Below are 57,671 nucleotides of genomic sequence, written 5' to 3'. Positions count from 1 at the left end.
TGTCCCAGGCAGAGGCGGTAATCGATTTGATTCGGGCAAAAACGGATCGGGCGATGAAGGTGGCCTTGAACCAGGTCGAAGGAAAATTGTCCCGAATGATTCGCAAGCTGAGACAAAATCTGATCGAAGCGATGGCACATATCGAGGTTACGCTGGATTATCCGGAGCATGACGTGGAGGATGTAACGCAGCAACTGCTCATGGACAAGTGCCAGGAGGTAAAAGAGGAGATTGCACGTTTGCTGCAAACGGCTTCACAGGGGAAAATCCTGCGGGAAGGACTGTCTACGGCGATCATTGGCCGGCCCAACGTGGGGAAATCCTCACTGTTGAACAGTCTGGTGCAAGAGGAAAAGGCGATTGTGACTGATGTGGCGGGGACGACTCGCGATGTCATCGAAGAATATGTGAATGTAAGAGGGGTGCCTCTTCGCCTGATCGACACGGCGGGTATCCGGGAAACAGAGGATATCGTGGAGAAAATCGGCGTGGAAAAATCGCGTCAGCTGCTGCAACAGGCGGATCTCGTTTTGCTCGTGCTCAATTATAATGAAGAATTGACGGAGGACGATTACCGGATTTTCGAAGCGGCCAAAGGTTTTCAGGTAATCCTGATCATCAACAAATTTGATCTCCCCGGACGCATCGATCTGGAGGAGATCAAACGCCATTTTCCCAACCAGCCGCTGATCATGACATCGGCCAAAGAGGAAACGGGCATCGATCTTTTGGAGAAGGCGATCGCCGAGGCCTTTTTCTCCGGAAAAGTCCAGCAGGACGATCTGACCTATGTGAGCAACGCCCGGCATATCCGGCTGCTGCGGCAGGCGGAGCAGGCGATTGACGACGCAATCAGCGGGATCGATGAGAGAATGCCGATTGACATGGTGCAGATCGATATTAAAAAAGCCTGGGAGCTGCTCGGCGAGGTCATCGGCGAGAGTGTCGGCGAAGATCTGATCGACCAGATTTTTTCGCAATTTTGCTTGGGTAAATAATCGAAACCAACAAACGAAGATGAGTGAAATACATGCCGTTCCCACACGCACCCGAAGGAGGAGAAAGTATGATTACAACCTATGAAGCGGAATCGTATGACGTCATCGTCATTGGGGCTGGGCACGCAGGCAGTGAGGCGGCTTTGGCAACCGCACGGATGGGGTGCAGCACACTGCTTTTGACGATTAATCTGGACTCTGTCGCATTTATGCCGTGCAACCCGTCTGTCGGCGGTCCGGCTAAAGGACATGTGGTGCGCGAAATTGACGCGCTGGGCGGGGAAATGGGAAAAAATACGGACAAGACCCATATTCAGATGCGATTGCTCAATACCGGAAAAGGGCCGGCCGTTCACGCCCTGCGTGCGCAAGCTGATAAATTCGCTTATCAGCATGAGATGAAAAAGACGATTGAAAACACACCCAATCTGATTTTGCGTCAGGCGATGGTAGAAGAATTGATCATCAACAACGGAGTTTGCGAAGGCGTCGTTACGCAAACCGGCGCCCGTTATACGGCAAAGGCCGTTGTCCTGACAACCGGGACGTATTTGCGCGGCAAAATCATTCTCGGTGATCTGCAGTACGAGAGTGGTCCAAACAACATGCGCCCCTCTGTACGTCTCGCCTATCATTTGAAGGAACTCGGCTTTGAAATGGTGCGCTTCAAAACAGGAACGCCGCCACGGGTGCACAAAAGCAGCGTCGATTATTCCCAAATGGAGATTCAGCCAGGGGATGATGTACCGCGTGCGTTTTCGTATGAAACGACCGAATTCATCATGGACCAGCTGCCTTGCTGGCTCACCTATACGAATGAAAATACCCATCATTTGATTAACGACAACCTGCATCGCGCCCCGATGTATTCCGGTACGATCGAAGGCAGGGGGCCGCGCTATTGCCCATCGATCGAGGATAAGATCGTACGGTTTAACGATAAACCGCGCCATCAGATCTTTCTGGAGCCGGAAGGACGCAATACGGAAGAAATGTACGTCCAGGGATTGTCGACCAGCATGCCGGAGGAAATCCAGATTCAGATGCTTCGCTCTTTGCCTGGGATGGAACAGGTACGCATGATGCGTCCGGGGTACGCGATTGAATACGATGCGCTGGTGCCGACACAGCTCTGGCCTACCTTGGAAACAAAACAAATCCCAGGTCTTTTCACCGCGGGACAGATCAACGGCACTTCCGGCTATGAGGAAGCAGCCGCACAGGGATTGATGGCCGGGATTAATGCAGCCCGTAAAATTCAAGGCAAATCGCCAGTCATCCTGGGGCGTGAAGAAGCGTATATCGGCGTGCTGATTGACGATCTGGTCACGAAGGGGACGAGTGAGCCTTACCGTCTGCTTACGTCACGGGCCGAGCATCGCTTGCTTTTGCGTCATGACAATGCGGATCTGCGTCTGACGGATATCGGTTTTGAGATCGGCTTGATCAGTGAAGAGCGTTATCAGCGGTTCAGTGAGAAACGAGAGCTGATTGAAAAAGAAAAAGAGCGGATCATGCAGACCCGTGTCCGTCCTGATATGCAACAAGTGCAGGAAGTGCTTCGTCAGGCCGGTTCACCGGAGCTCACAGAGGTGATTGATCTCGCTCAGCTCTTGCGCCGTCCGGAAATTACCTATCAGCATATCGTGCAAATGATGCCGCCGTCGGAAGCACTGCCGGAGGATGTAACCGAACAGGTGGAGATTCAAATCAAATATGACGGCTACATTCGCAAGTCTTTGCAGCAGGTAGAACGAATGAAGAAAATGGAGGAGCGGCGTATTCCTGAATCGCTCGATTATCACCAGATTTCCGGTATGTCCAAGGAATCCCGGGAAAACCTGAGCAAGATTCGTCCGCTCAACATCGGGCAAGCCTCCCGCATCTCCGGGGTAAATCCGGCAGATATCTCTGTTTTGATGGTTTATCTGGAGCATTATCATCACAAAGCGGGAGCTGCAGCAGCGGAGTAAACAGCCTTGACGGCAAATGACATTTGCCAGGAATCAGTAAGAAAAACCGGGTTGAACCAGCGTCTACGCTAAAGTTAGGGGTATCGCGAATGAATAAGCAGCAATTTGCCGAGGCTTTGTCCGCCCAAGGCATCGAGCTCTCCGAACGGCAAAAAGAGCAGTTCGACGCCTACTACCGCCTGTTGGTAGAATGGAACGAGAAGATGAATCTTACGGCAATTACCGAGGAAGAGCAGGTGTATAACAAGCATTTCTACGATTCTGTAACGCCTGCTTTCTATTTTTCTTTTGATCAGGTACAGAAGGTAGCAGACATTGGGGGAGGGGCAGGCTTCCCCAGTATTCCATTGAAAATTGTTTTTCCGCATTTGCAAATGACAATCATTGATTCGCTGAACAAACGGATGAATTTTCTTCAGCATGTGGCAGAAGAACTGGGACTGGAGCAGCTTTCTCCCGTTCATGGCAGGGCAGAGGAACGGGCACAGGAGCCGGCTTACAGACAAGCGTTTGATCTGGTGGTCGCCCGTGCTGTCGCTCGTTTGAACGTACTGTCCGAGTACTGCCTGCCTTTTGCTCGTGTCGGCGGACATTTTATCGCCCTCAAGGGTGCGGATATTTCTCCCGAGCTGAATGAAGCGAAGAAAGCGATCAAGACGCTCGGCGGCAAAACCAAGCAGGTAGAAACCTTGCAGCTTCCTGAGGAAGCCGGGGAACGAAATATCGTGATCATCGAAAAGGCAGAGAGCACTCCGAAGGGATATCCGCGAAAACCGGGCACTCCTGCGAAGAAGCCGTTGATTTGACTGGGGAAGTGATCGTCATTGCAATTGCTGGTGAATGCAATTTAGTGTAATTGCAAGTGATGTAGCTCCAGTTGATGTAACTCATGCATCAATCCGATATAACTCCATGTTGATGTAACTGCAATGTTGATGACTTTGCCAGTTGCCCTGAGTTCGTCTGCTTAATGGCAATCGGGCAAAAATGAATACGTGATACCAAATGGGGCTGTAGCATATTTGCTATAGCCTTTTTTAAATAAGTGGTTGTGCAGGCTCTAAACATGAGAGAGTTGCAGCTTTTCCCCCAGGTCACATATAAACTTTTTAACTCCTGCATACAAGTAACTTAGGCAGGTTCATCATAAGCTACATAGAAGTACGTATTCAGATACATCTCTGGATATGAGAGAGGACGGTGACCAAGTGAATACTGCTTTATTGACATTTTTCCCACCTGAGCTGCCCACCATCTTGCTGCGACTGTTTTTGGCGTTTATTGCCGGAGCAGTCATGGGAATCGAGAGGGAGCGCTTTATGAAGGGGGCAAATCGGCAGCGTGGAGCCGGTTTTCGCACATATAGCCTCGTGTGTTTCGGCTCCTGCCTGTTTGGCCTTGCATCCATTTACGGTTTTTCTTCCAACGGAGTAAACAACGATCCGGGACGGGTAGCTGCCCAGGTGGTTACGGGAATGGGTTTTCTTGGGGCAGGCGCTATCATCAAATATAATGGAAATGTGAAGGGACTAACGACAGCGGCCGGGATGTGGGTTGCATCTGCGATTGGCCTGCTGTTCAGTGCGGGCATGTATATAACGGCAATCGTCGCTGCCTTTTTTGCCTACCTGACTTTGGACTTTCATCGCTTGTTTCCGCATCTATTTAATTTCTCCAATGATCAAGAGGAAGCTGATGAGGATGTACTTTCTGAAGAAGAGCGAAAACAGCCAGGAAAGCACACGGACTATGACAATTAGACGAAGATGTTTCACGTGAAACACGCTTTTTTCAGCAGGAATTGTTCCCCTTTATGCAGAACTAATTCTTTACGATCATAATCAGAGTGTATTGTCGTGTTTTTCAGAAGAAAAGTATAAGTGGCCGGCGAATACAGCCGATTTGTGCCTCGCCGCCACTGCACGACCTGTTCTTTGCAAGAAAGGTTCGCATAAGATTGGCGCAGTCAAGTTTCCAACTGTATCAGAGAGAGAGACATCACGACCGACAACCTGATACGGCGAAAGTAGCCGTCCACAAAGACGTACAAAGAAACGCAGCCACTCACATTGTTTAGAGGGTTTATGGTTCATTTGGTTCCATGACCGAAACGATTTCGAACACAAAGATGGACTGCTCTCACCAAATGCAAGAGAGTGCTTCATGGCAGCAGCATGGTCAAGACAGGGCGTGTAGCATAAGCGGCTGATGGAACGGTTGGAAGTGGGGGAGTTTTACATGGCAGTGAAGGATTCGTTTTCTCGTATTTTCGGGTTGACGGACAAGACAGAAAATGAGGAGATCAGGCAGATCCCGGTCGATGAGATTGTGCCGAATCCTTATCAACCTCGTACCGTATTTGATGATGACAAAATTGACGAGCTTTGCCAGACGATTCGTACGCATGGATTGATTCAGCCGATCGTTGTACGGATGAGAAACGATCGTTATGAATTGATTGCTGGTGAACGTCGCTGGCGCGCCACAAAAAAGCTGGGACTGGAGCGCATTCCGGCTATTGTAAAGGAATTCAACGATGCACAAACGGCGTCCATTGCGTTGATTGAAAATTTGCAGCGCGAAGGGTTAACCGCAATTGAAGAGGCGGTTGCCTACCAGAAGTTGATTGAATTGCATGATCTGACACAAGAGAGCTTGGCGCAGCGTTTGGGAAAAGGGCAGTCCACGATTGCCAACAAATTGCGTTTGCTCCATCTTCCTCAAGAAATTCAGGATGCTTTGTTGTCCCGGTTTTTGACGGAAAGGCATGCACGGGCTTTGATCCCTTTGAAGGATCGCGAGCTTCAGCTGAAAGTTTTGCAAGAAATCCTCGAACGGGATTGGAATGTCAAACAGACTGAGACGCGGGTGAAGCAGTTACTGGAAGGGGCGGATAAGCCACAGGCTGAGAAAGAGCCCAAGCCCAAATGGAAAGCATTTTCACGGGATACACGTATTGCGATCAATACGGTCCGTCAATCCATTGATATGGTACTTCAAACGGGTTTATCTGTGGAAACGGACGAGCAGGATCATGAGGAGTATTATCAATTCACGATCCGGATTCCCAAACGAAAAGATGTAAACAACGGGTAAATTTACTTATGGGGGACAAGTATCATCAAGCGGTCACGATGGGTAAAAGCTTGTTGCCTAATAAATAATGAAGAGATTTGAATCGGAAAACAAACAAAGAATGGCGTTTAAAGGAAAGTCGCGGTGGCAATTAGTGGCCGCCTTTCTTTTTGACAAATCTTTAGTGGATACAAGTTAAAACATTATATTTTAGCAAGAATCAACTATTGGAGCATGGTGGAACCGAAAATAGCCAGTATGATTGAAATGGTACAGGATGCAGCAGAAGCTCAAAACGTCGAGTGGAGAGTGAAGAAAAGAGGCGCTGGAAGAGGTGCCTTTTTTCCACTTCGTAATCGTTATTCTTCATATAGAATCCGCCGAGAGCGGGAGTATGAATAGTTTTGAACAGGGATGAAACAAGACGATGACACCTGTCTTATTCAAAGTCATACAAGCAGGCTTTCTGTAGAAAAGTGCAGTTTTGCTTTGAACAACAAGGGGAAATGCAGAGGATATCCTGTAAAAACACATGGTTTGATTAACGATTTATCCTGAACAAGCCTACCGCCGCGGACTTTTTGGTTATGTCTTGGGAATAATTTCATTCCCAAAAAACAGGGTACGACGAACAACAAATCTGGTAACATGTTTAGTAGATTGGTGTAAAAATGAGGTGGAGAAGTTGGGTAAAATCATTGCGGTAGCAAACCAGAAAGGTGGAGTAGGTAAGACAACAACGTCCGTTAATCTTAGCGCATGCTTGGCCTCACTTGGAAAAAAAGTACTGTTGGTAGATATCGACCCCCAGGGAAATGCAACAAGTGGAGTTGGCATTAACAAAGCGGATGTCCGTTACTGTATCTACGACGTGCTGATTAATGACATCAGCCCTGTGGATGCGACTTTGCCTACAGAGATTGATGGTCTATTGATCATCCCGGCTACCATTCAATTAGCGGGTGCGGAAATTGAGCTAGTCCCAACCATCTCTCGTGAGGTCCGCTTGAAAAAAGCACTGGAAGTGGTTAAGGATAAATACGATTACATCATTATTGATTGCCCGCCGTCACTGGGTATTTTGACCGTAAATTCGTTGACTGCAGCTGATTCAGTTTTGATCCCGATCCAATGTGAATACTATGCGTTGGAGGGCTTGAGTCAGTTATTGAATACCATTCGTTTGGTTCAAAAACATCTGAATTCTCAGTTGGCCATCGAAGGTGTCGTCCTGACGATGCTGGATGCCCGGACCAATCTCGGCCTTCAGGTTATTGAAGAAGTGAAAAAGTATTTTCAGGAAAAGGTATATAAAACGATTATTCCCCGCAATGTGCGGCTGAGCGAAGCTCCTTCTCATGGTCAGGCTATTATTTCGTATGATCCTCGCTCAAGGGGGGCGGAGGTATATACCGACTTGGCGAAGGAAGTGGTGGGAGTATGAGCAGAGGACTTGGAAAAGGTTTGAATGCGCTGATTACGTCCAACATGATTGAAGAAGAAGAGCATGTTTCGGAAATACCTGTCGCAGATATTAGGCCCAATCCGTACCAGCCTCGAAAAGAGTTCGAAGCGACAGCAATTGAAGAACTGGCTCAATCCATTCAGGAGCACGGGATTATCCAACCACTTATTGTCAGGAAAAGTATCAAGGGATATGAGCTAGTTGCTGGAGAAAGAAGACTGCGCGCGGCAAAATCTTTGGGCTTGAAAAAGGTGCCTGCTGTAGTGAAGGACTACACCGATCAGCAGCTAATGGAAATCGCACTGATCGAAAATTTGCAGCGTGAGAATTTAAATCCGCTGGAAGAGGCAGAAGCATATGAAAAGCTGCTGAGTCATTATTCCTATACGCAAGAACAGCTTTCAAAAAAGGTGGGAAAGAGCAGACCGCATGTAGCCAATATGCTTCGTCTGCTGCAGCTCCCAGAGCAAATCAGAAAGATGGTATCTGCCGCACAGCTTAGTATGGGACACGCTCGAGCTTTGCTTTCTGTGGAGAAGGAGCCTGTTCAGCTTCAGTTGGCACAAGAGGTGGTCAAAAAGGGACTCAGCGTGCGTCAGTTGGAGGAACTGGTGAAACAGGCAAGTGTTTCACGTGAAACAATCAAAAAGAAACAGCAGAAAAAAGAACCGCAACTGATCCAGATGGAGGAGAGATTGCGGAGTAGACTGGGCACATCGGTTAAGATTAAAAAAGGAAGCAAAAGAGGAAAGATCGAAATTGATTTTTACTCGCAGGAGGATCTGCAAAGAATCCTGGATATTTTGGAGTAGTCACACTTACAAGTGAAAATGTGAGACAAAATAATTGAAACGCTTGTCAGAGCCATTAGAATTCCCGACCAAAACGCTTGTTGATAACGCTTGTTACAATGGATGCATAGCGATGCTCGGCATGAAAATAGGATCGGGTGATTAATCTTTCTACTAGGAGGAAATCATGCGAGTGATTTACCTGGACAACGCAGCTTCGACATGGCCCAAACCCCCGGAAGTAAAAGAGAGAATGGCAGAGGCCATTGAAAACTTTGCTGCCAATCCGGGACGGGGCGGTCATGCTTTGGCGATGAAAGCAAGCAAGGCAGTGTTTCGGACACGGGTTGAGCTGGCACGGTTGTTTGGGATTCAAAACCCGAATGACCTCTTTTTTTATATGAATGCGACACAAGCTTTGAATCAAGCGATCAAGGGATTGCTGCAAGAAGGGGATCATGTGGTCACCTCTTCTATCGAACACAATTCAGTGAGACGCCCGCTGGAATATATGGCCCGCACAAAAAATGTGGAGATCACCTACGTCGAACCGCGGGAAGATCAACTGTACGATCCTGAGGACTTTGAAAAAGCGATGAAGCCGAATACCAGACTGGTGGCTGTCAGTCACGCATCCAATCTGACTGGAGTGATTTTGCCTATCGCACAGATCGGAGAGATCGCCAAGAAATTTCAGGCTTTGTTCCTGGTCGATGCTTCCCAGACAGCAGGCGTCTTGCCCATCCATGTACAAGAAATGAAGATTGATATGCTTGCTTTTCCCGGACATAAAGGGCTGTATGGGCCGCAGGGAACAGGGGGGCTGTACGTTCAGCCTGACGTTGATCTGGAACCGCTTATTCACGGAGGAACGGGGAGCCAGTCTGAAGCGATTGAACAGCCGACGACCCGTCCGGATCGCTATGAAAGCGGCACTGTCAATACAGCAGGCTTGGCAGGTCTGCATGCCGGCGTATCTTTCGTTTTGGAAAAGGGTGTGGATCACATCCATGCTCATGAGTGGAAGCTGACAAAGCAGACATTGGCGGGTCTGCATCAGATAGAGGGAGTAGAGGTATATGGCCCAGGAATAGAGGTAGAGAGGGTCGGGGTCATCTCCTTTAATATAGCGGGAGCAGATGCTGCAGAGGTTTCCTTTATTTTGGATCAACAATATGGAATTGCAACTCGGGCTGGCTATCATTGTACCCCACTAGGACACCGGACAGCAGGAACTGAGCAACGCGGAGCAGTGCGAGCAAGCTATGGCGTGTATAATACAGAACAGGACGTGGAAGCACTGTTGAACGCGGTACGGGAAATCGCATCCGCCTTTCAGTCTTCATGATTCGCAGGGGAGTGGAATAAGTGATTTTGTTGGGAACCCTGGTCAATGCGGTTGCGATTGTGGCTGGAGCTTTATTGGGTAGACTGTTGTCCGGTATACCTGAATCCATTCGGAAAACGGTCATGCAGGGGATCGGGCTTGCGGTTGTCCTCTTGGGTATCAAAATGAGCCTGGAAACTCAAAACTTTTTGCTGGTCATCCTCAGTATCGTCATCGGGTCTATTCTCGGAGAGCTGATGAGGATCGAGTCAGGCCTAAATAAGCTCGGGCAATGGCTGGAGCAAAAAATGGGCAAAAGTACGCAGGGGAGTATCGCAACCGGTTTTGTAACGACAACGCTGGTTTATTGCATTGGAGCTATGGCTGTATTGGGTGCGATGGACAGCGGACTGCGCAACAACCATGAGATTTTGTACACAAAAGCAATGCTGGACGGCTTTTCTGCCATTATCTTTTCCTCAACACTTGGGATAGGCGTGTTATTTTCAGCGGTTCCCGTTTTTCTGTACCAGGGAGCAATCGCTCTGCTGTCTACACAGATTTATCATATTGTCAGTCAAGAAACCTTGAATGCGATGCTGGTTGAAGTGACAGCCGTAGGCGGACTGATGATTATTGCGATTGGCATCAACATTCTAGAGCTGAAAAAGATCAATGTGGCCAATATGCTGCCAGCCTTGGTCATTGCCGCGATTGGGGTGCCGATTTCACAATGGCTGACGGGTTTGTTTGGCTAGTGTGCCGGCAACGTTAAATCGTTTGACTAAGCCGCTTCGATAAGTTGACGGCATGCCAGATCGTTTGACTAAGCCGCTTCGATAAGTTGACGGCATGCCAGATCGTTTGACTAAGCCGCTTCGATAAGTTGACGGCATGCCAGATCGTTTGACTAAGCCGCTTCGATAAGTTGACGGCATGCCAGATCGTTTGACTAAGCCGCTTCGATAAGTTGACGGCATGCCAGATCGTTTGACTAAGCCGCTTCGATAAGTTGACGGCATGCCAGATCGTTTGACTAAGCCGCTTCGATAAGTTGACGGCATGCTAGATCGTTTGACTAAGCCGCTACTATAAGTTGACAGCAACGCTAGATTGTTTGACTACATCGCTTCGATAGGTTGATAGCAGCCAAAATCACTTGACCATAATGCGTCAAAAAACTTGAAAAAACTGCTTGAATAGTGCTTGAATAGTGCTTGAATAGTGCTTGAATAGTGCCTGGTAACCGTAGCCTGACGAGCGCTGATAAGACGGATTCCTTAAAAGAGGAGTCCGTTTTTTATTGGGTTTAATTTGTTTTCGTATGAGAAGGTTGAAGGAACTAGGCGTGTTCTTCGCTATTAAGTAACTTCGCATATTAATAGACCACATAATGACTTTCCGCGAAAAAACGAGAGTTCCACATTAGGAAGGCTTCGAGGGAGTTTTTATGATGCTAGGCAAGATAGGAGCGGCATGGGATAATACAGGAAAAACAGCACAGAATGCGGGGAGCGCAGGGATGCTTGGGTTTGTCGTAAATCCGGTAGCAGGGAACGGCAGAGGATTGTTGGTGTGGAAGTGTCTTGAGAAGGAACTGGTGAGGCGCAGAATCAGTTTTCGAGTCAAAATGACCAAAAAGCCGGGGGAAGCCAAAAACTTGGTTGTTTTGTTGTTGAAAAAAGAGGAAGTAAGCAAAATCATCGCTGTCGGAGGAGATGGAACGGTCAGTGAAGTGATCAATGGCATCGAAGAAGCGGGAAAGGCTTGTCCATTTGGACATATTCCGGCCGGTTCCGGCAATGATTTTGCCCGTGGACATTCTTTGGCAAGCGACCCTGTTGTCGCTCTGGAGCATATTTTGCAGGACAGAGGAAATAAGCGGATCGATTTGTTTCATGTCAACAGTCAAATAGCCGTCAATGCGGTTGGAGCCGGATTTGACGGAGAGGTAGCCAAGGTGACCAACGAAGCCGGATACAAACGCTGGCTAAATCGGCTACGTCTTGGTATGGTTGCCTATTTCATATCAGTGATCCGCGTCTTGTTTACATACCGACCCTGTTCGGTAAAGCTGAAGGTGGATGATCAGGAAATCAAGCTGGACCAGGTATGGCTGATTGCTGTGGCCAATATTCCCAATTACGGCGGAGGAATGCTGATCTGTCCGAATGCGATTCCGGACGATGGGAAAGCAGAGGTTTGCGTCGTCTGCAATGTTACGAGATGGTCACTTTTGCGGGCTTTCCCGCTGATTTACAAAGGGGCGCACGTCAGCCATCCCGGGGTACAGTTCTTTCAGGGGCGACGGATTGTGATCGAAGCCGAAAAGGAGCTGATCGTTCACGCAGATGGGGAAGTGATCGCTGCCACACCGGTTACCATTGAGGTAGCTCCGCAAAGGCAGGTAATCTATCTGTAAATGTAGGGATCTGGAAGACTTGCGTATCCTCGCGGGAGGAGAGCAGGTCTTTTTTTGAACAGCCGGAGATCATTGCGCCGGAGAACATGCATCAAAAGCCCGGTGAACAATTCTTTGCCATTTCTCTGGCAGGAAAAGTACTTTCTCCAAAAGAGCCTATTCAAATCACCCCTTTTATGCTTAACCGGTGCAGAGAATAATAAAAGCGTCTGAGAACAAAGCCCAGGCGCTGCTTTTTCGAAATGTTCCTTGCTTCTCGTTATTCTCGGTACGCCCGCAATTTTTGCGTGCCGTCAGTTGTCTGTTGAAAGAAGGAAGAGGCCTTAAACAAGCCGTTTGCAATGATTTCAGCCATTTCCATCACGACGAACAGACGGGTATTTTGCAGGACAAAGTACTCCATGAATCCTCCGACATTGACGATTCCGGTTACATGGAAGACACCGACGCTGGGGAGCTCTTTTTTCACACCTGCCCCCGGCTTGAGCGGGCCATCGATGACATTGATCTTGCCAACATTGCTGAATTGGCCCAGACAGGCATCAATCGCAATGATCATAGAGTGCGGGTGCTTGCTTTGGATGAATGATAGCTTTTCACTCAGATTGACGGCATGAACCGGATCTTCCAACGTACCGTATACATGTAAGGGGAGGGGCTTGTATGATGATAATTTACTGCCCACCAGGGGACCAAGTGCATCACCTGTCGAACGGTCCGTACCAATGCAAACGATGACAATTTCATCAAAATACGAATGAGCTTGAAAGCGCTCCACAAGATGTTCGGCCAATTGGTCAACAGCGGTCTCATTGCGATATTCAACGGTAAACGGCGGAAGAATACGATCCTTGTTATCCGACAAATTCATGACTACCCCCACTCCTGGCTATGGCCAAAATCATAGAGTATTCACAGTATAGTGCTGTCTTGGCGTTTTTATACCTCAAATGGAAACGTTGAGCAGGTTTCAAACAGTTTGCCAAATGCTGAAACTCTTATTTGCATGAAAAAAAGAGGGAGTGAAGGGGAAGAAAGAAGGGAACTGGCGCCGCCATGGCTGAACGAGTAAAATGAGGAGAAGTACGGAAGCAGGAAGGATGACTTTCATTTCGCTGCAAGAACGGACAATCAGGAGGGAGGGAAAGGTATGGGCCCAGATACCGTCTTGATCGCATTTGATTCCACGCAGCAGGCTTTGCGGGCGGAGATGTTGCTGGAGTATGCCGATATCGATATTGATACCCGTCCAACCCCAAAAGAGATCACGGCCGGTTGCGCCCTTTCCATTGAGTTTCCCGTGGATGATTATCATCAGGCCAGGGAAATCATTCTCGAACAACATGTAGAAATACGCGGCTACTTTCGTATGTTTGCAGACAGCTATCATGAAATCGATGAGACAGGCAACAGGAAGGTGCAGGATATATGAAAGAAGAGTTGGTAAAACAGGGGAACTGGTTGGAGATGCTTTATGAGAAGACCTTTGATTATGTTTCGGACCCGGAGATGTGGCTTCGCATTGGGCTGACTCTTTTACAAATTATATTGATTGTGTTTCTTTCCAAGATCGTTGTCACGATCGTGAAGGCAGCCGTCAATCGCATCTTTCAGCATCGTCAGGGAAGCAAGCTGCAAATGGAGCAGCGACGGGTAGACACCTTGCGTGTTTTGGTGAACAATGTCACCAGCTACGCGATCTATTTCTTGGCGATCCTGTTAATTCTGCAGCAGCTGGGTGTAGATTTAAGGCCGGTGCTGGTTAGTGCGGGGGTACTTGGTCTGGCTGTGGGGTTTGGCGCACAAAGCCTGGTACGTGATGTCATCACCGGATTTTTCATCATTTTCGAGGATCAGTTTGCGGTAGGTGATTTCGTAACGATCAACAACATGACGGGAACCGTTCAGGAGATTGGGTTGCGGATTACCCGGATTCGGAGCTGGACGGGAGAGGTTCATATTTTTCCCAATGGCACGATTACACATGTGACGAACTTTTCCCTTCATAATACGTTGGCTGTGGTGGATGTGTCAGTGCCCTACGAAGAAGATTTGGGGCGGATGGAGAGAATCATCATGGAAACGATGAAACAGGCCCAGGCCAACGTAGAGGAAATCGTCGGAGAACCGCAGTTTCTAGGAGTGCAGGCGCTCGGTCCATCCGAAGTGACTATGCGACTGACGGTTGAATGCAAGCCCAATACCCACCATGGGGTCAGCAGAAAATTGCGGGCCATGATCAGACAGGAATTGAGCAGGCAGGGCATTGAGATCCCGTATCCGCGTGTCGTCACTATGACGGGAAGAGGCTTCGATCAGGGGAAAAAACAAGCGGAATCGTAAAAGAAACGAAAGAGGGTCAACACCATGACCAAGACAAACGAAAAAGATGGAGAAAGGGGAGGATGGCATGCAGAGAAAGCATTTTGCTTTGAATGACGTGGTGCAAATGAAAAAGGCACATCCGTGCGGAACGAACGCCTGGAAGGTCATCCGCATGGGAATGGATATACGCATCAAATGTACTGGCTGTGATCACAGTGTGATGATTCCGCGACTCGAATTTGAGCGCAAAATGAAAAAGGTGCTGATTCACGCCGAGGGAGAGCCGGGTGAGCAAGCCTAAATGAAAAATCTGATTGACAAACCTGGTTGACAAACCTGGTAACGAGCCTTCGACTATTATTTTTCCACAGGTGGAAAAGCGAACAAAAATAGAAAAGCAGAAGGAAAAGAGGATGCGCCCGCAGAAGGGAGAGCATCCTTTTTTAGTAGCGATGTAATAGCAGGTAAGATTACAACAGAGGTGCGGTGCAAGCTTACCTTTAACGGACTGGATGGCGAAGTATAGGTTAGTTACAATCACAACCGACGATCACGAGCAGGATGAAGAGAACCAGAATGAGCGCGAAATCGTCGAAGCCGTTGAAGATACCCACTAGCTGACACCTCCTACCATGGATTCAATACCTATGCTATGTGGAAGTGGGCGAAGCGGTATGGGCAAATGTCTATGGTGGGTAAAATTAAGTTATGCACAATGTATCCACAGAAAATGTGGATAACAGCGGAAGGTGGAGCGGATTACGACAAGGGGGCTGTGGGCAAACGAGGTGAGGTCTTACGGTTATCCACAATGTTATTAACAAAACCAGAAATTCTTTGGATAATTGTGCGACGGTTAAGGAATATTTAAAAAATTTTTACTAATAAGAAGGAATTTTCAGTAATGGATATAATTAGACTATATAGCGAATCGTAGATATAGAGTAAAGGGGCGATTATGTTGAAAAAACGAGCTTTTGTTTCTCTCACTGCGCTGGCGATTGCTCTTTCCACTGTCAGCACACCATTTATTCCGTACAGTACACAAGTAGTAGCGGCCGCGGAAAGTGTGCCGGTGTTCAAGGACCGATCGGAGATACCGGATGCCTTCAAGTGGAAGCTCGAGCATATCTATGCGTCGGTGAAGGATTGGGAAAAGGATGTAAATAAAGTAGAGGAGCTGGCGAAGGCTTTCACCAAGCACCAGGGAAAACTGGGACAATCGGTTGACTCTCTGAAAAAGGCACTCGACGATTACAGCGAGATGATGAGACTGAACGACAAGGCGTATGTCTATGCCAATATGGCTCTGGACGTGAACTCCTCCAATTCCGAGCTGCAGGATCTGGCGGATCGCGCTGAGAAAATGTACACGTTGGTTTCCGAGAAAACGGCTTGGGTGAAGCCGGAAATCGTAGCGATTCCCGAAGACAAGATGAAGACCCTGCTCAATGCAAAAGAGCTGGCGCCGTATAAAATGATGCTGGAGGACCAGCTGCGTACGAAACAACACTCCTTGTCCAAAGAAATTGAGGAAATCCTCGCCAAATCAATGCCGCTTGGCAGCTCTCCGACAAATATTTACGGCATGCTGTCCAAAGACGTCCGTTTTCCAAAGATCAAGGACGAGAATGGCAAAGAAGTACAGTTGACCAGAGCCAACTTCGTTTCCTATATGGAAAGCAAAGATCAGCGGGTGCGAAAAGAGGCGTTCCAAGCCTATTACAAGGCTTTGACCGATTTTCAGGATACATTTGCCCAGACGCTGGCAGCCAAAGTAAAGGCTGACAACTATTATGCAAGCGTTCGCAATTACGATTCCGCTCTGGAAGCCAGCCTGACGCCGAACAATATTCCAACCAAGGTATACGACGAGCTGATCAAGACGGTCAATGACAATCTGCCGCTTATGCATCGCTATATTTCCTTGAAGAAGAAAATGCTGGGCGTGCCGGAGTTGCATATGTACGATATCTACGTGCCGATCGTGCCTTCCGATGACAAGTACATACCGTATGAGGAAGGCAAGAAAATCGTGATCGACGGCCTGAAAGCGATGGGTGATGATTACGTCAAAACCCTTGCTGACGGAATGGAGAGCGGCTGGGTAGACGTGTACTCCACAGACGACAAGCGAAACGGCGCGTATCAGTGGGGCGCCTACGACACCCATCCGTATGTGCTGCTGAACTACCAGGGTACGCTCGACGATGTCTTTACCATTGCCCACGAGATGGGGCATGCGATGCAGTCGTACTATACCAACAAAAATCAGCCGTACATTACGTCTGACTACCCGACGTTTACGGCCGAAGTGGCTTCCACGATGAACGAGACGCTTCTGTTCAAGAGCATGTACGCCCAGGCTAAAACCAAGGAAGAAAAAATGTACCTCTTGAATCACTATCTGGAGAACTTCCGCTCGACGTTGTTCCGTCAAACCCAGTTTGCTGAATTTGAACGGGTGATCCACGAAAAAGAGCAAGCCGGCGAATCGCTGAATGCGGAAGCCATCAAGAAAATCTATCTGGACATCAACAAGAAGTACTACGGCAAGGATATGGTGTCCGATGAAGAGATCGCGATGGAGTGGGCCCGTGTCTCCCATTTCTTCAACTACAAATACTATGTCTACCAATACTCCACCAGCTTTGCGGCGTCCCAGGCCCTGGCCAAACAGGTCATGGATGAGGGCGAGGCAGCCGTCGAGCGCATCCAGAAGAACTTCCTCGAAGCGGGCAACTCCGCACCGCCAATCGAAGTGCTGAAAGCAGCGGGAGTCGATATGTCTACTTCCAAGCCAATAGAGCAGGCGATGGAGATTTTTGAAGAGACGCTGAATGAGCTGGAAAAGCTGGTGAATGAGAAATAATAGTGAGAACGGGATTGAACGAACGAAAGAAAATCTATAGCCGAAAGAAGCAGAGGATGTATTCCTCCTGCTTCTTTTTTCTTTCCATTGTGTTTGTATCAGGATCATTCCAATACAGACATCTGATCAGGCTTCATGTCGATCATTTCCAATGTTTCTTCATAGGTCATCTTCAAAACGATGTAATAGTCCAGTGCCTTCATTATAAAATTCCGACGAAGCTCTTCCTGTTCATTTCTTGGCTCCGGAAGTGTTTCACCTGTATATACGGTGAAAAAGCGGGGGTTAAATGACTCCATAAAATAATCATCGGCATTAAGCTCCACCTGTATTTCTTTCGTGGACCCATCGCGCAGGGTGAGTAAATAATCAGCTGTGACCAGGTATCCGTCATCTTCGGCATTTCGCTTTGCTGCTAAGCTTTTCACCTGGACGGATTTTGCCGGTAAAATCCCTTCTTGTTGCAGCTCCAAGTAGGATTGTAATTCCCGGTGAACGGTTGATAGCTCCTTTCTGACTTTTTCCTGTTCATCGGGGCGAATATGCCAAGTGAGAGAGAAGTAGGCGTTCCAAAGCTCAGCTTCACTTTGTTGCTGAAATAGAGTAGGCCAGGCAATCGTCAGAATCTCTGTCATGCGGTTAAGAGTAGAATCCTGGTATTGCAATCGCTCAAGTATTTCAAGCTTTTTTCCATAGTCCGCGACTGGGGAAGCAGCTGGTTGAGGCTCCAAATTGGATAAAGTATCAGTGTTTGTGCAGCCGCTGCTCAGCAAAAAGGCGAGAGAGGCGAAAGCCAAGATTGTATGTTTATTCATAATTTTTTTATCCTTCCTTTCTTTGGAAACTGACATTTGTAAAATAAAGGTTATTATACCATTTAAAAACTATTTAGGGCTATGTCAGGATTGAAAATGACCTTATTCAGCACGTTAGTTCTGTCCTTAGCTACTACTGCTATTTTGCGAGCGAGTGATGTTGCACAAAATGAAAGGACCCACTGGATTTGAAAATGGCATAAAATCATTTTGATTTTTCGATAGTCCTGCGTACCTTTTTGAGGATACTCTTTGTTGTCTAAGTAGACGGCCATTGGGTTGACAGCCTCGGAACTGCCCCATATCAACTTTCTTTGACAACCGCTCTTTCTTTTACAAAGATAGAAGTAATCAATTTTCCACAGGGATTCGATTGTAATCCGAGACACAAGTTTTTATACTAGAAAGGATGTGAATGAAAAAAGATACAAGGAGTGTATATAGATGGGTGCATCTTGTGGCATTGTAGGACTTCCCAACGTAGGCAAGTCGACTCTGTTCAACGCAATTACGCAGGCGGGCGCAGAATCGGCCAACTATCCGTTCTGTACGATCGATCCCAACGTCGGGGTAGTCGAGGTGCCGGACCCGCGCCTGAACAAACTGACGGAAATCGTGGTGCCTAATAAAGTCGTTCCTACGGCGTTTGAGTTCGTTGACATTGCCGGCCTTGTAAAAGGAGCCAGCAAGGGTGAAGGGCTTGGCAACCAGTTTCTCGGCCATATCCGTGAAGTGGACGCAATCGCGCATGTGGTTCGCTGCTTTGAGGATGAGAACATCACACACGTTGCAGGACGCGTAGATCCGCTGAGCGATATTGAAACGATCAACCTGGAGCTGATCTTCGCCGATCTGGATTCTGTGGAGCGACGGATCGACCGCATTGGCCGCAAGGTAAAGGCCGGGGACAAAGAAGCAAAGCTTGAGCTGGATGTTCTGGAGCGTTTGAAGACAGCATTTGAAGCAGGCGAGTCTGCACGCAGCGTGGAAATCAGCGATGACGAGCAGAAGCTGATTCGCGATCTGCACCTGCTGACGATCAAGCCTGTCCTCTACGTGTGCAACGTAGCCGAAGACGGCATTCTCGATGCGGACAACAATCCGCATGTGCAGACAGTTCGCAAGTTTGCGGCTGAAGAAGGTGCGCAGGTGGTCGTTATCAGTGCAAAGGTTGAGGCAGAGATCGCCGAGCTGGAGGGCGAGGACAAGCAGATGTTCCTGGAAGAGCTGGGTCTGCAGGAATCCGGACTGGACCGTCTGATCCGCGCTGCTTATGAACTGCTCGGTCTGATTACCTACTTTACGGCTGGCGTGCAGGAAGTCCGCGCTTGGACGATTCGTCAGAACACCAAAGCACCGCAAGCGGCGGGCGTGATCCATACGGATTTTGAACGCGGCTTCATCCGTGCAGAAGTAATCGCCTATGACGATCTCGTGGAAGCAGGTTCGGTAGCGGCAGCCCGGGACAAAGGAAAATACCGTCTGGAAGGCAAGGAATACATCGTACAGGACGGAGATGTCATGCATTTCCGGTTTAATGTATAGAACTCTATCTTGCTTCGAATTAGGCTTTTTGCTATAATCTTTAAATGCGAGTATTTATGGAGTGCATGTTTTGTGCGTTTCTTTAGCACTCGCTCCTTGCCCGCTTGCGGGCCGCTAAGTCCATAAGGAGGTGAAAAGGTATGCGTCAATACGAAGTGATGTACGTATTGCGTCCAGACCTTGAAGAGGAGAAAGTCAAAGCCAACGTTGCTCGTTACAGCGATGTAATTACCAGCTTCGGCGGAGAAATCACCAAACTTCAAGAAATGGGCAAACGTCGTCTTGCTTATGAGATCCAAAAGTTCCGTGAAGGTTACTACGTTTTGATGAACTTCAAATCGAATGCTGATGCTGTTGCGGAAGCAGATCGTCTCATGAAAATTAACGACGACATTATCCGCTTCTTGTTCGTTCGTGACGAGAAGTAAACTGTCGAATCGGGCAGAGGGGGACCCAAGATGAATAAAGTCATTCTCATCGGCAACCTGACGAAAGATCCGGAGCTTCGCTATACGCCAAATGGCGTGGCTGTTACCACTTTTACCTTGGCGATCAACCGTCCGCGTGCCAACCAGGCAGGCGAGCGAGAAGCCGATTTCATCAATATTGTCGCCTGGCAAAAGCTTGCCGATCTGTGCGCTACCTATCTGCGCAAAGGCAGACAAGCTGCTGTCGAGGGCCGTTTGCAAACGCGCTCCTATGACAATAAGGAAGGAAAAAAGGTATACGTGACGGAAGTTGTTGCGGAAAACGTTCAGTTTCTGGGCGGAAAAGGTGGAGAAGGCACGGGCTATGATCCTGGCTTTGGCGGCAGCAAGCCGTCTGGCGGTCAGCGTGATGAGATGGATGCGTTTGGGGATCCCTTTGCGAATACGGGCAAGCCTATCAACATTTCGGATGATGACTTGCCGTTCTAATTGAAGGACACTCGATCGTATAACGTTCACATTTCCTGACAAAAGGAGGGACTTTCATGGCACGTAAAGGACGTCCAAATAAACGCCGCAAAGTATGCTTTTTCAAGGTAAATAAAATCAAGCATATCGATTACAAAGACATCGATCTGTTGAAAAAGTTTATCAGCGAGCGTGGCAAAATCTTGCCTCGTCGCGTAACTGGTACTTCGGCGAAATATCAACGTGCACTGACTGTAGCGATCAAACGCGCTCGTCAAGTAGCGTTGCTGCCGTACACCACTGAATAATTGATAAGCTAGAAAAGGGGGACACAATCGCGTGGCCCTCTTTTTTCCATATTGATTGATGGTTGGGGGTCGCTTTGTCGACCGCGAAGAGATACATAAAGAGGTGTCGCCATGCCTTTACAATCAAAACGATTGGCGGAAATCGCCCTGCTCTTGGGAATCGCAACGGCTCTTTTGATACTCAGTACATATACTGTAGCAGGCGTGTTTACTACGCTGCTGCTGCCCTTGCCATTTGTCTTCCTGGGGAGGAGGCAGTCGGGTTCATCCATTGTCTGGAGCATCGTCATTTTTACGTGTGTGGGCGGGCTTTTGGCAGGGATTGCTGCTGCCATGATGGCGGTGACGGTAGCCATCTGGGGAGCTGTGATGGGCAAGATATACGCCAAAAGCGAATCGGCGATTCCTGCGATTTTCGCTGGAGCCGCAGCGGTTTTTCTTGGATATCTGGCGATTTTGGCGCTATCCGCTTTCGTTTTTGGAGTCAATCTGAACGACATGTTTCAACGGGCCACTGAATTTAAGCCGCCGTTTATGCCACAGGAGCAATTTGACCAAGGAATCCAGTTTGTCAAAATGGTAATGCCGGCCTTCCTGGTCTTGATGAGTATCATACAGAGTGTGGTTACACACGGGCTCTCCCGCCTGCTTGGCTGGCTGATAAAATCACCTGTGCCAGCCCTGCCTCCGATCAGAGAGTGGTCCTTCCCGCGTTCCATTCTTTACTACTATTTTATCTGTATGATCAGTATTCTGTTGATGAGCGATGAGTGGGACGGATCGTTTTGGACAAGCGCCGTGTTCAACGTCAAGGTGATGCTGGATGTGGTCCTGACCCTGCAGGGACTTTCTTTCTGTTTGTTTGCCATTCATTTGTACAACAGGAAGGTATTGGCTCCTGTGCTCATTGTCTCTCTATTTATTTTTCCTCCGCTAACCACTATACTTAGCTTATTAGGCATCTTTGATTTGGGAATTAATTTGCGAAAAAGACTGGAAACAAGAGTGAAGAGGGGCTGAGGGAATGCCCAAATTCCTATTAAAGCGCTGGTATGGGCTGCATATGGTCCTGGCTCTTACCTTTAGCTTGCTGTTGTTGGGAATTTTGACGCTTCATCATTGGATGTACGGAGCTATCGGGATTATCTGCCTGATCGGGCTCGTGATTTATGTCCTGCAGGCAGAAAAAGGCTTTCAGCGGGATCTTCGTTTGTATCTGGCTACGGTCACGCACCGGGTAAAGAAGGCAGGCGAAGGCGTCATCCAGGAAATGCCGATTGGGATATTGTTGTACAACGAAGAGAAGATCATCGAGTGGGTAAATCCCTATATGACCAATATGTCCGGGGAAGAAATGATGATTGGGAAAAGCCTTCCCGATGTCTTTCCTCATCTGGTTCTGAAGCCGGACCAAAAAAGACTGGAGTTTGTCTACAACGAACGGACCTATGAAGTGCTTGTCCGCGCAGATGAGCGTCTGCTTTACTTTACGGACATTACCAGCTTCAAAGAGCTGACGCTTCGCTATCATCGTGAAAAGGCCGTTTTGGCGATCATTCATCTGGACAATCTGGATGAGGTTGGGCAAGTGATGGACGATCAAAGCCGGACACTGCTGTCAACGAGCGTCGCAGGCGTCATTACGGAATGGGCCAATCGGCACGGCATCTATCTGCGCCGCGTTTCTTCCGACAAGTTTCTCGGACTGATGGAGCGGGAGGCGCTGGATAAGCTGGAAGAAAGCCGTTTTGACATTCTCGATGTGGTGCGGGAGATGACGGCTGACAACAAAATTCCGATCACGCTGAGCATTGGAGCGGGTGCTGCGGCCAATTCCTACATCGAATTGGGACAAATGGCGCAGTCCAGCCTGGATATTGCTCTCGGTCGCGGGGGCGATCAGGCGGCTGTCAAGATCGGCAACAAGCTGACGTTTTTTGGCGGAAAATCAAACGCTGTGGAAAAACGAACGCGCGTCCGCGCAAGGGTGATTGCCCACGCGCTGCGCGATCTGATTCGCGAGGCAGAGCATGTGATCGTCATGGGGCACAAGCAGCCGGACATGGACTCCATCGGCGCTTCGCTCGGGGTGCTGAAGGCTGTACAGCTTCACAATAAAGATGCCTATATCGTCATGGATGAAGGCAATTCGTCCGTGGACCGCTTGATGAAAGAAATATACGCGCATGAGGAGCTGGCCGAGGCTTTCCTCACACCGGAGCAGGCGATCCGCATGATTACCGGGCGCACCTTGCTGGTCATTGTCGATACGCACCGGCCATCCCTGGTGATCGAGCCTCGACTGCTGGAGGAGACGAGCCGCATCGTCGTCATTGACCACCACAGGCGCTCTGAGGAATTTATCGAGCCTGTGCTGTTGTATCTGGAGCCGTATGCATCCTCTACCTCTGAGCTGGTGACGGAGCTGTTGCAGTATCAGAGCGAACGTCTGAACATTGACAGCCTGATCGCCACTGCTTTGTTGGCGGGGATCGTGGTGGATACCAAAAGCTTTGCTTTCCGCACCGGCTCGCGAACCTTTGAAGCGGCCTCATTCCTTCGCCGGAATGGCGCAGATACGGCGGCGGTGCAGCGCTTGCTCAAAGAAGATTTGAATCAATACGTGAAGCGGGCCCGGGTCATCATGAACACCGAGAAGTACCGGGATAATATGGCGATTGCCGTCGGTGACCCGAGTGAAGAATTTACACAAGTACAGGTGGCTCAGGCAGCCGAACAACTGTTGACGCTGTCAGGCATCCAAGCCTCCTTCGTCGTCGCCAGAAGAGCGGATGATACGGTTCTGATCAGCGCCCGCTCACTGGGCGACATTAACGTCCAGTCGATTATGGAGCATATGGGCGGAGGCGGTCATCTGACTGCGGCAGCCAATCAGATCGAGGGTATTTCCTTAAAAGAGGCAGTCAGACGCTTGAAGGAAGCGATCGACGAGGTGATCTAGAGCTGCTGTCTAGAAAAGGAGGAAACGTTTTATGAAAGTAATTTTTCTGAAAGACGTGAAGGGTCAAGGGAAAAAAGGTGAAGTGAAGGATTTGTCGGAGGGCTACGTACGCAATTTCCTGCTGCCGCGGGGATTGGTCAAAGAAGCTACCGATGCCAATATGAAAACGCTGGATGCCCAGCAGCGCAGCGAAGCCAAGCGCAAAGAGCAGGAGAAGATCGACGCTCAGGAGCTGGCTGAAAAAATGAACGAGCTTACCGTGAAGGTAACGGGCAAAGCTGGGGACGGCGGCCGCCTGTTCGGTGCTATTTCGAGCAAGCAAGTCGCACAGGCACTGGAAGATCAATTCCAAATCAAGCTGGACAAACGCAAGCTGGAGATGGAAGCGATTCGCGCGCTGGGTGTGACCCAGGTGAAAGTAAAGCTGCATAATGAAGTAACCGCTACCCTCAAGGTGCATGTTGTCGAGGAAAAGTAAGCAAGGATTGTACAGCCGGATAGCCGGTTAGAAGAGATGAATTCAGGACAAGTGAGGGGTGTGACGTGAGCGACCTGTTTTTGGACCGTGTGCCGCCGCAAAACAACGAAGCGGAACAGTCAGTTTTGGGGGCCGTGTTCTTATCGAAGGAAGCTCTCATCACGGCAATCGAGATTCTTCGACCCGAGGATTTTTACAAGACTGCCCATCAGCGAATCTTTAAAACCATGCAGGACCTTTATGACAAAGGGGAGCCGGTCGACCTGGTGACGGTGACGGCGGAGCTGCAGGATCACAAGCTGTTGGATGAAGTGGGCGGGGTTCCGTATCTAACGGAGATTGCCAGCTCGGTTCCGACTGCGGCCAACATCGAATACTACGCAAAAATTGTGGAGGAAAAATCGCTGCTCCGGCGATTGATCCTCACTGCAACGAAAATTGCCAATGATGGATATTCCCGTGAGGACGAGGTCGGGGAAATCATCGCCGATGCCGAGAAATACATTCTGGAGATTGCCCAGAATCGCAACAGCGGCGGGTTTACATCGATTCGGGATGTGCTGCTTGAAACCTATGAACGAATTGAGTTTCTCAGCCAGAGGCGCGGAGATGTCACTGGTATTCCTTCAGGATATCCAGATTTGGACAAGATGACCGCTGGTTTTCAGCGAAGTGACCTGATTATTTTAGCAGCGCGTCCCTCTGTAGGGAAAACAGCGTTTGCCCTGAATGTCGCCCAGAATGTAGCCGCCCGGGCAGGCGAAACGGTCGCGATCTTCTCGCTGGAGATGGCAGCCTCACAGCTCGTTCAGCGGATGATCTGTGCGGAAGGCAATCTCGACGCCTCCCGCATGCGCTCCGGCTGGCTGGAAGAGGATGACTGGCAAAAGCTGACCATGGCCATCGGGACCTTGGCAAAAGCGCCGATTTATATCGATGATACGCCGGGTGTAACGGTGCAGGACATTCGTGCCAAATGTCGCCGGCTTCAGGCGGAGCGCGGCCTCGGCATGATTCTGATTGACTATTTGCAGTTGATTCATGGGCGGGGAAAAGGCGACAACCGTCAACAAGAGGTGTCGGAAATCTCTCGTACCCTGAAAGGAATTGCCAGGGAATTGAATGTACCGGTCATCGCTTTGTCACAGCTCAGCCGCTCGGTGGAGCAGCGTCAAGACAAGCGGCCGATGATGTCAGATATTCGTGAATCCGGTTCGATTGAGCAGGACGCCGATATCGTTGCCTTTCTGTATCGCGACGACTATTATGACAAGGAATCGGAAAACAAAAATGTAATTGAAATCATCATTGCCAAGCAGCGGAACGGTCCGACGGGAACGGTAGAGTTGGCATTTTTGAAGGAATTTAACAAATTTGTCAGCCTGGATAACCGCTATCGCGATGCGGCCGGATAGGAACGGCCCGTCTTTTGCGAACGATTATGGAATGACAGACTCGATACATTTGAGGGAACTTCCAGAAAAGCCGGAACTATATCCGGCTTTTTTTCTATTATGAAAATACCGAACGTATAAAGTTGTCAATTACTTAACGTTCGTATTTTCATTGACATGCGGTGGTTCCTTTAGTACACTTAGATTGTTTCAGGCCCAATAAGCCAATGATGAAATCAGGAGGTGTTTTTCGATGTCAACAGTTGTTGTCGTCGGAACCCAATGGGGCGATGAAGGTAAAGGAAAGATTACTGATTATCTAGCGGAAAGCGCGGAGGTTGTGGCCAGGTACCAAGGCGGTAACAACGCGGGTCACACCATTATTTTTGGCGGTAACAAATACAAGCTGCATTTGATTCCATCCGGAATTTTTTATACAGATAAAACATGCGTGATCGGAAACGGGATGGTGATTGATCCCAAAGCACTGGTAACAGAGCTGGAGTACATCCACAGCTTTGGTTTCTCCACCCAAAACCTGAAAATCAGCGATCGTGCACACGTGATCCTGCCTTATCACATCAAGCTGGACAGCGTGGAAGAAGAGAGCCGTGGACAAAACAAGATCGGAACCACGCGCAAAGGGATTGGTCCAGCTTACATGGACAAAGCGGCCCGCATCGGTATCCGCATTGCTGACCTGCTGGACAAAGATGAGTTTGCCCGCAAGCTGGAGCGCAACCTCGCTGACAAAAATATGCTGCTTGAAAAGCTGTATAATACCAGCGGTTTCAACCTGGAAGAAGTGCTGGAAGAGTACCTCGGTTACGCGGAAATTATCCGTCCGTATGTAGCGGATACCTCTGTCGTACTGAATGACGCGATCGATCAGGGCAACCGTGTCCTGTTTGAGGGAGCGCAAGGGGTTCTGCTCGACATCGACCAAGGCACATACCCGTATGTGACGTCGTCTAACCCGATCGCGGGCGGGGTGACCATCGGTTCCGGTGTCGGTCCGACGAAGATCAATCAAGTAATTGGTGTAGCCAAATCGTACACCACGCGTGTGGGCGATGGTCCGTTCCTGACTGAACTGACGGATGAGACGGGCGACCACATTCGCGAAGTCGGCTTTGAATACGGTACGACCACTGGCCGTCCGCGCCGTGTCGGCTGGTTTGACAGTGTCGTCGTTCGTCATGCTCGCCGCGTCAGCGGGATTACTGGTCTGGCAATTACCAAACTGGATACCCTGTCTGGCATTGATACCCTGCGCATTTGCACAGCGTACAAATACAATGGCGAACTGATTGAGTCTTTCCCGGCGAACCTGAACCAACTGGCAAAATGCGAGCCTGTGTACGAAGAGTTGCCAGGCTGGAAAGAGGATATTACCGGCGTTCGCAGCCTGAACGAGCTGCCTGAAAATGCACGTCATTACATCGAGCGTATCACTCAGCTTACAGGCATTCCGCTCTCCATCTTCTCGGTGGGGCCGGATCGTGAGCAAACTGTGATTGTTCGCGGTATTTACGGATAAGTGCAAACCCCGTCCATGAGTGGGCGGGGTTTTTTGTGTATCGTCGCGCCTGGGACGCAGGTACATAGAAAAAGGGAAAAGCCGTGGCACTTTTTTTCCGTACGGACAGACACGAAACGGGATCGTCTGGGCATATGGTAAGGCATATCAAGGAAAAATGAGGTGGTCATGATGATGGGGTTTGATCAGAAGGCGATGAAGCTCCTGGGCAAGAATGTTCAGGTGAAAATGTTTAACGGAGTCGTCATCAAGGGAACCATGACTCATTTTAACAACGGCTATCTTTGCTTTATCACAACCTACAAAAAACGGGACGATGGAAAAACGACAATTCGGCGGTTAGCCGTAAAAGACATTACCTCGATGGTTGAGGTGTAAGCTTCTCATGCCAAACAACAAATAGCCACCTGTCCAGGCAAGGACAAGGTGGCTTCGTTCTACTAAATCACGCCGCCGTGGGCTTCAATGATTTGGGTGGCTTCGTCTCCACGTTCCTCGGGAACCACGGCAGTCAGCAGAATGCTGCCGAGCCGTTCATCTCCGCGATCTGCCATACCGCTGGCATCCGGTCCCGCAGCTGCCAGAATGCTGGCATCACGGCCGCTTGGAAAGTCTCCGGCCTCTGTCAGTGAGGCCAGACTCGGAATATCGCCGGTAATGGGATTAGTGATGTTCTGAATACCGTCGCCAGGATATTGGCCGATCTGGGCGATCTGAATGGTCTCGAATCCGGCCTGACGAAGCGAAGCGGCTGCTTTTTCTGCGGCTTCTACCGTTTTGAACCCGGCCAGAATATTACGTTCCTTCACAGGTTGTCTCTCCTCTCATGCTGTTGTTGATAAAAAATCCCAGATACGATGAGCCTATTATGCGACGGACGGTCAAAAACTATTCGACGGTATTTTACACTTGATGTTGTCGGTATTTTTGTGGTAAAGTCGACATAGTTGATTTCATTAGGCAATTTGGCAGATAATTGGAAACTAATATATGGGATATTCGACCTAGTAAATTTCGTATAAATATTCGAAATCGTTACGTACATGAAGGAGATGTATCGTTTTCAGGAGGGACAAGGTATGCAAAGCGCCGAATGGATGGCGAAGCTGCAAAATCAGACAAAGCGATTTGTCGAAGCGAGCAGCACAGCTACAAAACGCGCGGTCGAGCGAGCAATCACGTTTGTCCGTACTTACAAAAAACAAACTCTAACCATCGCAGCAGGACTGCTACTGACGACAGCAATTGGGGCATCCGCCAACTATTATTACAAGAGCAACATCATTTCGATCTACCACGTGGCTGTAAATGGCCAGGAAATCGGCATCGTCAACGATCCGCAGGTGGTACATACGTGGACGAAGGCAAAATTGGAAGAGGAAAAGGCAAAACACGGCCTGAACTTGACCATGTCGGATTACATAACGTTTAGCGAAGAACAACTGTACAAAGGACAATATGATAACGAGGCAGCCATCAAAGCACTGTCGGATATTGCCGACATCAAAGTAGAGGCTGTCAAATTGGTCGTTGACGGAAATGTGATTGGGTATGCGGAAAGCAAAGAAGCGGCAGAGAAAGCACTAACTGTCGTAAAGGAGAAATTTTCCGGCATTCCGCTGGAACACGTCAAGAAACAAACGGTGGCAGCGGCCTCTATCGGTCAACCGAAAGCTCCTCTCGGTGTAGAAGTATCGATCAAAGAAGACGTAAAGATGGAGGGCGACTCGGTTACTGCTGCGCAGGTTTTGCCGGTGGACAAGCTGGAGGAGCTGCTGTCCAAAGGCACGTTTAAGCAGGTTACCCATACCGTAGTGGAAGGCGACTGCGTTGGTTGCATTGCCAAGAAGTACGGCATTACCTCAAAGGATATCTATGCAAACAATCCGGGGATTACGGAAAATACATTGCTCCAGCTGGGACAGCAGATTAATGTAACGGCCCTGCGCCCGCTGGTGACCGTTCAGGTAAAAGAAGAAGTGACGGAAAAGGAAGCAATTCCATTTGCGACACAAATTCAAAATAACGAAAAATTGCCAAAAGGCGAGTCAAAGGTCGTCCAGGAAGGAAAAGAAGGCAGCAAATCTGTCCGTTATCAGGTCGTGAAAGAAAATGGACAAGTTGTCGAGAAGAAAATCCTGGAACAAGAAGTGATCAGCCAACCAGTGGTCAAAATCGTAGAGCGCGGAACAAAAGTGATTCCTTCTCGTGGGACAGGCCGTCTCGCCTGGCCGGCAAGAGGTACCATCAGCAGCGGGTTTGGCATGAGATGGGGACGTCTCCACAAGGGAATTGACATCGCCGGTTCGGGTGCTGTACGTGCAGCGGACAACGGTCGCGTCGTCTCTGCAGGTTGGGATGGCGACTACGGGAAAGCGATCCTGATCGACCATGGAAATGGCATGCAAACCCGCTACGGCCATCTGAATTCCATCAATGTAAAGGTGGGAGACGTGGTTTCCCAAGGAAAACAAATTGGGGTCATGGGTTCTACCGGTCAATCTACAGGTGTCCACCTGCATTTTGAGGTTATACAAAATGGACGAGTTCAAAACCCGGTTCGTTTCCTGAAATAGACTGGAAAGTTTGACCATATTCAAAAAAGAGACAAGGGGCTCCTCTCCGATATCGAGAGGACCTCTTTTTTTTCGTTCCGAAGCAAAGGCAGCACGCGTGAGCAGCATAATGGCTCGATCCCAACTCAGCGGCCTTAACTCAGCGGCTCAACTCAGCGGCCTTAACTCAGCGGCTCAACTCAGCAGTCTCAACTCAGCAACCCCAACTCAGCGGCCCCAACCTGGCGCAGCCAAGTTTTCTCATGCGCTGCGGGGAGAAGCGTCAGAAGTGGCAGTCTGCTACAATGGGATGAGAAGGATTATCCGTACGCCAAGTGGAATCCATTACGATACAGAAGGGGGAGAGCGATATGGCAAAACTCCTGGTTGTGGACGATGAAAAACCAATTGCCGATATCTTGAAATTTACCTTTGAAAAAGAGGGTTACCAGGTGGTTTGCGCCTATGACGGTGAGGAGGCAATTCTGCTCGTGCAGGAAGAAAAGCCGGACCTGATCCTGTTGGACGTCATGCTCCCCGGACGGGATGGAATGGATGTCTGCCGCTCCGTCCGTCAAACCTGTGATGTTCCGATCATCATGCTGACGGCCAAGGACTCGGAGGTCGATAAAGTACTCGGTCTGGAGCTGGGCGCAGATGATTATGTGACCAAGCCCTTCAGTGCACGGGAGCTGGTAGCTAGGGTTAAAGCACACCTGCGCCGCCAGCAGCCGAAGAATCAAGAGGAGCAGGAGAATCACGTGCTGCGCGTGTATGAACTGGAAATTGATCTTCAATCCTATACGGTCGCGAAGGTGGGGGAACCGCTGGAGCTGACCCATCGGGAATTTGAGTTGCTGGTCTATCTGGCGCGCCATCAGGGACAGGTTTTGACACGGGAGCATTTGCTGCAATCCGTATGGGGCTTTGACTACTTTGGGGATGTGCGGACAGTCGATGTGACCATTCGTCGGCTGCGAGAAAAAATCGAGGATGATCCGAGCCAACCGAAGTACATTATCACGCGGCGCGGACTTGGCTATACCATGCGCAACCCAGGGGCGGGAGGCAGCCTTGGATGAGGTCGTTTCGACTGTTTCGCCTGTTCAAGACGGTCCAGTGGAAAGTAGTCGTCATCTACATGTTGTTGATCTTGATGGCGATGCAGTTTATTGGAGCCTACTTTGCACGCGAGGTGGAAAGCTACTACGTCAACAACTTCTCTGAAACGCTGAACGCGCAGGCGAGCTTGCTGGCTACCCTGTCCCAGAGCTATCTGCGTCCAAACGAGGGAAAAGAACAAAGTACGGAGGAAGTCCGGCAAGGCATTGATAATCTGATCACCCATCTGGTGAAGCTGAATGGGGCAAACGTACGTGTCATCGATTCGAATGGAACGGTGATCAGTACCACGGAGGACAAGCGAACGATTGGCCAGCGCAACTCCCAGCCAGAGGTGACGATTGCACTGCTGGGGACGCGCAGTGAATCGACGCGTATTGATCCGCGGACAGGGGATCGGGTCAAAGTTCTGGTGCTTCCTGTAAAAGGAGATAATATTGTCTACGGTGCGGTGTACATGGCGGCTTCGATGGAGGCTACCTATGCCACTGTCCGCAAAATGAACGGGATTCTCGCGACCGGAACGATGTTTGCCCTGGCGATTACAGCCGCTCTGGGCGTAGTCCTGGCCCGGACGATTACCACACCGGTCAAGGAGATGACACGTCAGGCACGGGCTGTTTCGGACGGGGATTTTAACCGGAATGTGAGAATCTACAGTGATGATGAGATCGGCCAGCTTGGCATGGCCTTCAACCATATGACGCTCCGGCTGAAAGAGGCGATTACACAGCAGGAAGAGGAGCGGGAAAAACTAGCCGGTATTTTGAGCAACATGTCCGACGGGGTGGTGGCTTCCAACCGGGATGGCCACATCATGCTGATGAACCGGACGGCAGAAGAGATGCTGCAGGTGACGATGACGGACTGCATGACAAAGGGATTGACGCTCTACGATCTGTTGCGTCTGCCGCCCGAAGAGGAAATGCCGCTCTACTCCCAGATCGAGCCGCTGATTATCGAGATGATGCTGCCGAACCGCGACGTGCTGATTCTGCGCGTGACGTTTACCCCGCTGCAGCATGACAGCGGCAGGCGCGGCGGGATTATCACCGTGCTGCAGGATGTAACCGAACAACAGCGGCTGGATCAGCAGCGCAAAGAGTTTGTGGCCAATGTGTCACACGAGCTGCGGACTCCGCTGACGACCGTCAAAAGCTATGTCGAGGCGCTGTTGGATGGAGCGGTAGATGATCCCGAGCTCTCGCACCGCTTCTTGAAGGTGACGATGTCGGAGACGGAGCGGATGATCCGTCTGGTAAACGATCTGCTTCAGCTCTCCCGCTTTGACTCGCAGGGGATTCATCTCCGCTACCTCGAAACGGACGCCAATCAATTGCTCCGTTATGCGGTCAATCGGTTTTCCCTGTTTGGGGAACAGCAGGGCGTTCAGCTTCGCTTGGAGACAGTGGAAAATTTGCCGCCTGTCTATGTGGATAAGGATGCGATCAATCAGGTGCTCGATAATCTGCTGTCCAATGCGGTCAAGTATACGCCCGAGGGAGGATCGGTCGTAGTGACCGCCCAGGTGAACCGTCATTTGAAGCGTCTGTCTATTTCGATTGCAGATACCGGTATCGGGATTCCCCAGCGTGATCTGAAACGCATATTTGAGCGCTTCTATCGAGTGGACAAGGCGCGCTCGCGCGGACAGGGAGGCACGGGTCTCGGTCTGGCGATTGCCCGTGAGCTTGTACAGGCGCACGGGGCAGAGATTGAGATTGACAGTGATCTAAATGAAGGAACGACGGTCACCTTTTGGTTGCCGTTAGCCAGAGGAGGGACAGCAGGATGAAGCGGTGGATTGAACCGGCCAAAACCCTGTTGCTCACTTTGTTGGTGATATCCAGCTTTTGTTTGACGGCCTTGTTATGGACAAACCAACCGAATCTGCAATTGATCGAGCCGGCCCAATACAAGGAATCAAAGCCCGTGAAGGAAAAACAGCTCGATGAACTGGTCGCACCGGAATCCGTGATTTTTCACTACGGGGATGACCGCCATACCAAAGCGACGGCGACGGATGGGCATTATCGACTGGTGAAAGAAGAGATGCCGAAATGGATCTTTCTCGATTTCTCTCCTTATTCTCTGCCTATCGAGAAGTGGGAGAAAATTGCCCGGGAAAAGCCCGGAATCGAAATCCGTTTTCGCAACAGCATTCCGCTCTCTGTCGTAGGCAGGCTGGTTACCTTTCGCGATGAGGTAAGGGATAAAGGGAAGGGGATCGACAGGCTGCTATTGTACTATGAACAGGATGAGGATCTCGTCTACGCGTTGTTTATCCTGTCGGGTGAAGAGCAGGCGCTGCGAAGCCGCACGTCTATCAGCCCGAAAGATCTGCGGCAGTCGTATCTGCCTACAGGAAATACCATGCCGGAACAAATCATGAAGGTCGTCCATCGAGAACCGGCTGTCCCGTTTTTGGAGCAGAACCGGTCATCGGGCTCGATCTACTATTTGCCGAAGAACCCGGTGAGAATGCAGTCGTTTCAGTTTAGCTACCAGGTGATTGACAACAATCAACTCCTGGATGCGTATTTTCTCGACCGGACACTGGTCCGTCAGATCGTGGAGCGGGATAAAACGGTGATTTATACGGACGGCAGTCGCTCGGTCCAGCTCCGGCCTGATCAGCAAACGATCACCTTTACCGACCCCGCCACTCTCTCAGCAGCTCCGGAATTGACGGATGAAGAGAAGGTAAAGGGAGCCGTCTCATTTATTAACAAACATTTGGGATGGACGGATGAGTTCCATTTTGAGACGATCAAGAAAAGCTATAACGATAAAGACGTGGTGACGTTCCGTCAGTACATCGGAGCGTATCCGCTCTACAGCAAGGAGGGCCTGCCGATCGATACCATCCGGGTGACGATGGAAGCGGGGCAGGTCGTCACGATGGAGCGTTCCCTGATCGATCTGGAGCGGTACGTCCAGAGCAAATCCTGGATGGCGATGTCAGGACCGGAACTGTTTCAATACATTCGGGAAAAGGGATTGGCCAACACCGACCAGATTCAGAATGCCTACCTGTCCTATCAGACTGTCACTCGTGAGGATTACGTAGAGCTGATTCCGATCTGGGTCGTAGAGGTCATCAACTATCCGAATCTGTATATTCCTGCGCAGCTCAAGCAAAGAGGAGGGCCGGAACATGGATTGGAGTAAAACCAAGACGATCTTGATCTGGGCTTTTCTCATGCTGGACGTGTTTCTGGGCTATCAGGTCTACGCCACGCGGGGAGGCTATTGGCAAAGTCCGGAGGCTGGACAAAGCGAAAAATGGGAATTGGAAGACTATCTACGGCAGCACAATGTGGCGCTGGATGCAGAGGTGCCAACCGAAACCCCTGATATGACACATCTGGATGCCGAGTATACCGGGATCGGCCCGATTGAGATGCAGGAAATGAACGGGGTTCAGGCAACGGTAGAAAAAATGGCATTGGCGGCAAGACTGGACCCGCCGATTCCCATCCGCGGCCAGATTACTCCGACAGAGCTTTTGCGCCAAATAGGGCCGCGCATGATGTACGCCGATCAGTACATGGCCGATTTGTATCAATCCAATCAGGGGAGGCTGCTGTACTGGCAGATGTACAACAAGCTGCCGTTGTTTGTCGCACCGTTGGAGGTATACCTGGCGGACGGCAATATTTTGGGATACCGGCAAACCTATTTGAATATTCGCAGCCAGGGGCAGAGCAGGCCGATCATCTCTGGCTATGCGGCGATTCGTTCGCTTGTGGAGAAGCAGATTATCCATCCGGGTGAGCGGATTGAGAATGTGAGTCTGGGTTACTATGGGTCCTTCGATGCGGAGATCCAGGTATTGGCTCCGGTATGGCGGATCATTCACGACGGAAAGCAGCATTTTGTGAATGGCTTTACGGGCGCACAGGAGCGGCCATTGGTTACGACTTATTTCCCGGGGAAATAGCAAATCGAATCGACCTAGGTTCCATAAAATGGAATTTTGTAGATGAGAGAAACAACATTTTTTCAGGGTGGCAGGTACATCGCCGAGGCAGGAAAAGGATCGACACAGGGTCTTCTGCATTTGGTTTCTGGGTACGTGTCAGTGAGAGAAGAGGGATTTTTGGTGAGATTTAGTGTATTGGCCAGCGGCAGTACCGGCAACGCGATTTACGTGGCAACCGATCGGATTTCTGTCCTGATCGATGTCGGGATTACCGGAAAACAGGCAGAGGCGGCCTTGCGGGAGATTGGTGTCGATCCCAAAGAACTGAGCGCAATCCTGGTGACGCATGAACATGTTGACCATATCAAAGGAATTGGCGTGATGGCTCGCCGCTACAATCTGCCGATCTATGCCAACCAAAAAACGTGGACGGAACTGGACGGGCAGATCGGGACACTGCGAGAGGAGCAGAAGCTGTTTTTTGAAGTGGGCGAAAAGAAAGAGCTGGAGGACTTGGGGATCGAGTCTTTCGGAATCTCCCACGATGCAGTCGAGCCGATGGGTTTCTGTTTCTATCACAATCAGAAGAAGCTGAGTGTCGCGACAGACTTGGGCTATGTCAGCGACCGGATCAAGGAGACCATCCGCGGCGCCGATGCCTACGTATTTGAATCCAATCACGATGTGGAAATGCTTCGCATGTCCCAGTATCCGTGGAGCATCAAACGGCGGATTCTGAGCGATGTCGGCCACCTGTCCAACGAAGCGGCAGGGGAAGCGATGATCGATATCTTGCAGGGCCGGTCCGAAAAAGTGTACCTCGCTCATTTGAGCAGAGAGAACAACATGATCGACCTGGCGCATCTGACGGTCAAAGGGATTCTGGAGGAGAGCGGCCTGAAGGTAGGAGACGATATTCACCTGAAAGAGACCTATCCGGACCGGCCGACCAAGCTCGAAATCTTGTAGCAGTTGCAGCAAAAAGAGGAGTCGCCATCGCCAAAGGGGCGCCCCAGCAGTTCCACAACCTTTCCATAATTCTCACGCGATTTTGCCGAAAAGAGGACGTATACTGAGAGTGTCAAAAAGGAAGGACACACACATAAGGTATACCGAAATGCAAAATCTGAAAAGCTAGGTACTAGAGAAAGGAGAGCGCAAACCATGGGATTTTACGATGACATGGCTCATGTGGAACGGAAAAAGCGTCAGTCTGGAATGGGACGTATGGTGATGACTTCCATTACCTCAGCGGTGATTGGAGGAATGGTTGTTCTCTTGATGCTGCCGACTCTCTCCAAATCAGGATATATTTCTATGGTAGAGCCAGGGACAGCCAATGCGATGAGCAATCCGGCGGCCAATCTTTTTGCCCAGCCGGTATCGGTTGAGGTCAGCTCTGCTACTGTGGATGCCGTGGAAAAGGCCGAGGATGCGGTAGTCGGGGTGATTAACACCCGCAAGGTCGTCAACTGGTTCAACCAAGAGCAAGTGCAAAGAGGAGAAGGCTCCGGTGTCATCTTTGAAAAGAAAGATGGAAAAGCACGGATCATTACCAACAACCACGTCATTTCTGGCGGAAACAAAATCCAGGTGGCCCTGCCAAACGGTGACACCGTCGACGCCAAGGTCCTGGGCGCAGATGCCTTCAACGATCTGGCTGTGCTTGAAATTGACGGGTCTAAAGTGACGAAGGTCGCTGAGCTGGGTGATTCCAGCACGCTCCGCGTCGGCGAGCCGGCGATTGCGATCGGGAACCCGCTGGGCCTGGAGTTTTCCCGCACCGTTACCCAAGGTATTATCAGTTCATTGAATCGTTCCATGCCGATTGATATCAACGACGACGGTCAAGATGACTGGGAGCTGGACGTCTTGCAGACAGATGCAGCGATCAACCCCGGTAACAGCGGCGGTGCCCTGGTGAATATTCGCGGCCAGGTAATCGGGATCAATACGATGAAGATTTCCAAAACGGGCGTTGAGGGCCTTGGATTTGCCATCCCGATCAACGACGTGAAAAAGATTGTGAACGATCTGATTCAGTACGGCGAGCTGAAGCGGGCCGAGCTGGGTATTGCCCCTTATGATTTGACCAGTGTGCCTCGTTATCATTGGAAAGAGACACTCCACCTCCCTAATGACGTAAAAGCAGGGGTTGTCGTCAGCCGACCTGTCGGCAAATTCTCGGCAGCAGGCAAAGCCGGACTGCAGCAGTATGACGTCATCGTCAAGGTAGACGGCAAAGAGATGAACAACAGTGCACAGTTGCGCAAATACCTGACACTGAATAAAAAACCGGGCGAGAAAATGGAAATCACCTACTATCGCGATGGATTCGAGAAAACGACAACAGTTACTCTGGACGCCCCCAGCAACCAAAACTAAATGATTCAACTGATCGCTGCATTGGAGGCGGGCAGATAAGCAAAAAGACGGAGATCCCCGAAAGGGCTCCGTCTTTTTTGCATGCAGTATGGTGAAGACAGGCGTTTCTGTGCTTAAAACTTTGCCACCAGTTGGTTCAGATTTTCCGCCATCTTCGCCAGATCAACCACTGCATTCGAGGTTTCTTCTGTGCTGGCTGAGGTCTCTTCGGTGACGGCTGCGATATTTTGGGCAGCTTTCAGCACTTCTGCGATCTGCGCGCTTTGCTCCTCGCAACTGGCCGCTACCTCGGCGATACGCGAGGACGTCTCTTTTACAAAGCGTACGATTTCATCAAAGGATTGGTAGGCTTGGGAGACCAGTGCACTCCCATTGCCCACGGTTTCCACTGTTTTTTGGGTGCTGGTCTGCATTTCGCTGATCAGATCGATAATCTCCTTCGTCGCCGTGCTGCTTTGTTTGGCCAATTTGCCCACTTCACTGGCTACGACGGCAAAGCCTCTTCCATGCTCACCAGCCCGGGCTGCCTCGATGGATGCATTCAGGGCGAGCAGATTCGTCTGATTGGCGATATCCTGAATCGAGCTGGTAATTCGGTCGATCCGCTGCGAATTGGTCAGCAGCTCATCTACTTTGGCCGTGATATCTTTCATGCCGTCGATGGAGTTTTCCATCATTTCTCCGCCGCTGTACGCAACAGTGACTGTCTTGTTCACGAACTCATTGGTCTGTTCAATGTTCACAGCTGTCTGGTTGATGGCCTGATTCATTTGTTCAATCATATCGGACACCAGGGCGACAGACGCAGCTTGATGCTGGCTGCCGCTGGCGACCTCTTCAATACTGGCCGAAATCTCTTCCGAGGAGCTGGCCACGCTTCCGGAGGAATGCTGAATCTGCTGTGTCACTCTTTTGATATCGCGCATCGTAATCAAAGCAAGCACCACACCGATGATGAGGGCCAGCAAGCTGATCAAGATGACAATCGTCAATCCGGTTTGGTTCAGGGAAACGGCACCCACGGTGGCTTCACTGGCTCCTTTTCCATTCAACGCCACGAGGTCCTTAATCCCTTCATTTGCCTTATTCCAGTGTGAAAAGGTGTCATTGATCGCTGCGATTGTTTTAGCCGAGTCGTTATCTCTTGCGATTTGCAGGACGTGGGGGATTTTCTCCTTGTAGACCTCCCAGCTATCCAAAAATATGTGATATAGTTGTTTTTCCGCATCGGAAGAGATCAGAGGTTCATATATCTTTTGGTCTCTCTCGATCTCTTTTAAAATCGTATTTGCTTCAATCTCCAACTGGCTGATTCTCTCAATTTTACTTTCCAAACCGATCTCGGAAATAACGGCTGGAAGGTTGGAGATGTTCTCACTCAAACTGCCAAGCACCAGAACACTGGGCATCCAGTTTGCATCAATCTCTTCTGCCTTTCCTTCGATTTTGTTCATCAGAAACAACGCAATCGATGAGGCCAGGAGCAGGCATATGATAAGAGATGCATAGCCGAGTAATACTTTCTTTCGTATAGTCATGGTCGTTCTCCTCTCAGGTAAGTACGGGTGATGGATTCTACATAGTAACTACCACAAGTTCTTGGGATTGAAACCCATTTTGGAGAGTTTGTATTTGAAAAGGCAGGCCTTGTGTCGTTTTCATGACTCTATAGGAGGAATAGATAGCTGCCAGTAAAAATTAGGTAACTGGGGCGGCTTCGTGTAAAATGGAGATCAAAAGAAGTGCAGCGGAGTCGCAACGAGGCGGGCATGTGACTGTAGAAGAAAAGATAACAGCATGGGAACAGGGGGGAATCCGCACGATGGAGCTGTTTCAGCAATTTTATACGGTCTTATCTATCTTCAATCTGTTGTTGGCAGCAGTCTTGATTTTCATGGAAAGGCGCAATATCGCCTCGACCTGGGCCTGGCTGATGGTCTTATTGTTTTTACCTGGTGTAGGGTTTGTGATTTATCTATTGTTTGGACAGAGATTGTCGCGAAAAAAGCTGTATAAACTGAGAGAAGGGGAATTTTCCCGTTATCGGTCGGCCTTGAAGGAGCAAAAACAGCAGATCGAGAAAGGTGAGATTCACTTTCACGATCCGGCTATCGTCGATTATCGAAATATGATCCGCATGAATATGGTCAGCGATGACGCCCTGTTTACCCAAGACAATGAAATCGAGCTGTATACGGAGGGGCATAGCAAATTCGAAGCCCTGTTTTCCTGTATAGAAAAGGCAGAAGATCATATCCATTTGCTGTATTACATTATCCGTAAAGACGAACTGGGACAGCGGCTGATCCAGGCTCTGACCGAGCGGGCGAAGCAAGGAGTACAGGTGCGGCTGCTGTACGACGCGATCGGTTCTTCGGAGCTGACGCCGCGTTTTTTCCGGCCGTTGGTGGAGGCAGGCGGAGAAGTGGCTTCATTTTTCCGATCACCGATCCCTTATGTGAACCTGTGGGTCAATTTCCGCAACCATCGCAAGCTCGTCATCATCGATGGTGTCATCGGCTTTATCGGGGGGGTTAATGTCGGGAATGAATATCTCGGGATGGATAAAAAGCTGGGGTACTGGCGGGACACGCATATGAAGATGACCGGGAATGCCGTCCATTTGCTGCAGACACGCTTTTACCTGGACTGGAATCTGACGGCGCAGGGGCAGAGGCGGTTGAAGGACGAGGTGCGCTATTTCCCTGTGATTCATGGAACGGGAAAGGTGGGCGTACAGATCGTCTCCAGCGGTCCCAACTCGGAAAAGCAGCAAATCAAGCATGGCTATCTCAAGATGATCTACAATGCCAAGGAACGGATTTATTTGCAATCGCCCTATCTGATCCCGGATGACAGCCTGCTCACGGCATTAAAAATGGCGGCTATGTCCGGCGTCGATGTTCGGGTCATGATTCCCGGCAGAGCGGATCACAAGCTGGTCTACTGGGCTTCGCAATCCTACCTGGGTGAGCTGCTCAAGAGCGGCGTGCGCTGCTTTCGATATGAAAAAGGATTTCTTCATGCCAAATCAATCGTCGTCGATGGACAGATCGCGTCGGTCGGGACGGCCAATCTGGATATCCGGAGCTTTAAGATTAACTTTGAGACCAATGCGTTTTTGTTCGATTCAGCCACGGCAGAGCGGTTGGAGCGGATATTTATGGACGATTTGAAGGAGTGTCACGAGGTGACCCGGGAGGAGTATGAAAATCGCCCGCTGAAAGCGCGGCTGCAGGAGTCGCTGACGCGGTTGTTGTCGCCGATTTTGTAGGGCGTGAATGGCCAGGCTGTTGAAGGGATGAAGGCAAAGCGGGCGGGCAGTAGCAGGGAGGCAAAGTACACAGCAGGAATTGACAGGAAAAAGCGGCGTGTAATCGGCCGCTTTTTTTGATTTCTGCATTCTTTTCGATTTCCAAAAATGATGTGTCGATCCCCAAAAGGATGGCGTCTAATTCATGTGAAGGGAGTGAGGGAGGGAAGTGGAAGAGTCGACGCCTTTTGACCCGGCCTACTGGGTTTCGCGAGCCAAACGGAAGCGCGAGGATTTTGCTCCGCTGTACGATTTTTATTTTGAACGAATTTACCGCTATTTTGCATTCAAGGTGGGGAGGTCGCATGCAGAAGATTTGACACAGCTCACCTTTTTGAAAGCCATGAATGGACTGTCGAGCTACCGGGAAGAATCGCTTTTTTCCACCTGGCTGTTTCAGATTGCAAAGCGTGTGCTGCTGGACGAAAACCGGAGACTTCGACGGCGGCCGAAGGAGACGGAGCTGGATATCATACAGACCGAACGATCGGAGGGACATGCCGAGCGGACAGCGATTCAAATTGATCTGTTATCCGCTTTGCAGCAGTTGCCTGAGACGGAGCGAGAGATCATCATGCTGAGGTTTTTCGCGGACTGTACGCTCGTCGAGGTCGCAGAAATTCTGGAGATGGGTGAAAGCGCAGTGAAAAACCGGCTCTACCGGGCTCTGGAAAAGCTGAAAGGCAAATTACACGGATGGGGGGATATGAATGAACGGCGACAGGAAAAAAACAGCTTTATCTGAGCAGATGGAGCAGCTAGCCAAGCAGGTAATGGAACCCCGGACGGATATGCGAAGTGCTGCTCTTGAACGGGAATTTCCCAGTTTCTTCGAGGTCGTACAGGGGCTTGAACGAGAAAGAGAGGTCCTTTCCCCAGATCCAGGCACGCGGGAGAGAATCAGGCAAACATTGTTTGAAACGGCAGGGACCGCGAAAGCCCCCGTTCGTCCGCGAAACGTCGCGAGAAAATGGATGTTTGTGGCGACCGCTGCCTGCTTCCTCTTTGTCATCTTGCCTGCTGCCGGTTTCTCGTCACCGACGATGGCCGAAAAGCTGAAAAGCATTCCGCTCATCCGATCCGTTTTTTCCCTGTTCAAGGATGAAACCTTGCATATCGCCGGGGAAAAGGGGCTTGTCGCACCGTCCAGTCAAAGCGTGACTGTGAACGGAATTATAGTGACGATGAACGAAGTGTTTTATGACGGCTCGCGCATCGATATCGGCTATGCCATCCAGATGCCCGAAACCGCAAATGAAACAGAAGCTCTCAAAATCGCCCGCAATATCAAGATATGGCAATTTACCGTGGACGATTCCGACAAGCCTGTTCCTTACAAAGGCAGTCAAGATGTGGAGCGGGTGGACGGAAACCTGTTTGCAGGGATAAAGCATATCGAATTGAGAGAGCCGTTGCCAGACAAGTTTACCTTGCACGCGAAGGTGGCGTTTGACGATGATCTGGCAGATCCAAAGACATCCGCGCAGCTGGACATCCCGGTGGTAAAACAGATGAAGCCGGGAGACAGCGCAGAGCTGTCCCTGAATATTTCCAAGACCATGCAAAACGGCTATGTATTTGAAGTGGAATCGGTAAAGCTTACCCCGGCTTCAACGACCATTTTGCTCAAAGAGATTCCGCCGGACGACAAACCGTATGAGCCTGCGTACAGGCTGTTAAACGACAAAGGAGAGGCTATCGAAGAGGTGGAAGAAACCCTCACTTGGGACGAAAAGGGAATCTGGAGAAGGTTTGTCATTCCACTTCGGGAAAGACCGGAGTCCGTCAAGCTCATCCCCAGCATGAACGGCGTTGAGGAAACGGAGAAGGCCGTAACCATTCCGCTCAAAGCGGACAGTCAAAACAAATAGATGAAAAGAGGAGAGATCATAATGGCAAATAAACGGACATCGCAGACAATCGGCCGTCTATTTTTGGCGGGCGTGGTCACAGTTGCAGGCATATCGGCAGTCCTTCCGGGGGAGACATCAACCGTGCAAGCGGCTCCTGTGAAAACCGCAACCGGAGCACAGACAAAAGCCGCACAGGCCAATCCAAGTGTGACGGTGAACGGAATGACAGTGACGGTGAACGAAGTCTTCTTTGACGGCTCGCGCATGGATATCGGTTATGCCATCCAGATACCCAATGCCCAGAATGAAGCAGAAGCTCTCAAAATGGCCCAGACAATCAAGCTTTGGCAATTTACCGTGGATAATTCCGACAAGCCCGTTCCTTACAAAGGCAATCAAGAAGTGGAGCGGGTAAACGGAAACCTTTTTAAAGGGATACGGAATATCGAATTCACGGAGCCTTTGCCAGACAAGTTTACCTTGCATGCAAAGGTGGCGTTTGGCAATAATGTGATAGATCCAAAGACAACGGGGCAGCTGGACATTCCTGTAGTAAAACAGCAGAAGCCGGAAGATGGCGCAGAGCTGTCTCCACAAGTATCCCCGACCACGCAAAGCGGTGCAGGGGGCTCCGCAACACCTGCTCCTGACAAAGCAGAGGAACCTTTGCCCAAGCATGTTCAGCAAAGCTATCAAAAATTATTGGAGGCAGAACCGCTTCTGAAAAGCCTGAAAATGACGGGGTATTCCAAAAGCCCGATGACAGACAACGGGCAAATTCGCGGAGTATGGGGGATCGCGCTCCATGAAACCGGAAATTTTGACGACAAGGGGAAGATGTTTGCCGCGATGCAGTTTGACAGTACGACAGGAGAGCTATTGGATTACGGCTCCTTTGGTTCTCCAACTTTCAGGGAAGAGCCGAAAAATAGTACGCAAACGGAGGCTTTTTACAGACAAAAAGCAGCCGAATTCATCCAAAAGCTGCTTGGCAATGAACATGTGAAGCAGTATCAGAAGACCGGAACAGTGGAAATAAGCATGAGAACCTACAATAAGACCGTGGAAAGACAAACGGGTACTGCCCAATTTGATTACAATGGAGAACGATTTCAGATTGTTGTGGATGTCAACGGCTACCTGCACACGTACAATCGCATACCGCTGTCTCATTTGCTGAAACAGCGGTAAAGGACAAAAAGAATGACAACGGAAAAAACATCCCGACCCACTGTTATGTAGTGGAACGGGATGTTTTTTAGTGATGCTCTACCAGGCTGTCTACGGGAACGCTTTGTTCTCGTTCTGGCTCGTCCAGCGGATAGACTCTGGCCATGTCGGTTTCGTCGTCCACGTGCTGGATATAGACAGGCACCCTATCCAAGGTGACATTTGCCATGACGGGGGAAGCCGCGATCTCCTTGGCGCGCTGCTTGTTCACTGTACAGACCTCCTCGCGTTGTTTGTCCCAAGTAGTATTTGCTGGAGGGGTGGGAAAGCATTCCGAGACGTGTTTTTATGGGTGTGAGATTACTGCTGGTCCAGGGAGAGTAATGGTTAATTAGAGCTGTTTGCCAATTACTTAAGGGGGCGTAATGAGCTGTCGCTCAAGGGCAATGTCTGTGTAATCAAAGCTTCATCTCGCGCATAATTCGGCCACCCATGATATTCTCGGGTGCATATGCCGGGGAACGCTCTTTTTCCAATGGGGAAGGACATGTGAAGCGCAGCCCCCGCACCATTTGAAAATGGGGCATTCTGGGGTAGAATAAGGACGACAAACAGGTACGGAAAGGACGATTTACATAATGGACAAGAAGGAAAAAACGATTCGCATCGATGGCAAGGACATAGTGCTGCACCCGGAGCATCCGGTGCGCTTTGCCTGCATGGAGCATGCGGATACGCAGATAGATGAGTATGTGGATGAGTTTGAGGCTGCGCCGGATACGTACCGCGCCGCTTCCGTCGAGGACGAGACGCTGGACAAGCGCTGCCGCGAGTGCGGAGCTCCGGCCGACATTGCGTTGTTGCGCGAGAAAGGAATGTAAGGGCGTGCAGATTACAATCGTGACGGTGGGCAAGCTGAAAGAGAAATACCTGCGGGAAGGGATCGCGGAATACACCAAGCGCCTGTCGGCGTATTGCAAGCTGCAGATCGTGGAGGTCAGCGACGAGAAAGCGCCGGAAGAGCTGAGCGCGAGCGAGATGGAACAGGTCAAGCGCAAGGAGGGCGAGCGCATCCTCGCTCACATCAAGCAGGATCATTATGTGATCGCGCTTGCGATCGACGGGCAGATGTGGTCGTCGGAGAAGCTGTCGGCCGAGATGGACAAGCTGGCTTTGCATGGGCGCAGCCAGGTGGCGTTTGTGATCGGGGGATCGCTGGGGCTGGCTGGTGAGGTGCTGAAGCGGGCGGATGCGCAGTTGTCTTTCTCTAAAATGACGTTTCCGCATCAGTTGGTAAGGTTGATGCTGGTGGAGCAGGTTTATCGGGCGTTTCGGATTGGGCGGGGGGAACCGTATCACAAGTGACGGCGAAAAATTTAAGTGTCAAGGGGAGTATAGAATCCGCAGGAATAATGGAGGAAGGTGCCGGCCAGAATTTGAAGTGACTTCGTTTGGAACTACTCAGATACAGAGAGGCATATTCAGCCGGGCTAATCCGCATCATCTTACCGTATCGCGGCTAGTTACTTCGGGATTTAAGGTGGTGGGGCGTCATGAATATTAGAGACGTTATAGGAAATGATTGCAAAAAGATATGAAAGGTGAGTGCTCAAATGAAGTGGACGATTACAGCTGATAAATTAGATTCTACCGATGCCACACTCGTTTCATTATTACAACTATTATGCAGTCTAGAGTTCGCAATATCATCAGCTAAGTGGTACGTTGGGGAAGGCGCAGGGCGCTCTGAACTGCCTCCACATGAGCACGTACTAGCACTTGCTTTAAACATTGCAAGTATTGGTGAGGCACTACATAAGTTTGATTATTTTACTACCCAGGTGATTATAAAGATTTCGTCTTCATGGGATAATATGGTAAAGGAATCATGGGAGTATCTAAAATCTGATGAAGTTGCTGAACTCAAAAAACTCAATCTAAAGTATGTAAGTGATAAATCGACATTTCACATTGATCCCGAACCAGTAAAACAATTTACCTGAATCCGTGAAAAAGAGCAGCGTCCCGGCCTTTATACGCCCATTATGTGGAAACAGAGGGGAGTGAGGCGCTCTGTCAGCACCAAACGCGGTAGGGAGCAGATTCAAACAGAGCGCGCCACGCAAAGGGCACTCCGGAGGGTTATGAAAGTACTTCGTTCCATGCGAAAGTTTGGTGTAAATGCGTCAGAACGTTGGAAACCACGGACTATGGATTCAAATCGCAACTTAATCTCGCGGGCATGTTTCACCATGCGGGAGGCCAGCCAAATCAAGCTTTCAATAACCGTTCTCACGCGGCGGCGCGTCACTTTTACCTTCACCGGTGCGTCGGGTTCCTGCAGCGAAATTTGCCCAATTGCCCTGAGCAGGTTATACGCGAATAAGCCCGCGCAAAGCACTAAATCGTTGGTGGCGAATTTGCCGGAAGGTAATCTCTCCAGATTCAAATCTGTTTTGAGCTCACTATGGAATTGCTCGCTTGTTGCATGATCGCGATACAAACGGATCGCCTGCGAGGGCGCACATTGCAGAGTCGTAAAGAACACTTGTGCTTCGACGCTCGGCGTCAGCAGGATTTGACCATCTGCCTCCATTGTTCGCTCAATCACTTGGTACACAACGCGAATGGGACGTAGAAGCTTTTTGTCTTCCCAGATCATGGCGCCCAAATAGACGCGCTTGCCTTCGCGCTCTTCACAGCACATGCCGTCTTGCTTGGCAATCGCCAACCAGCTCTCCGGCGATTCGCGGCGTAAATTGCGCTTGATGATGAAGTCCACCTTAGCATCCAGACAGACATTCAAGTTTTCAATTGCGTCATTACCGGCGTCCATGCGTACCAAGAGTGGTTGATTCGTCGCCCGTCTGGCCAGTTCCAAGCTTTGCTACAAGAAGGCGTCTGCTTCTTTCTGCACATGCTTGCTGCCTTCACGCAAATTGACATTGATGCCGTACCCTTCTTGTCCGAGATAGGCGAAGAAGGGAGAGTAACCGTCAACCTTTTTATACGTAAGGAAGACCCCTTTTTTGGGTTTTGCTATTGTCAAACGGAGAGACATCCAGATCCAGCGGCAACCAAAACTGCTGGTTGCTTTGCCGATCGGTTACCTGAACGGGAGTGAGTGGCGTCTGAAGCGAACGAATCAAGTCGGCCGATTCTTCCAGTAAGATCGTCTGCCAATCGTAGCTGTACGAAGCGGCTAAATACAGACGCTGTCGGAGTGTCGGGATGACGGAACATGGTAAATTCCAAGCGCCTAGGGAAAGAAGTGATCCGCCCGAAACGGTTCAATATGATCAAAGTCACTTTTGCCTTGACAGAGCAGACCCTATCGCCGCGGCTCAGGCACCCAGGAAAGCGGTCACGTCGCTTTCCTGGGTCGCTTGGAGTCGCTTTTAGAACGTTAGATCACCTGCTCACTAACCTTGGTGCAACCGCGTTCGCCAAGTAACCGACAAACGGCAGTGCGTCCAAGCAGCCCCATCTGAATAGCAAACCTGGGTTGACAAACAGAGCTTAGAGGGCGACCAGCTCTGCGAGCTTGGCCGCGACGTCTGCCATTGGCTCTTCTGCAGTGTCCAGGCCGCTTCGTGATCCGAGCAAGGGACTGACTTCGCGGAGAGCTTCATACGTTGTCTCGTGCACAATCGGAACGAGCCGCTCACGAGCGAGGAGTGCCGAAAGTTCTTTGTCGGCGATGCCCTCTGCTGGGAGGCGGCGTAGCAGCGCAGGGGTCACCAGCACAATCCCAATTCGCGAGTTCGCCAAGCCCTTGTCGATGGCGCGAAGCAACGGCATGCCGAGGCCAACGTCCTTCTCGCTGAACCAGACGGAGACACCACGTGACTCAAGCAGATCGTGCAGCTCCTTGGCGGCCCCTTGCCGGTCGTCCCACGCATGGCAGAGGAAGACGTCCCTAAGGTCAGGCAGCTTTGCTAGGTTTTCGACGCTGTTGCGGACTGGTGTGAGTGCCCGAACTTCTTCAGGCGTGTATCTCACGGACGAACCTGCTCCCGACCAGTGTGGCTTTGCACTGCGGCCGGAACCTCCGCCGTTGCTTCGGCCGTCCCCACTCAGGGACGGGGAGTAAGACGGAGGCGAGTACGACCCGTAGCCACTATAGCGGCCATAACGCCCACCACACGCTGGGCAGTTGGCTGCGGCACTCGCTGAGCGATGTCCATTTACTGGAGCTGTGCATCTAGCCATGTCCCTACCTCCTAATATGATTTTCTAGTTATATATTACTTCCAAGCAGGAAAATAATCCATATATTTGATGGATTGTGTCGCATCTTGATTCGTCAGAGGTGTTTAGTTTGATATTTGACCGGGAGAAAGTTTCCGTGCCGGACGTGTCGCTGACTTCGAGGAGTGAAGGATGGAGCGGCTTGGACTGGATATTCCTGTGCAGGCCGGCTACTTGAGGTGTATATGCTGATGATGCAAGGGACGCTACCACCAAAGGGCTAATTTCCCTGGAAGTCGAACGCCATGGAACATTGGTTCACAGATTAAAGAGTTTGTCGGAGTCGGGGCGCACATGTTCGCCATTGCTTGCAGGCGAAGCTTTGAACTCGGGGTGAATATTGATTGGTCGAACGTAGAGGAGCCTAGCGAAGCCATTCGCAAGCACTTGGACGAAGTTATTGAAGAGGCTCAAACAAAAGAAGATATCGAAAAGAGAAGGCGGTATATCGAAGAGAGCCTTAGCACTCGGAATCTCGTAAATCAAGTCGCCCCTCTTTCGTCTTGCAAAATTACCGCCTTTAAACCAAGAAAAGAGGACATTATCGTACCAAAAGGTGACGAATACGAGGAGTGGGACAAGGTTCATAATTGGTCAGGTGGAGAGCAGTACGCAGTGTATTTGACCATGTATATGATCATGGTCAATCACGTACGGAAACAAGCGGACGGCAAATATAATGTCTTCAAAACCATTGTTGCGGACAACCCGTTTGGCAAAGCTTCTTCCGGTCATATCCTAAAACCGATTTTCGAAGTGGCCGAAAAGAATCAAGTAAAATTAATATGTTTTACAGCTCACCGCGCGGATGAAATTTTATCGAATTTCCCAACCTGTTATAGTCTAAAAGGAAGAAACGTGTACGGTATGGATGTGATGTCGCTTAATCCAATGCACCTAACGTATCAGTTAGAAGCCGGTTATGTAAAGAAATAAAAAAAATCAGGTCCCGGAAAAATGGGCCTGATTTTTTTCGCCGCGTCATTTTGAGGAACTATGACTATAAGCCGTCTTACATCATAATAGTAAATGAAGAATCCCTGCTAGCGTTTAAGGCTGTGGGGGTTCCTATATTGAATAAAAAGTTTATCTTGCTGCAACTGCGTCAACAACAGAACTTTTATTCCAACCGACCATGATGTCTGCATTATTAGAGACTTTTGTAGGAATTCGCTCTTGTCCCCATGGTTTAACACCGATTATGTATTTCTCGTAGGATACTGCAGTGTCGATTTCAAAATCAATCCAATCACTATGTGCAGCATACATACCTGCTAAAATAATTACAATAGATGCTGGTTTGATTTGAGCGTCAAGTGCATTTTTCAGCTTAGTCTTTCCACTCGATGTATTAGGATCAATTAATGGATCATGTTCTGGAACTGAATAGTTTTTCCAGTTAAACTTTCCTTCAGATTGAGCTTCATTAAGCCATTGAACTACTTTGTTATAATGTTCTGTGTATTTCCAAGCATGGCTGATAAAAATGTTATATGTCTTCATAATCTACTTACACTCCTTTTAATATGGAATTATACTGACAAAGGGAAAAGTTCGTCTCAAATCGAAAATTATTTCAAATAGTAACATAATAATTCATTCAAAGTTAATTTGGTTTATTCTTGTTAGAACTAGAGGATGCGAGTTGTGACCAATTAATATTTTCTGATGATATGATGCTTTCCACCCTTTCAACCAACAAATGGAAGGAGCGTTCTTCGTACGGAGTAGTACCGGTAAGATAGAGGTACTTTTCATGCCTAAGCAATTCACAAGTAGCTCGATACTGCATCCAATTTTCGTGATAACCTCCTAGTCTAGTAATAGATGCAATAATGACAATTATTGAGCCTATCAGAGCTATTGCAAACGGAACTAACCAGTGATTAGAAACATATCCACTCAAAAGAGGAATGACTGCGGCAAAGATGATTTCCCAAGTTTGCAACCTTTTATAAATTTTACGAGCATGAGTACTTTTATTGTCATACCAATCTATTTGTTCGTCTAAGCGCATTTTGATGTATTCACTTGGAGACATAGTTGTGTTTTCACTAAATCCACTCATGATTGCACCTAGGATTATGAGTCGAAACATCTATGGACTTCATTTTCCACCGCCTACTTCAATATACCTTCAAAACTGGAAAGATATTTTGTATCTAACTCTGCGCTGGTGAAAATACGTCGAACCCCTTTTAATGCGGATTCTTTTTGTCGTTCCCTTGGCGATGGATTACGCTTTAAACCAATACCATACGATTCTAATGCATTTTCATATTTACCAAGGACAAGAAACAACTCACCTACTGTAAAGTCCAACCAAAAGGAGACTTTATCATGCGTCAATAAATCATGACAAACTTTTAGTACGTTTGCAGCTAAGTCCCGCGCTTCTTCTAATCTTCCTGCAAGTAATTTAAGGGTAACAGCATTAACACCACAATAATAACTATAAGAATCTTTTTGATATGCTACTTCATAGGCTGAAATTGCAATTTCGAGTTCTTCTTTCCGACCAGTAGTTTCAAATAATTCTCTATGTAATCTTCCTTCGAGACCAGCTATTTCTGGTAAAAATCTCGCATCAGGGAAATCACGATAAATAAAATCTAAACTTTCTTTTGCCTGGCCATGCTCTCCCTGTTCAAGCAAAATGAGAACTTTCCTATGAAGTAGCCCCAGATCGTCTGGCAAAATTTCAAGAGCCTTCATAACTTCATTAAATGCCATTCCGTAATTTTTCGTCTCCAAAAATACTTGGCTTAACAACTCATGAATTTGTACATCTACAGCACTATCTGTTCCCAATGAAGAATACATAGAATCTACTAACGATGGAAGTTCCGAAATCCTACCAGAATTTAAGTAAGATTCGACTCTTCGCATCCAAATAGAAACGGCCGTCGGACCAGCATTACGAGGTGGCCTATGTAGACGCACCGAACCAATGTATGTGTCTAAAATCGGTTCCCAATACTGTTTTTTGGGTGTTAGTTTAGCCTCTACAAGCAATCTTTCACATATTTCAATAATTCTATCTTTTTCTTCTCCAGAATACGCTTGATAGGATGATAAAGGTCCTTCAAAATCTGAAAGAGGCATAGAGTATACCACAGGTATTAATCCTCTCTCTTTATTTGTCCCACTAGCAACGCCACATTCCCACAGAATCCATGGTCTCTCTATACTTCTTGGACTAATGATTGCAATCACATAATCAGCCGCAGATAGCTTTTCGTAAATACTGTCACGCCACTCTGCGCCTATTTTCATTCCCCCGGAGGGCTTTGTATCACTAGAAAGCCAGACCTCAATAGCTCCTTGAGATACATGATCTAGTAAAGTTTGCCACGCTAGAGCCAAGTCTTTTTCATCATGAGAGTGGCTAATAAATACTTTAAGCATTTGAAGCATCACCTCGTAAACTTTTAAAAGATTTTGAAAAACTACTTGATAGCAATTGGCGAAGTCGAATGATAGATAATAGTATATTATAAATATTTCCATTTGTAAAGAACGTGTGTTTGTATTGGTCTGCTTCACTACTCTTGATGATCTATTACGTCGGAGGAGTGTGTTCTTAGTTAGTCCAGTAATGATTAAAGAGAATTAGAAATACCCGATATCGAATTACTTTCGGCAAACTCGTCGATTTATAGCGTATTATCTCTATGGGTTTACACGACTTTTTTGATTTAGTTCTAGAAACCGGAAGCGTAAAAATCGGGAAAGGCGCTTCAATCCATATCAAATTTTTTTGAACCGATTGGCAACGTTCACGGCCATTGGACTGCTTCATACGTCATGCATCACGCTCATGAATCTTTTTATCCTGAACGCCTTCGTGGCGGAGAGCTTGATGAAGTCGTGTTGGAGGAAGTATAAAGTTACTGGGGAAATTATGAATAGTGCCTCTTAGAGATTTGTTATGGATGTTTTTCTATGAGTAAATCGACAACAAAGCCCACCATTTACCAAATTATGATATTATTAAATGGAATAAATGTTGTGAATAACAGTGGAATTTTAGGCAAACTACATGCTCTTAATAAGAGGGGAATAAAAGGGGTGAATGTATACCTAAGACTGTGGGATGGAGGCTAGTTTGACTAAGTGTTGAAGCTGATGGAGGCGCTCTATGAATCGCTCAATATGCAAAGCACTTCAAGGGGAGCACCCGTACCCGCATATTGTCGAGGAAATTCAGCTAAGTTCAAGATTTTTGGGGGTTTAAGTACTATCGCGTATCTGGAATGGAAGGGTTTGTGACATAATGACCGGGAATCGAACCGTTTATATATCATATAGCTGGACGAACGAAGAACATAAGAAGAATGTTTGGATATTCGCGGAAATGCTTGTTAGAGACGGTATTCAAGTAAAGATAGACATATGGGATCTTAAGAAGGGGCATGATGTACATGTTTTTATGCAAAGCATGGTCACCTCCAACGAGATCCATAAGGTACTGATTATATGTGATAAAGGTTACAAGGAAAAGGCTGAATCGAGAAAAGGAGGTGTCGGAGCGGAGACGAACATCATTACGTCCCAGATTTACGACATCGCCAAACAAGAGAAATTTATTCCTGTCGTTGTCGAGAAGGATACGGATGGTCAACCTTATATTCCTACTTATCTTTCTACCCGACTCTATATCGACTTGTCATCATCTAGTTCCTTTGAGGAGCAGTACCAGAGTCTCGTACGCGATATTTACGGGGTTCCGCTTCATAAGAAGCCCTTACTAGGACAACCCCCACAATACTTGTTGGCCGAGGTCGGCGTAGCTCTTACAGCTCAACATGAGGATAGGGACTCAGCAAAGGAAGAAGAGAAAGTCCGCTATTGGTATCAGCAGTTGGTCAAGAAAGATGAGGATCATTCTGAGTATATAGCCCCTTTTTTTGAATATTTCAGAGATGCGATTCACCCGAGTCCGACAACCGTTGCTCTTTTGTCGTCAACTATCCAATTGGACATGGAAATTCGCATTTATCGGATGCTGGAGCAGGCCACGGACAAGATGCTCTTCCTTGATGTACTGAAGAGATACGGGCTGGAAGGATTGTTTATAGAGCGGGTTATTGACTACTGTCAATTTGTGAATATCAAAAGTTTTGAGAATCATCGGTATTCAGAGTTATTGATGAGGTTGTGTGAATATTTTAATCACTTACACGGGCATGAGATTAATTATATCAAGGCGCTTTATAGACACGTTTCTAGGGCAGACGAGAGATTCCAACAACGGGGGAATGACGATAATGGACTGGACACGATCAGTTTATACATAGGGTTGCTTTATCCTGATCTCATTGTCCCCCTGCTCGAGAAATATGGGGAGAGACTTACGGGGTGGTTTCCGACTATTACCAATTGGGGCGGCAATCTAGAGATAAACCAAATTTTATCAATCGTCAATGGTTGTTCGTTAAGTGAAAGTGAGAAGGAGAAGCTCAGATTCAGGTATTTGGTGGGCCTGCACTTTAGGGCAAAACTTACAAGTAACATTTATCTGATACTGAAGAAACAATTGGAGGGGGAGTATCACCAACGTCCGATTGAGAAGATGAATGTTTACGATAGCACAGTGGAATTCAAATTCTCCCATAAGGAGTATAGTGAACGGGACGTCTATTATTCCATCAAAGTGGAGGAGGATATTGTCTCCTATTGTGTCCGAATAGGGTTGGGAGAACTGGAATTAGCGATTACTCAGCATAATGTAGCTGAAGACGGTATCGTTGATATGCATTTTCGTTATGGGGATAAAAAGGGACGGATCAAAGAATCGGATTATAACAATTTTGATCAGAGTGTAGCGGAACGCTTAAGGGAATATATCAACCTGTTCCTCAGCGCATCATTTTCAGTGGAGGCTACATCCATGTCAATCGCTAAAGAGAAGCCATCTGTTTTTATAGGCTCATCTGGTAAAAATGTGAAGTTTGCGAAGGCTATACACTTTAACCTAGAAGACGAAACTTATCCAACTCCTTGGACTGCCCATGATTTTCAGTTGTCGAGCAGCATATTAGATGGCTTGATTGATGCTTTAGAAAAATCGGATTTTGCAGTGTTCGTGTTTGCTCCTGACGATGCCGCTACAGCGAAGGATCAGCAAGTAACGATGGTACGTGACAATGTGCTGTTTGAGCTTGGGCTGTCTATGGGTAAGCTAGGTAGGGAGCGAACATTCTTTGTGGCGCCACGAGAGTTGGGGGACTTGCACATTCCTACTGACTTGCTCGGAGTCACCTATGCCCCTTACGATGCGAGTAGACCGGACGGTAACTACGAAGCAGCGTTGCTAACGGCTTGTGAGAAGATAAAGAGAGAGATTGCACGGGTAGGGTCAAGAGCAAGATGATCGTTTAAGCAGACATATCATTGGATGAATTCAAACCTAGATGTAAGAACAAGGGGTAAGAAGAAAAGGAGCACGATGCCAAGCATTGCGCTCTTTTTTGGTTCGAGTCAGCGGCAAGGGTTTTCAAACGTAGCACATCAAACGGTTATTATTATGGTTGTGAAGAAAATTGACCGTCCGACCCGTTACGGTGAAGATTTTCACACGTAACACATCAAACGGTCAATTTATTAGATAAGATAAAGTATTTTAAGTTATTGCCCTTATAATATATCTCATCTGTTATAACTCCAGCGTAGATAAAATAGGAAGAATGGATCAAGGATATGTAATTCTTGATCCTTCCATTCAAGAATACGGAACATTTCTCCACTCTCATGAAGTATTTTTTGTATCTGTATAAGAGTGTTTGAAATGGTGAGTGTAGCTGGTGTTTTTTCACCATCTTTGAGCACATTATTAATCCTTCTCTGTATATCAGCAATATCAATACATACTAATGGAGGATCTTCAGCGAGAGCAAATAAGACAACATGATAAATATCCAAGTTCTTTCCATTTCTAAGATTATACTGTGTACGGTTATTGCGACCTTGAACAGGGCCAATAACTAATTTGCGTATTACTGCCTCGTAATTCTCATGATCCAAAGTTGTCTCTTCAAATGCTTCAAAAATGCTTTGTTCATTTTCTATGGAAGTAATGTTTGTATCTTCATCAATGTTTAAGACGAAAGATAGGTTTAGGCAATTTTGTTGCATTAATTGAGGAGAAGTAATACTTTCTTTGACTAATAAATCAAGGAATACGTCAGGAATCTCAACATGCAACAGATCAAAGCCCGTTTTTGGTATTTTTCTTAGTTCTTCATGGGTCCAAGGTTCAATATTAATATATCTCACACGTCCACTTAAATCAGGATTCAAGCGAATAGCATCGTCTGCACGGTGTGGAAGAGAAACAACCACTGCCTTTAGACCATAAAAGATTTGACTTTTTAATATTCGAGAAATATATTTTTGGACTTCAGAGTTAATATAATGAAAATCATCAATTACCAAGACTTTTTCATTGCGTATCAGATAATCAATAATTTTGTTGCTACTTCGCTGCTGTTTTTCTTTAACCGTTTCAGAATCGCTTTCTTTCAATCCCGAAGTAACTTTACCACTAAAATCCGCTAATAAAGGTACACCAGCCTTTGCACCAGCTTCACCACTAAAGTTATTCTCAAAAGTTTGTTGACTAGTGGTTTCAACTTCTAAAGGCATCTCGAGTATTTCGGCAACCTGAATCCAAAAATCATCTGATTTTTGAATATGAGAACCACTCACTTCAATAATTTTATCTGTAGGTATTACACTATGACATAGAACTGTTTTGCCCGATTTTGATGACCCGGTAATTAAGGTCAAGACGCCTTTAGTTTTGAGCGCTTTAGACAATCGTGATTCATATGTATCTCGTCCATTAATTGATCTATTTACATATGTAAGTTCTGGGAACGAAGTAGGCTGAAAAACCTCAGAAGATTCATACTGCCTTCTAACCATTGTACGCTCCTCCTTTCTATTACATATCTTTACCAAGTATAGCATAAGATAAAATGGGTCACTAATTATAACTTTATACGTAATTGGATTGAAAACTCCTATTTGAAATTTTAAAAAATTTTTACTTTTATATTAAACATATTTGAGTTTGGGGATTCGGAGTATACAGCACAATAATCTAGTTAAAACTGATTTTTGAAATTTTATTTCGAAAGGATGTTACATTGTGCTCTTAATTAAGCATAGAAAAACTAGAAAACTGCTATTCCTAATCATTAAAAGAATACAAAAAGAATTCATTCAAAATCCAGAAAAACATAATTTAAGTATCAGTAAAACAGATATTTTAAATATTGAAAGATTGTTAATAAGAAGGCAGATTATAAGCAAGAGGGAATCTAACAAATACCTTAAATCTGAAACAAGCTTCTCATATTTAAGTATTATTTGTATAAGTTACCTTGGTTTTGCTGTGCTACAAGGCCAAAATGGTAGATCTCCTATTCCTAAAACTTTTTTTGAAATTAATGAAAAACCCGACCCAAATTTCGTATTACAAAATTTATTGATGCAAATCGCGAATCATTCACTGGCCATAGTTAATCTTGTGAATAGTGGACTTGATACTTCAGCGCGTACTCTTTTAAGAGGTCTTTTAGAATTATCATGGCTAACAGTTGTAGTAATTGCTGAGAAAGATAATTTTAAAAGGTACTTTGATTCAAAGAATGAAGAAGCAGAAAAAGGGATTTGGCGTAAGTACTTTTCAATAAACAGTTTAAACTCTAGTTTAGAGGAGATAGAGAAGAAATTAGGCCTTTCTGAAGAGGTAATAAATGAACTGAAAGAAATAAGGAGTAAAAGTTACACTTACTATTCCAGATATCTACATAATTCATATGCATGTGTTATGTTAGGCCCCTACTCTTTTTCCTTTAAAGATATGGAGAGTATGCATATAAGTTTGTTTGGAAAAGCCTCTATGGCATCAAAACAGACTTTGGGTGTTTTAAACTGGAATCTAGTATACTTGATACTTTTGATTTGGCCTATTCTTTATAACATCCACAATTTCACAGAGTATCGAAGTGATTTAGTATGGTTAGAGGCATTATCCCTACGAGAGGCAGTATTGGATGTTTATGAAATAAACAACTTGAGTAATGAATAACCTTTCGGATAAATATGGTCTTGTATTTAAATATGAATTTCAATTAGACTTGATCAATTATCAGAAGTTAAATTGACCGTCCGACCCGTTACGGTGAACCGTACCACAAGTAACGGCAAGATTTTTCGGAAAACTCGCAGAATGCATTTTCGTACTCAGCGGTCTCAGCGGCCGAGATTACCCTGGAGCCATAACGGCTGAGTCGGAAGCAGACATGACCGACCCATCAATTGGATTGCTAGGAGCTTGTCGCGCCCGCGAAAGCTCCTTTCGCATTTTTCGCCGCCCCCTGCTTTTATCCACCTAACTCCTCTTTTATCCATCCTCCCCTCTTTTGTAAACCTTCCAAGACCTCTTCGGGGACTTCCCTGACCTTGATATCTTCACCTAGGAAAAGAAGCCAATTCGTGATATCCGTCAACTCTTCGGGTTGATGTACGTTGACAAAAGTCTTTAGAATGGCGGTGGTTTGGTAAGGATTCGTATAGGAAAGGGAAACTTTTAAAGGATGGTATTTTTTGAACTGTGCAATCGCCTTTGGACCAAGTTCCAGGACAAGGTTCGTACCTTCTTCCTGCTTACTTAGTTTTTCTACTATTTTTTTTCTGCTTACTCTTTTTTTCGTATCGTATGGTTTGACATCGGTGAGATTGTCGACAGGGAAAATCCGTCTTTTTTCATCCTTCAAGTCAAAGCCTTCAATCAGCCAAACGCCTTTTTCATGATAAAGGTGCAAGAGATAAACGGGATAAGACTTGATTTCCTTCTCTTCCTTAACGGAAGTGAATAAATAGCGATCCAAAAGAAGGAT

Annotated in this window: 56 protein-coding genes (2 of these 56 only partly in view); 42 read left to right on the top strand and 14 right to left on the bottom strand. The window is 48.1% G+C overall.

Features of this window, described 5'->3' with window-relative positions; genetic code table 11:
* The 10 genes from mnmE to NDK47_RS27455 form a co-directional block, all read left to right on the top strand.
* Window positions 1-998, top strand: partial view of a tRNA uridine-5-carboxymethylaminomethyl(34) synthesis GTPase MnmE gene (gene mnmE, locus NDK47_RS27500; RefSeq protein ID WP_251872888.1) — the 3' portion only. 379 nt of this gene lie to the left of the window's left edge; only the last 998 of its 1,377 coding nucleotides appear in the window; its start codon lies off the left edge, out of view; it ends in the stop codon at window positions 996-998.
* Between the two features lie 68 nt (window positions 999-1,066).
* The gene (gene mnmG / locus NDK47_RS27495) at window positions 1,067-2,971 is read left to right on the top strand and encodes a tRNA uridine-5-carboxymethylaminomethyl(34) synthesis enzyme MnmG (RefSeq protein WP_251872887.1); all 1,905 of its coding nucleotides are present in this window, start codon (window positions 1,067-1,069) and stop codon (window positions 2,969-2,971) included.
* Between the two features lie 89 nt (window positions 2,972-3,060).
* Window positions 3,061-3,777, top strand: coding sequence for a 16S rRNA (guanine(527)-N(7))-methyltransferase RsmG (rsmG, locus tag NDK47_RS27490; protein ID WP_251872886.1), 717 nt, complete (start codon window positions 3,061-3,063; stop codon window positions 3,775-3,777).
* A 402-nt stretch (window positions 3,778-4,179) separates the two neighbouring features.
* Window positions 4,180-4,731, top strand: coding sequence for an MgtC/SapB family protein (locus tag NDK47_RS27485; protein WP_251872885.1), 552 nt, complete (start codon window positions 4,180-4,182; stop codon window positions 4,729-4,731).
* A gap of 478 nt (window positions 4,732-5,209) precedes the next feature.
* The gene (gene noc / locus NDK47_RS27480) at window positions 5,210-6,067 is read left to right on the top strand and encodes a nucleoid occlusion protein (RefSeq protein ID WP_251872884.1); all 858 of its coding nucleotides are present in this window, start codon (window positions 5,210-5,212) and stop codon (window positions 6,065-6,067) included.
* A 664-nt stretch (window positions 6,068-6,731) separates the two neighbouring features.
* Window positions 6,732-7,490, top strand: a complete 759-nt coding sequence (locus NDK47_RS27475; RefSeq protein ID WP_251872883.1) for a ParA family protein — start codon at window positions 6,732-6,734, stop codon at window positions 7,488-7,490.
* Window positions 7,487-8,323 (top strand): ParB/RepB/Spo0J family partition protein, encoded by an 837-nt coding sequence (locus tag NDK47_RS27470; RefSeq protein WP_251872882.1) that lies wholly within the window; start codon window positions 7,487-7,489, stop codon window positions 8,321-8,323. The genes NDK47_RS27475 and NDK47_RS27470 overlap by 4 nt, the downstream gene beginning before the upstream one ends.
* Window positions 8,324-8,489: 166 nt before the next feature.
* On the top strand, window positions 8,490-9,650 hold the full coding sequence (locus NDK47_RS27465; RefSeq protein ID WP_251872881.1) for an aminotransferase class V-fold PLP-dependent enzyme: 1,161 nt from the start codon (window positions 8,490-8,492) through the stop codon (window positions 9,648-9,650).
* Window positions 9,651-9,670: 20 nt separating this feature from the next.
* On the top strand, window positions 9,671-10,387 hold the full coding sequence (locus NDK47_RS27460; RefSeq protein WP_251872880.1) for a DUF554 domain-containing protein: 717 nt from the start codon (window positions 9,671-9,673) through the stop codon (window positions 10,385-10,387).
* A gap of 695 nt (window positions 10,388-11,082) precedes the next feature.
* Window positions 11,083-12,051, top strand: a complete 969-nt coding sequence (locus NDK47_RS27455; RefSeq protein WP_251872879.1) for a diacylglycerol/lipid kinase family protein — start codon at window positions 11,083-11,085, stop codon at window positions 12,049-12,051.
* A gap of 259 nt (window positions 12,052-12,310) precedes the next feature.
* Here the strand turns inward: NDK47_RS27455 and yyaC are convergent, their stop codons facing one another.
* Window positions 12,311-12,922: a spore protease YyaC gene (gene yyaC / locus NDK47_RS27450; RefSeq protein WP_251872878.1), complete on the bottom strand. Its 612-nt coding sequence runs from the start codon at window positions 12,920-12,922 to the stop codon at window positions 12,311-12,313.
* A 279-nt stretch (window positions 12,923-13,201) separates the two neighbouring features.
* Here yyaC and NDK47_RS27445 point away from each other — a divergent pair, with 279 nt between their 5' ends.
* The 3 genes from NDK47_RS27445 (at window position 13,202) to NDK47_RS27435 (ending at window position 14,677) form a co-directional block, all read left to right on the top strand.
* Window positions 13,202-13,483 carry a putative Se/S carrier protein gene (locus tag NDK47_RS27445; RefSeq protein ID WP_251872877.1) on the top strand — a complete coding sequence of 94 codons (282 nt, stop codon included), beginning with the start codon at window positions 13,202-13,204 and terminating at the stop codon, window positions 13,481-13,483.
* Window positions 13,480-14,394: a mechanosensitive ion channel family protein gene (locus NDK47_RS27440; RefSeq protein WP_251872876.1), complete on the top strand. Its 915-nt coding sequence runs from the start codon at window positions 13,480-13,482 to the stop codon at window positions 14,392-14,394. Before NDK47_RS27445 ends, NDK47_RS27440 begins: the two co-directional genes overlap by 4 nt.
* A gap of 67 nt (window positions 14,395-14,461) precedes the next feature.
* Window positions 14,462-14,677 (top strand): DUF951 domain-containing protein, encoded by a 216-nt coding sequence (locus NDK47_RS27435; RefSeq protein ID WP_251872875.1) that lies wholly within the window; start codon window positions 14,462-14,464, stop codon window positions 14,675-14,677.
* A 226-nt stretch (window positions 14,678-14,903) separates the two neighbouring features.
* Here the strand turns inward: NDK47_RS27435 and NDK47_RS27430 are convergent, their stop codons facing one another.
* On the bottom strand, window positions 14,904-14,990 hold the full coding sequence (locus NDK47_RS27430) for a YjcZ family sporulation protein (RefSeq protein ID WP_016739383.1): 87 nt from the start codon (window positions 14,988-14,990) through the stop codon (window positions 14,904-14,906).
* A 347-nt stretch (window positions 14,991-15,337) separates the two neighbouring features.
* Between NDK47_RS27430 and pepF the strand changes: the two genes are divergently transcribed.
* Window positions 15,338-17,248 (top strand): oligoendopeptidase F, encoded by a 1,911-nt coding sequence (gene pepF, locus NDK47_RS27425; protein WP_322112108.1) that lies wholly within the window; start codon window positions 15,338-15,340, stop codon window positions 17,246-17,248.
* Window positions 17,249-17,352: 104 nt separating this feature from the next.
* On the opposite strand, the gene NDK47_RS27420 is transcribed toward pepF, so the two are convergent.
* On the bottom strand, window positions 17,353-18,099 hold the full coding sequence (locus NDK47_RS27420) for a hypothetical protein (RefSeq protein ID WP_251872873.1): 747 nt from the start codon (window positions 18,097-18,099) through the stop codon (window positions 17,353-17,355).
* A 408-nt stretch (window positions 18,100-18,507) separates the two neighbouring features.
* On the opposite strand from NDK47_RS27420, the gene ychF reads away from it, so the two are divergent.
* From ychF to NDK47_RS27370, 10 genes are all read left to right on the top strand, one after another.
* The gene (ychF, locus tag NDK47_RS27415) at window positions 18,508-19,608 is read left to right on the top strand and encodes a redox-regulated ATPase YchF (protein ID WP_251872872.1); all 1,101 of its coding nucleotides are present in this window, start codon (window positions 18,508-18,510) and stop codon (window positions 19,606-19,608) included.
* A 140-nt stretch (window positions 19,609-19,748) separates the two neighbouring features.
* Window positions 19,749-20,036, top strand: a complete 288-nt coding sequence (gene rpsF / locus NDK47_RS27410) for a 30S ribosomal protein S6 (protein ID WP_251872871.1) — start codon at window positions 19,749-19,751, stop codon at window positions 20,034-20,036.
* A 30-nt stretch (window positions 20,037-20,066) separates the two neighbouring features.
* A complete protein-coding gene (locus NDK47_RS27405) occupies window positions 20,067-20,525 on the top strand; it encodes a single-stranded DNA-binding protein (protein ID WP_251872870.1) in 459 nt (152 codons plus the stop codon).
* Window positions 20,526-20,581: 56 nt separating this feature from the next.
* Window positions 20,582-20,812: a 30S ribosomal protein S18 gene (gene rpsR / locus NDK47_RS27400; RefSeq protein WP_251872869.1), complete on the top strand. Its 231-nt coding sequence runs from the start codon at window positions 20,582-20,584 to the stop codon at window positions 20,810-20,812.
* A gap of 111 nt (window positions 20,813-20,923) precedes the next feature.
* On the top strand, window positions 20,924-21,832 hold the full coding sequence (locus tag NDK47_RS27395) for a DUF2232 domain-containing protein (RefSeq protein ID WP_251872868.1): 909 nt from the start codon (window positions 20,924-20,926) through the stop codon (window positions 21,830-21,832).
* A gap of 4 nt (window positions 21,833-21,836) precedes the next feature.
* Window positions 21,837-23,774, top strand: coding sequence for a DHH family phosphoesterase (locus tag NDK47_RS27390; protein WP_251872867.1), 1,938 nt, complete (start codon window positions 21,837-21,839; stop codon window positions 23,772-23,774).
* Window positions 23,775-23,805: 31 nt separating this feature from the next.
* The gene (gene rplI / locus NDK47_RS27385; protein ID WP_251872866.1) at window positions 23,806-24,252 is read left to right on the top strand and encodes a 50S ribosomal protein L9; all 447 of its coding nucleotides are present in this window, start codon (window positions 23,806-23,808) and stop codon (window positions 24,250-24,252) included.
* A gap of 65 nt (window positions 24,253-24,317) precedes the next feature.
* Window positions 24,318-25,667 (top strand): replicative DNA helicase, encoded by a 1,350-nt coding sequence (dnaB, locus tag NDK47_RS27380; protein ID WP_251872865.1) that lies wholly within the window; start codon window positions 24,318-24,320, stop codon window positions 25,665-25,667.
* 232 nt (window positions 25,668-25,899) lie between these two features.
* Window positions 25,900-27,186, top strand: coding sequence for an adenylosuccinate synthase (locus tag NDK47_RS27375; protein WP_251872864.1), 1,287 nt, complete (start codon window positions 25,900-25,902; stop codon window positions 27,184-27,186).
* Between the two features lie 174 nt (window positions 27,187-27,360).
* The gene (locus tag NDK47_RS27370; protein ID WP_251872863.1) at window positions 27,361-27,564 is read left to right on the top strand and encodes a hypothetical protein; all 204 of its coding nucleotides are present in this window, start codon (window positions 27,361-27,363) and stop codon (window positions 27,562-27,564) included.
* Between the two features lie 62 nt (window positions 27,565-27,626).
* Here the strand turns inward: NDK47_RS27370 and NDK47_RS27365 are convergent, their stop codons facing one another.
* Window positions 27,627-27,995, bottom strand: coding sequence for a hypothetical protein (locus NDK47_RS27365; RefSeq protein ID WP_251872862.1), 369 nt, complete (start codon window positions 27,993-27,995; stop codon window positions 27,627-27,629).
* Window positions 27,996-28,265: 270 nt separating this feature from the next.
* Here NDK47_RS27365 and NDK47_RS27360 point away from each other — a divergent pair, with 270 nt between their 5' ends.
* From NDK47_RS27360 to NDK47_RS27330, 7 genes are all read left to right on the top strand, one after another.
* Window positions 28,266-29,762 (top strand): M23 family metallopeptidase, encoded by a 1,497-nt coding sequence (locus NDK47_RS27360; RefSeq protein WP_251872861.1) that lies wholly within the window; start codon window positions 28,266-28,268, stop codon window positions 29,760-29,762.
* Between the two features lie 350 nt (window positions 29,763-30,112).
* Complete coding sequence (gene yycF, locus NDK47_RS27355) at window positions 30,113-30,823, top strand: response regulator YycF (protein ID WP_251872860.1); 711 nt, start codon at window positions 30,113-30,115, stop codon at window positions 30,821-30,823.
* A complete protein-coding gene (gene walK, locus NDK47_RS27350) occupies window positions 30,820-32,658 on the top strand; it encodes a cell wall metabolism sensor histidine kinase WalK (RefSeq protein ID WP_251872859.1) in 1,839 nt (612 codons plus the stop codon). The genes yycF and walK overlap by 4 nt, the downstream gene beginning before the upstream one ends.
* Complete coding sequence (locus NDK47_RS27345) at window positions 32,655-34,034, top strand: YycH family regulatory protein (RefSeq protein ID WP_251872858.1); 1,380 nt, start codon at window positions 32,655-32,657, stop codon at window positions 34,032-34,034. The genes walK and NDK47_RS27345 overlap by 4 nt, the downstream gene beginning before the upstream one ends.
* On the top strand, window positions 34,021-34,806 hold the full coding sequence (locus NDK47_RS27340; RefSeq protein WP_251872857.1) for a two-component system regulatory protein YycI: 786 nt from the start codon (window positions 34,021-34,023) through the stop codon (window positions 34,804-34,806). The genes NDK47_RS27345 and NDK47_RS27340 overlap by 14 nt, the downstream gene beginning before the upstream one ends.
* 162 nt (window positions 34,807-34,968) lie before the next feature.
* Entirely contained in the window at window positions 34,969-35,757 is a 789-nt protein-coding gene (locus NDK47_RS27335) for an MBL fold metallo-hydrolase (protein ID WP_251872856.1), read from the top strand.
* Between the two features lie 195 nt (window positions 35,758-35,952).
* On the top strand, window positions 35,953-37,173 hold the full coding sequence (locus NDK47_RS27330) for a S1C family serine protease (RefSeq protein ID WP_251872855.1): 1,221 nt from the start codon (window positions 35,953-35,955) through the stop codon (window positions 37,171-37,173).
* A 113-nt stretch (window positions 37,174-37,286) separates the two neighbouring features.
* Here NDK47_RS27330 and NDK47_RS27325 read toward each other — a convergent pair whose 3' ends face one another.
* Window positions 37,287-38,711, bottom strand: coding sequence for a HAMP domain-containing methyl-accepting chemotaxis protein (locus NDK47_RS27325; RefSeq protein WP_251872854.1), 1,425 nt, complete (start codon window positions 38,709-38,711; stop codon window positions 37,287-37,289).
* A gap of 284 nt (window positions 38,712-38,995) precedes the next feature.
* Here NDK47_RS27325 and cls point away from each other — a divergent pair, with 284 nt between their 5' ends.
* From cls to NDK47_RS27305, 4 genes are all read left to right on the top strand, one after another.
* Window positions 38,996-40,447, top strand: coding sequence for a cardiolipin synthase (gene cls / locus NDK47_RS27320; protein ID WP_251876415.1), 1,452 nt, complete (start codon window positions 38,996-38,998; stop codon window positions 40,445-40,447).
* 208 nt (window positions 40,448-40,655) lie between these two features.
* Window positions 40,656-41,231 carry an RNA polymerase sigma factor gene (locus NDK47_RS27315; RefSeq protein WP_251872853.1) on the top strand — a complete coding sequence of 192 codons (576 nt, stop codon included), beginning with the start codon at window positions 40,656-40,658 and terminating at the stop codon, window positions 41,229-41,231.
* Window positions 41,197-42,357 carry a DUF4179 domain-containing protein gene (locus NDK47_RS27310; RefSeq protein ID WP_251872852.1) on the top strand — a complete coding sequence of 387 codons (1,161 nt, stop codon included), beginning with the start codon at window positions 41,197-41,199 and terminating at the stop codon, window positions 42,355-42,357. Before NDK47_RS27315 ends, NDK47_RS27310 begins: the two co-directional genes overlap by 35 nt.
* A 21-nt stretch (window positions 42,358-42,378) precedes the next feature.
* On the top strand, window positions 42,379-43,530 hold the full coding sequence (locus NDK47_RS27305) for a DUF4179 domain-containing protein (protein ID WP_251872851.1): 1,152 nt from the start codon (window positions 42,379-42,381) through the stop codon (window positions 43,528-43,530).
* Between the two features lie 67 nt (window positions 43,531-43,597).
* Here the strand turns inward: NDK47_RS27305 and NDK47_RS27300 are convergent, their stop codons facing one another.
* A complete protein-coding gene (locus tag NDK47_RS27300; RefSeq protein ID WP_251872850.1) occupies window positions 43,598-43,780 on the bottom strand; it encodes an H-type small acid-soluble spore protein in 183 nt (60 codons plus the stop codon).
* Window positions 43,781-44,147: 367 nt separating this feature from the next.
* Between NDK47_RS27300 and NDK47_RS27295 the strand changes: the two genes are divergently transcribed.
* From NDK47_RS27295 to NDK47_RS27285, 3 genes are all read left to right on the top strand, one after another.
* Complete coding sequence (locus tag NDK47_RS27295; RefSeq protein ID WP_251872849.1) at window positions 44,148-44,390, top strand: CxxH/CxxC protein; 243 nt, start codon at window positions 44,148-44,150, stop codon at window positions 44,388-44,390.
* Window positions 44,391-44,394: 4 nt separating this feature from the next.
* Window positions 44,395-44,874, top strand: a complete 480-nt coding sequence (gene rlmH, locus NDK47_RS27290) for a 23S rRNA (pseudouridine(1915)-N(3))-methyltransferase RlmH (protein ID WP_251872848.1) — start codon at window positions 44,395-44,397, stop codon at window positions 44,872-44,874.
* Window positions 44,875-45,122: 248 nt separating this feature from the next.
* Complete coding sequence (locus NDK47_RS27285; protein ID WP_251872847.1) at window positions 45,123-45,512, top strand: hypothetical protein; 390 nt, start codon at window positions 45,123-45,125, stop codon at window positions 45,510-45,512.
* Between the two features lie 101 nt (window positions 45,513-45,613).
* Here the strand turns inward: NDK47_RS27285 and NDK47_RS27280 are convergent, their stop codons facing one another.
* Together NDK47_RS27280 and NDK47_RS27275 are read right to left on the bottom strand one after the other, a co-directional pair.
* The gene (locus NDK47_RS27280) at window positions 45,614-46,390 is read right to left on the bottom strand and encodes a transposase (RefSeq protein ID WP_251872846.1); all 777 of its coding nucleotides are present in this window, start codon (window positions 46,388-46,390) and stop codon (window positions 45,614-45,616) included.
* A 6-nt stretch (window positions 46,391-46,396) separates the two neighbouring features.
* A complete protein-coding gene (locus NDK47_RS27275; protein WP_251872845.1) occupies window positions 46,397-46,558 on the bottom strand; it encodes a hypothetical protein in 162 nt (53 codons plus the stop codon).
* Here NDK47_RS27275 and NDK47_RS27270 point away from each other — a divergent pair.
* Window positions 46,539-46,679: a hypothetical protein gene (locus NDK47_RS27270; protein WP_251872844.1), complete on the top strand. Its 141-nt coding sequence runs from the start codon at window positions 46,539-46,541 to the stop codon at window positions 46,677-46,679. The two genes, NDK47_RS27275 and NDK47_RS27270, sit on opposite strands and share 20 nt — an antisense overlap.
* A 349-nt stretch (window positions 46,680-47,028) precedes the next feature.
* Here NDK47_RS27270 and NDK47_RS27265 read toward each other — a convergent pair whose 3' ends face one another.
* Complete coding sequence (locus NDK47_RS27265) at window positions 47,029-47,721, bottom strand: toll/interleukin-1 receptor domain-containing protein (RefSeq protein WP_251872843.1); 693 nt, start codon at window positions 47,719-47,721, stop codon at window positions 47,029-47,031.
* A gap of 333 nt (window positions 47,722-48,054) precedes the next feature.
* Here NDK47_RS27265 and NDK47_RS27260 point away from each other — a divergent pair, with 333 nt between their 5' ends.
* A complete protein-coding gene (locus NDK47_RS27260) occupies window positions 48,055-48,696 on the top strand; it encodes a hypothetical protein (protein WP_251872842.1) in 642 nt (213 codons plus the stop codon).
* A gap of 150 nt (window positions 48,697-48,846) precedes the next feature.
* Here the strand turns inward: NDK47_RS27260 and NDK47_RS27255 are convergent, their stop codons facing one another.
* The 3 genes from NDK47_RS27255 to NDK47_RS27245 all read right to left on the bottom strand — a co-directional run bounded on the left by NDK47_RS27255 (window position 48,847) and on the right by NDK47_RS27245 (window position 51,168).
* Window positions 48,847-49,263, bottom strand: a complete 417-nt coding sequence (locus NDK47_RS27255) for a TIR domain-containing protein (RefSeq protein WP_251872841.1) — start codon at window positions 49,261-49,263, stop codon at window positions 48,847-48,849.
* A gap of 103 nt (window positions 49,264-49,366) precedes the next feature.
* Window positions 49,367-49,828: a DUF4231 domain-containing protein gene (locus tag NDK47_RS27250; protein ID WP_251872840.1), complete on the bottom strand. Its 462-nt coding sequence runs from the start codon at window positions 49,826-49,828 to the stop codon at window positions 49,367-49,369.
* A 53-nt stretch (window positions 49,829-49,881) separates the two neighbouring features.
* On the bottom strand, window positions 49,882-51,168 hold the full coding sequence (locus NDK47_RS27245; protein ID WP_251872839.1) for a toll/interleukin-1 receptor domain-containing protein: 1,287 nt from the start codon (window positions 51,166-51,168) through the stop codon (window positions 49,882-49,884).
* 868 nt (window positions 51,169-52,036) lie between these two features.
* Between NDK47_RS27245 and NDK47_RS27240 the strand changes: the two genes are divergently transcribed.
* Window positions 52,037-54,136, top strand: a complete 2,100-nt coding sequence (locus tag NDK47_RS27240) for a TIR domain-containing protein (protein ID WP_251872838.1) — start codon at window positions 52,037-52,039, stop codon at window positions 54,134-54,136.
* A 275-nt stretch (window positions 54,137-54,411) separates the two neighbouring features.
* Here NDK47_RS27240 and NDK47_RS27235 read toward each other — a convergent pair whose 3' ends face one another.
* Window positions 54,412-55,689 (bottom strand): ATP-binding protein, encoded by a 1,278-nt coding sequence (locus NDK47_RS27235; RefSeq protein WP_251872837.1) that lies wholly within the window; start codon window positions 55,687-55,689, stop codon window positions 54,412-54,414.
* Between the two features lie 226 nt (window positions 55,690-55,915).
* On the opposite strand from NDK47_RS27235, the gene NDK47_RS27230 reads away from it, so the two are divergent.
* Window positions 55,916-56,860, top strand: coding sequence for a hypothetical protein (locus NDK47_RS27230; protein ID WP_251872836.1), 945 nt, complete (start codon window positions 55,916-55,918; stop codon window positions 56,858-56,860).
* A 295-nt stretch (window positions 56,861-57,155) separates the two neighbouring features.
* Here the strand turns inward: NDK47_RS27230 and NDK47_RS27225 are convergent, their stop codons facing one another.
* Window positions 57,156-57,671 carry the 3' portion of a helix-turn-helix transcriptional regulator gene (locus NDK47_RS27225; protein WP_251872835.1) on the bottom strand. It continues 459 nt past the right edge of the window, so only the last 516 of its 975 coding nucleotides appear in the window; the start codon falls outside the window, past its right edge; the stop codon is at window positions 57,156-57,158.

The sequence above is a fragment of the Brevibacillus ruminantium genome (assembly GCF_023746555.1).
Classification (GTDB): Bacteria; Bacillota; Bacilli; order Brevibacillales; family Brevibacillaceae; genus Brevibacillus; species Brevibacillus ruminantium.
Note: the sequence above shows the minus strand (reverse complement) of the source record. Positions and strands in the feature narration are given on the sequence as shown.

What these genes read in the sequence shown, in the direction of transcription:
- mnmG (WP_251872887.1), top strand. Translation starts at nt 1,067, where the DNA reads ATGATTACAACCTATGAAGCGGAATCGTATGACGTCATCGTCATTGGG.
- rsmG (WP_251872886.1), top strand. Translation starts at nt 3,061, where the DNA reads ATGAATAAGCAGCAATTTGCCGAGGCTTTGTCCGCCCAAGGCATCGAG.
- noc (WP_251872884.1), top strand. Translation starts at nt 5,210, where the DNA reads ATGGCAGTGAAGGATTCGTTTTCTCGTATTTTCGGGTTGACGGACAAG.
- NDK47_RS27470 (WP_251872882.1), top strand. Translation starts at nt 7,487, where the DNA reads ATGAGCAGAGGACTTGGAAAAGGTTTGAATGCGCTGATTACGTCCAAC.
- NDK47_RS27465 (WP_251872881.1), top strand. Translation starts at nt 8,490, where the DNA reads ATGCGAGTGATTTACCTGGACAACGCAGCTTCGACATGGCCCAAACCC.
- NDK47_RS27455 (WP_251872879.1), top strand. Translation starts at nt 11,083, where the DNA reads ATGCTAGGCAAGATAGGAGCGGCATGGGATAATACAGGAAAAACAGCA.
- yyaC (WP_251872878.1), bottom strand. Translation starts at nt 12,922, where the DNA reads ATGAATTTGTCGGATAACAAGGATCGTATTCTTCCGCCGTTTACCGTT.
- NDK47_RS27445 (WP_251872877.1), top strand. Translation starts at nt 13,202, where the DNA reads ATGGGCCCAGATACCGTCTTGATCGCATTTGATTCCACGCAGCAGGCT.
- NDK47_RS27440 (WP_251872876.1), top strand. Translation starts at nt 13,480, where the DNA reads ATGAAAGAAGAGTTGGTAAAACAGGGGAACTGGTTGGAGATGCTTTAT.
- NDK47_RS27435 (WP_251872875.1), top strand. Translation starts at nt 14,462, where the DNA reads ATGCAGAGAAAGCATTTTGCTTTGAATGACGTGGTGCAAATGAAAAAG.
- NDK47_RS27420 (WP_251872873.1), bottom strand. Translation starts at nt 18,099, where the DNA reads ATGTCAGTTTCCAAAGAAAGGAAGGATAAAAAAATTATGAATAAACAT.
- ychF (WP_251872872.1), top strand. Translation starts at nt 18,508, where the DNA reads ATGGGTGCATCTTGTGGCATTGTAGGACTTCCCAACGTAGGCAAGTCG.
- rpsF (WP_251872871.1), top strand. Translation starts at nt 19,749, where the DNA reads ATGCGTCAATACGAAGTGATGTACGTATTGCGTCCAGACCTTGAAGAG.
- NDK47_RS27405 (WP_251872870.1), top strand. Translation starts at nt 20,067, where the DNA reads ATGAATAAAGTCATTCTCATCGGCAACCTGACGAAAGATCCGGAGCTT.
- rpsR (WP_251872869.1), top strand. Translation starts at nt 20,582, where the DNA reads ATGGCACGTAAAGGACGTCCAAATAAACGCCGCAAAGTATGCTTTTTC.
- NDK47_RS27395 (WP_251872868.1), top strand. Translation starts at nt 20,924, where the DNA reads ATGCCTTTACAATCAAAACGATTGGCGGAAATCGCCCTGCTCTTGGGA.
- NDK47_RS27390 (WP_251872867.1), top strand. Translation starts at nt 21,837, where the DNA reads ATGCCCAAATTCCTATTAAAGCGCTGGTATGGGCTGCATATGGTCCTG.
- rplI (WP_251872866.1), top strand. Translation starts at nt 23,806, where the DNA reads ATGAAAGTAATTTTTCTGAAAGACGTGAAGGGTCAAGGGAAAAAAGGT.
- NDK47_RS27375 (WP_251872864.1), top strand. Translation starts at nt 25,900, where the DNA reads ATGTCAACAGTTGTTGTCGTCGGAACCCAATGGGGCGATGAAGGTAAA.
- NDK47_RS27370 (WP_251872863.1), top strand. Translation starts at nt 27,361, where the DNA reads ATGGGGTTTGATCAGAAGGCGATGAAGCTCCTGGGCAAGAATGTTCAG.
- NDK47_RS27360 (WP_251872861.1), top strand. Translation starts at nt 28,266, where the DNA reads ATGCAAAGCGCCGAATGGATGGCGAAGCTGCAAAATCAGACAAAGCGA.
- yycF (WP_251872860.1), top strand. Translation starts at nt 30,113, where the DNA reads ATGGCAAAACTCCTGGTTGTGGACGATGAAAAACCAATTGCCGATATC.
- walK (WP_251872859.1), top strand. Translation starts at nt 30,820, where the DNA reads ATGAGGTCGTTTCGACTGTTTCGCCTGTTCAAGACGGTCCAGTGGAAA.
- NDK47_RS27345 (WP_251872858.1), top strand. Translation starts at nt 32,655, where the DNA reads ATGAAGCGGTGGATTGAACCGGCCAAAACCCTGTTGCTCACTTTGTTG.
- NDK47_RS27340 (WP_251872857.1), top strand. Translation starts at nt 34,021, where the DNA reads ATGGATTGGAGTAAAACCAAGACGATCTTGATCTGGGCTTTTCTCATG.
- NDK47_RS27330 (WP_251872855.1), top strand. Translation starts at nt 35,953, where the DNA reads ATGGGATTTTACGATGACATGGCTCATGTGGAACGGAAAAAGCGTCAG.
- NDK47_RS27325 (WP_251872854.1), bottom strand. Translation starts at nt 38,711, where the DNA reads ATGACTATACGAAAGAAAGTATTACTCGGCTATGCATCTCTTATCATA.
- cls (WP_251876415.1), top strand. Translation starts at nt 38,996, where the DNA reads ATGGAGCTGTTTCAGCAATTTTATACGGTCTTATCTATCTTCAATCTG.
- NDK47_RS27310 (WP_251872852.1), top strand. Translation starts at nt 41,197, where the DNA reads ATGAACGGCGACAGGAAAAAAACAGCTTTATCTGAGCAGATGGAGCAG.
- NDK47_RS27305 (WP_251872851.1), top strand. Translation starts at nt 42,379, where the DNA reads ATGGCAAATAAACGGACATCGCAGACAATCGGCCGTCTATTTTTGGCG.
- NDK47_RS27295 (WP_251872849.1), top strand. Translation starts at nt 44,148, where the DNA reads ATGGACAAGAAGGAAAAAACGATTCGCATCGATGGCAAGGACATAGTG.
- NDK47_RS27285 (WP_251872847.1), top strand. Translation starts at nt 45,123, where the DNA reads ATGAAGTGGACGATTACAGCTGATAAATTAGATTCTACCGATGCCACA.
- NDK47_RS27265 (WP_251872843.1), bottom strand. Translation starts at nt 47,721, where the DNA reads ATGGCTAGATGCACAGCTCCAGTAAATGGACATCGCTCAGCGAGTGCC.
- NDK47_RS27260 (WP_251872842.1), top strand. Translation starts at nt 48,055, where the DNA reads ATGTTCGCCATTGCTTGCAGGCGAAGCTTTGAACTCGGGGTGAATATT.
- NDK47_RS27255 (WP_251872841.1), bottom strand. Translation starts at nt 49,263, where the DNA reads ATGAAGACATATAACATTTTTATCAGCCATGCTTGGAAATACACAGAA.
- NDK47_RS27250 (WP_251872840.1), bottom strand. Translation starts at nt 49,828, where the DNA reads ATGAGTGGATTTAGTGAAAACACAACTATGTCTCCAAGTGAATACATC.
- NDK47_RS27245 (WP_251872839.1), bottom strand. Translation starts at nt 51,168, where the DNA reads ATGCTTAAAGTATTTATTAGCCACTCTCATGATGAAAAAGACTTGGCT.
- NDK47_RS27240 (WP_251872838.1), top strand. Translation starts at nt 52,037, where the DNA reads ATGACCGGGAATCGAACCGTTTATATATCATATAGCTGGACGAACGAA.
- NDK47_RS27235 (WP_251872837.1), bottom strand. Translation starts at nt 55,689, where the DNA reads ATGGTTAGAAGGCAGTATGAATCTTCTGAGGTTTTTCAGCCTACTTCG.